Annotated in this window: 54 protein-coding genes (1 of these 54 only partly in view); 26 read left to right on the top strand and 28 right to left on the bottom strand. The window is 42.7% G+C overall.

Features of this window, described 5'->3' with window-relative positions; genetic code table 11:
* From pheS to rpmI, 3 genes are all read right to left on the bottom strand, one after another.
* Positions 1-750, bottom strand: the 5' portion of a protein-coding gene (gene pheS / locus IPZ60_RS11625) for a phenylalanine--tRNA ligase subunit alpha (RefSeq protein WP_194197942.1). 306 nt of this gene lie to the left of the window's left edge; 750 of the gene's 1056 nt are visible here — the first part of the coding sequence; the start codon lies at positions 748-750; its stop codon lies beyond the left edge, outside the window.
* A gap of 308 nt (positions 751-1058) precedes the next feature.
* A complete protein-coding gene (rplT, locus tag IPZ60_RS11620; RefSeq protein ID WP_011281252.1) occupies positions 1059-1415 on the bottom strand; it encodes a 50S ribosomal protein L20 in 357 nt (118 codons plus the stop codon).
* A 150-nt stretch (positions 1416-1565) separates the two neighbouring features.
* Positions 1566-1763, bottom strand: a complete 198-nt coding sequence (rpmI, locus tag IPZ60_RS11615; RefSeq protein WP_010197866.1) for a 50S ribosomal protein L35 — start codon at positions 1761-1763, stop codon at positions 1566-1568.
* 437 nt (positions 1764-2200) lie between these two features.
* Here rpmI and IPZ60_RS11610 point away from each other — a divergent pair, with 437 nt between their 5' ends.
* From IPZ60_RS11610 to IPZ60_RS11580, 7 genes are all read left to right on the top strand, one after another.
* Entirely contained in the window at positions 2201-2644 is a 444-nt protein-coding gene (locus tag IPZ60_RS11610; RefSeq protein ID WP_194197941.1) for a thioesterase, read from the top strand.
* A gap of 123 nt (positions 2645-2767) precedes the next feature.
* Positions 2768-3616 carry a bifunctional phosphoribosyl-AMP cyclohydrolase/phosphoribosyl-ATP diphosphatase HisIE gene (gene hisIE, locus IPZ60_RS11605; protein ID WP_194197940.1) on the top strand — a complete coding sequence of 283 codons (849 nt, stop codon included), beginning with the start codon at positions 2768-2770 and terminating at the stop codon, positions 3614-3616.
* Between the two features lie 243 nt (positions 3617-3859).
* On the top strand, positions 3860-4132 hold the full coding sequence (gene tatA / locus IPZ60_RS11600) for a Sec-independent protein translocase subunit TatA (protein WP_194197939.1): 273 nt from the start codon (positions 3860-3862) through the stop codon (positions 4130-4132).
* A gap of 53 nt (positions 4133-4185) precedes the next feature.
* Positions 4186-4881: a Sec-independent protein translocase protein TatB gene (gene tatB, locus IPZ60_RS11595; RefSeq protein WP_194197938.1), complete on the top strand. Its 696-nt coding sequence runs from the start codon at positions 4186-4188 to the stop codon at positions 4879-4881.
* Positions 4881-5747, top strand: a complete 867-nt coding sequence (gene tatC, locus IPZ60_RS11590; protein WP_194197937.1) for a twin-arginine translocase subunit TatC — start codon at positions 4881-4883, stop codon at positions 5745-5747. Before tatB ends, tatC begins: the two co-directional genes overlap by 1 nt.
* Before the next feature lie 283 nt (positions 5748-6030).
* Entirely contained in the window at positions 6031-7530 is a 1500-nt protein-coding gene (locus tag IPZ60_RS11585) for a UvrD-helicase domain-containing protein (RefSeq protein ID WP_194197936.1), read from the top strand.
* 90 nt (positions 7531-7620) lie between these two features.
* Positions 7621-8640 carry a tRNA-dihydrouridine synthase gene (locus tag IPZ60_RS11580; RefSeq protein ID WP_194197935.1) on the top strand — a complete coding sequence of 340 codons (1020 nt, stop codon included), beginning with the start codon at positions 7621-7623 and terminating at the stop codon, positions 8638-8640.
* A 76-nt stretch (positions 8641-8716) separates the two neighbouring features.
* Here the strand turns inward: IPZ60_RS11580 and IPZ60_RS11575 are convergent, their stop codons facing one another.
* Complete coding sequence (locus IPZ60_RS11575; RefSeq protein WP_194197934.1) at positions 8717-9142, bottom strand: MAPEG family protein; 426 nt, start codon at positions 9140-9142, stop codon at positions 8717-8719.
* 14 nt (positions 9143-9156) lie between these two features.
* Entirely contained in the window at positions 9157-9570 is a 414-nt protein-coding gene (locus tag IPZ60_RS11570) for an OsmC family protein (RefSeq protein WP_110923584.1), read from the bottom strand.
* A gap of 544 nt (positions 9571-10114) precedes the next feature.
* Between IPZ60_RS11570 and IPZ60_RS11565 the strand changes: the two genes are divergently transcribed.
* Positions 10115-10633 (top strand): RNA pyrophosphohydrolase, encoded by a 519-nt coding sequence (locus IPZ60_RS11565; RefSeq protein WP_110923585.1) that lies wholly within the window; start codon positions 10115-10117, stop codon positions 10631-10633.
* 105 nt (positions 10634-10738) lie between these two features.
* Here the strand turns inward: IPZ60_RS11565 and IPZ60_RS11560 are convergent, their stop codons facing one another.
* Together IPZ60_RS11560 and IPZ60_RS11555 are read right to left on the bottom strand one after the other, a co-directional pair.
* Entirely contained in the window at positions 10739-11554 is an 816-nt protein-coding gene (locus tag IPZ60_RS11560) for an NRDE family protein (protein ID WP_194197933.1), read from the bottom strand.
* 93 nt (positions 11555-11647) lie between these two features.
* Entirely contained in the window at positions 11648-13303 is a 1656-nt protein-coding gene (locus IPZ60_RS11555; RefSeq protein ID WP_194197932.1) for a DUF4139 domain-containing protein, read from the bottom strand.
* A 435-nt stretch (positions 13304-13738) separates the two neighbouring features.
* Here IPZ60_RS11555 and urtA point away from each other — a divergent pair, with 435 nt between their 5' ends.
* The 8 genes from urtA (at position 13739) to IPZ60_RS11515 (ending at position 22509) form a co-directional block, all read left to right on the top strand.
* The gene (urtA, locus tag IPZ60_RS11550; protein WP_194197977.1) at positions 13739-15043 is read left to right on the top strand and encodes an urea ABC transporter substrate-binding protein; all 1305 of its coding nucleotides are present in this window, start codon (positions 13739-13741) and stop codon (positions 15041-15043) included.
* Between the two features lie 176 nt (positions 15044-15219).
* The gene (urtB, locus tag IPZ60_RS11545) at positions 15220-17058 is read left to right on the top strand and encodes an urea ABC transporter permease subunit UrtB (RefSeq protein WP_370463033.1); all 1839 of its coding nucleotides are present in this window, start codon (positions 15220-15222) and stop codon (positions 17056-17058) included.
* Between the two features lie 10 nt (positions 17059-17068).
* On the top strand, positions 17069-18139 hold the full coding sequence (gene urtC, locus IPZ60_RS11540) for an urea ABC transporter permease subunit UrtC (RefSeq protein ID WP_194197931.1): 1071 nt from the start codon (positions 17069-17071) through the stop codon (positions 18137-18139).
* A 32-nt stretch (positions 18140-18171) separates the two neighbouring features.
* Positions 18172-18984, top strand: coding sequence for an urea ABC transporter ATP-binding protein UrtD (gene urtD / locus IPZ60_RS11535; RefSeq protein WP_370463034.1), 813 nt, complete (start codon positions 18172-18174; stop codon positions 18982-18984).
* Between the two features lie 100 nt (positions 18985-19084).
* A complete protein-coding gene (gene urtE / locus IPZ60_RS11530) occupies positions 19085-19783 on the top strand; it encodes an urea ABC transporter ATP-binding subunit UrtE (protein WP_194197929.1) in 699 nt (232 codons plus the stop codon).
* A 294-nt stretch (positions 19784-20077) separates the two neighbouring features.
* The gene (gene lgt, locus IPZ60_RS11525) at positions 20078-20962 is read left to right on the top strand and encodes a prolipoprotein diacylglyceryl transferase (protein ID WP_110923592.1); all 885 of its coding nucleotides are present in this window, start codon (positions 20078-20080) and stop codon (positions 20960-20962) included.
* 45 nt (positions 20963-21007) lie between these two features.
* Positions 21008-21868 (top strand): thymidylate synthase, encoded by an 861-nt coding sequence (locus IPZ60_RS11520; protein ID WP_194197928.1) that lies wholly within the window; start codon positions 21008-21010, stop codon positions 21866-21868.
* A 71-nt stretch (positions 21869-21939) separates the two neighbouring features.
* Positions 21940-22509: a dihydrofolate reductase gene (locus tag IPZ60_RS11515; RefSeq protein ID WP_194197927.1), complete on the top strand. Its 570-nt coding sequence runs from the start codon at positions 21940-21942 to the stop codon at positions 22507-22509.
* Between the two features lie 481 nt (positions 22510-22990).
* On the opposite strand, the gene uvrC is transcribed toward IPZ60_RS11515, so the two are convergent.
* Both uvrC and IPZ60_RS11505 read right to left on the bottom strand, forming a co-directional pair.
* Positions 22991-24835: an excinuclease ABC subunit UvrC gene (gene uvrC, locus IPZ60_RS11510; protein ID WP_194197975.1), complete on the bottom strand. Its 1845-nt coding sequence runs from the start codon at positions 24833-24835 to the stop codon at positions 22991-22993.
* A 153-nt stretch (positions 24836-24988) separates the two neighbouring features.
* A complete protein-coding gene (locus IPZ60_RS11505; protein ID WP_194197926.1) occupies positions 24989-26515 on the bottom strand; it encodes a DUF3360 family protein in 1527 nt (508 codons plus the stop codon).
* A gap of 515 nt (positions 26516-27030) precedes the next feature.
* On the opposite strand from IPZ60_RS11505, the gene IPZ60_RS11500 reads away from it, so the two are divergent.
* Entirely contained in the window at positions 27031-27594 is a 564-nt protein-coding gene (locus IPZ60_RS11500) for a DUF4442 domain-containing protein (RefSeq protein ID WP_194197925.1), read from the top strand.
* Between the two features lie 218 nt (positions 27595-27812).
* Here IPZ60_RS11500 and rplS read toward each other — a convergent pair whose 3' ends face one another.
* The 4 genes from rplS to rpsP form a co-directional block, all read right to left on the bottom strand.
* Complete coding sequence (gene rplS, locus IPZ60_RS11495) at positions 27813-28205, bottom strand: 50S ribosomal protein L19 (protein WP_194197924.1); 393 nt, start codon at positions 28203-28205, stop codon at positions 27813-27815.
* A gap of 212 nt (positions 28206-28417) precedes the next feature.
* Positions 28418-29191 (bottom strand): tRNA (guanosine(37)-N1)-methyltransferase TrmD, encoded by a 774-nt coding sequence (trmD, locus tag IPZ60_RS11490; RefSeq protein ID WP_194197923.1) that lies wholly within the window; start codon positions 29189-29191, stop codon positions 28418-28420.
* A gap of 103 nt (positions 29192-29294) precedes the next feature.
* The gene (rimM, locus tag IPZ60_RS11485; protein WP_110923621.1) at positions 29295-29828 is read right to left on the bottom strand and encodes a ribosome maturation factor RimM; all 534 of its coding nucleotides are present in this window, start codon (positions 29826-29828) and stop codon (positions 29295-29297) included.
* Positions 29829-30016: 188 nt separating this feature from the next.
* Positions 30017-30286, bottom strand: coding sequence for a 30S ribosomal protein S16 (gene rpsP, locus IPZ60_RS11480; RefSeq protein ID WP_194197922.1), 270 nt, complete (start codon positions 30284-30286; stop codon positions 30017-30019).
* Between the two features lie 601 nt (positions 30287-30887).
* Between rpsP and IPZ60_RS11475 the strand changes: the two genes are divergently transcribed.
* On the top strand, positions 30888-32366 hold the full coding sequence (locus IPZ60_RS11475; RefSeq protein ID WP_194197921.1) for an ATP-binding protein: 1479 nt from the start codon (positions 30888-30890) through the stop codon (positions 32364-32366).
* Between the two features lie 56 nt (positions 32367-32422).
* On the opposite strand, the gene IPZ60_RS11470 is transcribed toward IPZ60_RS11475, so the two are convergent.
* The 13 genes from IPZ60_RS11470 to IPZ60_RS11410 all read right to left on the bottom strand — a co-directional run bounded on the left by IPZ60_RS11470 (position 32423) and on the right by IPZ60_RS11410 (position 45385).
* A complete protein-coding gene (locus IPZ60_RS11470) occupies positions 32423-32602 on the bottom strand; it encodes a hypothetical protein (RefSeq protein ID WP_194197920.1) in 180 nt (59 codons plus the stop codon).
* Between the two features lie 176 nt (positions 32603-32778).
* Positions 32779-34467, bottom strand: coding sequence for an ATP-binding protein (locus IPZ60_RS11465; protein ID WP_194197919.1), 1689 nt, complete (start codon positions 34465-34467; stop codon positions 32779-32781).
* A gap of 310 nt (positions 34468-34777) precedes the next feature.
* On the bottom strand, positions 34778-35494 hold the full coding sequence (locus tag IPZ60_RS11460; protein WP_021812806.1) for a response regulator: 717 nt from the start codon (positions 35492-35494) through the stop codon (positions 34778-34780).
* Between the two features lie 538 nt (positions 35495-36032).
* A complete protein-coding gene (locus IPZ60_RS11455) occupies positions 36033-36449 on the bottom strand; it encodes a F0F1 ATP synthase subunit epsilon (RefSeq protein WP_011514632.1) in 417 nt (138 codons plus the stop codon).
* A 108-nt stretch (positions 36450-36557) separates the two neighbouring features.
* On the bottom strand, positions 36558-37991 hold the full coding sequence (gene atpD / locus IPZ60_RS11450) for a F0F1 ATP synthase subunit beta (protein ID WP_194197918.1): 1434 nt from the start codon (positions 37989-37991) through the stop codon (positions 36558-36560).
* A 38-nt stretch (positions 37992-38029) separates the two neighbouring features.
* Positions 38030-38911, bottom strand: a complete 882-nt coding sequence (gene atpG, locus IPZ60_RS11445) for a F0F1 ATP synthase subunit gamma (protein WP_194197917.1) — start codon at positions 38909-38911, stop codon at positions 38030-38032.
* Positions 38912-39127: 216 nt separating this feature from the next.
* Entirely contained in the window at positions 39128-40672 is a 1545-nt protein-coding gene (gene atpA, locus IPZ60_RS11440; protein WP_194197916.1) for a F0F1 ATP synthase subunit alpha, read from the bottom strand.
* 93 nt (positions 40673-40765) lie between these two features.
* Positions 40766-41389, bottom strand: coding sequence for a F0F1 ATP synthase subunit delta (locus tag IPZ60_RS11435; RefSeq protein ID WP_110923629.1), 624 nt, complete (start codon positions 41387-41389; stop codon positions 40766-40768).
* Positions 41390-41402: 13 nt separating this feature from the next.
* Entirely contained in the window at positions 41403-41873 is a 471-nt protein-coding gene (locus tag IPZ60_RS11430) for a F0F1 ATP synthase subunit B (RefSeq protein WP_194197915.1), read from the bottom strand.
* A 117-nt stretch (positions 41874-41990) separates the two neighbouring features.
* Positions 41991-42239, bottom strand: a complete 249-nt coding sequence (gene atpE, locus IPZ60_RS11425) for a F0F1 ATP synthase subunit C (protein ID WP_010197960.1) — start codon at positions 42237-42239, stop codon at positions 41991-41993.
* A gap of 33 nt (positions 42240-42272) precedes the next feature.
* Positions 42273-43139, bottom strand: coding sequence for a F0F1 ATP synthase subunit A (gene atpB, locus IPZ60_RS11420; RefSeq protein ID WP_110923631.1), 867 nt, complete (start codon positions 43137-43139; stop codon positions 42273-42275).
* A gap of 697 nt (positions 43140-43836) precedes the next feature.
* Positions 43837-44235, bottom strand: a complete 399-nt coding sequence (locus tag IPZ60_RS11415) for an ATP synthase subunit I (protein ID WP_194197914.1) — start codon at positions 44233-44235, stop codon at positions 43837-43839.
* Between the two features lie 265 nt (positions 44236-44500).
* A complete protein-coding gene (locus IPZ60_RS11410) occupies positions 44501-45385 on the bottom strand; it encodes a metal ABC transporter solute-binding protein, Zn/Mn family (protein ID WP_194197913.1) in 885 nt (294 codons plus the stop codon).
* Between the two features lie 184 nt (positions 45386-45569).
* Between IPZ60_RS11410 and IPZ60_RS11405 the strand changes: the two genes are divergently transcribed.
* From IPZ60_RS11405 to gluQRS, 6 genes are all read left to right on the top strand, one after another.
* Entirely contained in the window at positions 45570-46118 is a 549-nt protein-coding gene (locus IPZ60_RS11405) for a transcriptional repressor (protein WP_194197912.1), read from the top strand.
* 101 nt (positions 46119-46219) lie between these two features.
* Positions 46220-47023 carry a metal ABC transporter ATP-binding protein gene (locus IPZ60_RS11400; RefSeq protein WP_194197911.1) on the top strand — a complete coding sequence of 268 codons (804 nt, stop codon included), beginning with the start codon at positions 46220-46222 and terminating at the stop codon, positions 47021-47023.
* A 99-nt stretch (positions 47024-47122) separates the two neighbouring features.
* Entirely contained in the window at positions 47123-47941 is an 819-nt protein-coding gene (locus IPZ60_RS11395) for a metal ABC transporter permease (protein ID WP_194197910.1), read from the top strand.
* A gap of 277 nt (positions 47942-48218) precedes the next feature.
* Positions 48219-49067: a metallophosphoesterase gene (locus tag IPZ60_RS11390; RefSeq protein WP_194197909.1), complete on the top strand. Its 849-nt coding sequence runs from the start codon at positions 48219-48221 to the stop codon at positions 49065-49067.
* Positions 49068-49555: 488 nt separating this feature from the next.
* Positions 49556-49993: an RNA polymerase-binding protein DksA gene (gene dksA / locus IPZ60_RS11385; RefSeq protein WP_194197908.1), complete on the top strand. Its 438-nt coding sequence runs from the start codon at positions 49556-49558 to the stop codon at positions 49991-49993.
* Positions 49994-50297: 304 nt separating this feature from the next.
* A complete protein-coding gene (gene gluQRS / locus IPZ60_RS11380; RefSeq protein ID WP_194197907.1) occupies positions 50298-51233 on the top strand; it encodes a tRNA glutamyl-Q(34) synthetase GluQRS in 936 nt (311 codons plus the stop codon).
* A gap of 136 nt (positions 51234-51369) precedes the next feature.
* Here the strand turns inward: gluQRS and ftsW are convergent, their stop codons facing one another.
* Both ftsW and murD read right to left on the bottom strand, forming a co-directional pair.
* The gene (gene ftsW / locus IPZ60_RS11375; RefSeq protein ID WP_194197906.1) at positions 51370-52566 is read right to left on the bottom strand and encodes a putative lipid II flippase FtsW; all 1197 of its coding nucleotides are present in this window, start codon (positions 52564-52566) and stop codon (positions 51370-51372) included.
* 256 nt (positions 52567-52822) lie between these two features.
* Positions 52823-54238 carry a UDP-N-acetylmuramoyl-L-alanine--D-glutamate ligase gene (murD, locus tag IPZ60_RS11370; protein WP_194197905.1) on the bottom strand — a complete coding sequence of 472 codons (1416 nt, stop codon included), beginning with the start codon at positions 54236-54238 and terminating at the stop codon, positions 52823-52825.
* A gap of 660 nt (positions 54239-54898) precedes the next feature.
* On the opposite strand from murD, the gene IPZ60_RS11365 reads away from it, so the two are divergent.
* Positions 54899-56398 (top strand): SulP family inorganic anion transporter, encoded by a 1500-nt coding sequence (locus tag IPZ60_RS11365; RefSeq protein ID WP_194197904.1) that lies wholly within the window; start codon positions 54899-54901, stop codon positions 56396-56398.
* Positions 56399-56570: 172 nt separating this feature from the next.
* Positions 56571-57425: a universal stress protein gene (locus IPZ60_RS11360; RefSeq protein ID WP_194197903.1), complete on the top strand. Its 855-nt coding sequence runs from the start codon at positions 56571-56573 to the stop codon at positions 57423-57425.
* Positions 57426-57671 lie beyond the last annotated feature (246 nt).

The raw sequence follows: 57671 nt of genomic DNA, 5'->3' as shown, positions 1-57671 counted from the left end.
CAAGCCTTTTAGCTCAGCAAAGGTGCTCGACTCCGTAACCATAAGCCCTTCTAACTGATGAAACATCGGCGAGTGGGTTTGATCTGAGTCATTGCGATAAACGCGACCTGGGCAAATAATGCGAATAGGCGGTTCATTCTTTTCCATTGTGCGAATCTGCACAGGACTGGTATGCGTACGCAGCAGATAGTGCGCATCAAAATAGAATGTATCGTGCATCGCACGTGCTGGATGGTGCGACGGAATGTTTAGTGCTTCAAAATTATAGTAATCGCTCTCGACTTCAGGGCCAGTCGCGACATTGAAGCCTGCTTGAATAAAATATTGTTGCATACGCTGAGTAATCATCGTTACTGGATGCAAATGACCTTTTGGGCCACCACGAGCAGGCAAAGTAATATCGATACTTTCTGCTTCAAGCTTGGCATTTAATGCGGCCACTTCCAATTGTTGTTGCTGATCAGTCAATGCTTGCTGAATACGGCTACGAACTTGATGCAACCAGCCACCGTAGGTTTTTTTGTCATCAGCACTGAGTTTACCCATTTGCTTTGACCAGCCAGTTAATGGGCTCTTTTTACCTGTCAATTGCACACGCAAATCTTGCAACTCACGCGCATCAGTAATCTGTAAAACCAATGCTTCAGCAGCACTCGCAAACTCAGTCAGTTGAGCTTCATTCAGCTCACTGAGCTCTGAGGATAAGGTCGGTAGCGCCGACAAATCGTTGATAGCAGCAGGGGTAGTCATAAGACGCATTATTCCTGATTTAAACGGACTATTAATAATAGTGATTGGTAATTGTAGGGGTTTGACCAAATATTGCAAACCATTTACCCATTCATTTTAAAATAAAGGCTAATAATATGAATGGCTTGAATATTTAGACAACGAAAAATTCACTTCCACATCAAACGAACTTTATCTGAGTACTGATAGCCCAGATAAAGTCAGCTCTAAAATATTTTAATATAAAAAAAGCCACCGACCAGCGGTAGCTTTTATTAATATCGTACTATTAATCAATATTAGTTCTATTCATTTAGATAGGCTAATATTTATGCTAGTTCCGCTTTTGCTTTTTCAACCAATGCAGTGAAAGTCGCTGCATCATGCATAGCGATGTCAGCAAGTACGCGACGATCGATTGCGATGTTAGCTTTTTTCATGCCATTGATAAAGCGGCTATAGCTTAAACCGTTTAAGCGTGCACCAGCATTGATACGTGCAATCCAAAGACGACGGAAGGTACGTTTTTTGTTGCGACGGTCACGATAAGCATATTGACCAGCTTTGGTCACTGCTTGTACCGCTACACGGTAAACACGTGAACGGGCACCGTAGTAGCCTTTTGCGCGTTTTAAGATTTTTTTGTGACGACGATTCGCCTGTACACCACGTTTTACACGGGCCATAAATTACTCCAAGATATTTTTAATCATTATTAAACGAATCACGATGTCATCGAATAGTAGACATCGTTATCAGATTGCAAGGTCAAATATTTTTAATTAAGTGGCTATTAATTAAATAGCGCTTGATTAAATGCATATGACGATAGGCTATTAGATGTATGGGCACATACGACGAACTGCTGCTTCGTCAGACTTGTCCACCATCTTAAGACCGCGCAACTGGCGAATACGCTTAGCTGATTTCTTGGTCAAGATATGGCTTTTGTTTGCTTGCTTACGCTTGAAGCCGTTTGCTGTTTTTTTGAAGCGTTTAGCTGCACCGCTTCTGGTTTTCATCTTAACTTTCATGATGATTTGCCTCTTTGTCTTTGATAGAACCTGGTCGTCAAATAGTACATAACGAATAGTGGCTTTAAAAACAACCACTAAACCTCTATTTGCCTTGAGGTGGGAGGCCGTATTTTAGCAGATAGCACGCTGTTTTGCCAAGGAAAGTTTTAATCATGCCCCAGTAAACCATCATAGTAGATAACGAGTATGAACCGACTGCTAGCCTTTCTCATAAAAACACCAATAAAACAGGGAAATCCTCTGCAAATAGATTGAATGTCAGCTTAAGCTGTGCTTAAGTAGAGAGTGAGTATTGGTATAGTTTAGGCGCTAATAATACAAGACTACTTATCACACTTATTAGCCGTATATCATATGGTCGGCATCGTTACGATGTTACCAATCTATATCAAGCTCAGCAGAACTCATCACCTGCCGTCAACCTAGGAAATAATGTGTCAAGAAAAGAGTTGGATTTTGATAACGATTTATTTGTCTTTGAAACAGTCATGCGTGTACGTCATACTGAGGTAGATATAGGCCAGCATCTGACACTTGAGTCATTGACAGCCTTGGTGACTGAAGCGCGCGCGCGATTCTTATACTCCAAAGGGATTAAAGAGATCAATGCCGACTATCAGGGCTTAATTATTGATGAGTTACAGTTAAACATTGATAGTCGTGTACGATTGCGTGACCAACTCCTGTTTGAGATAGGCGTCGAGCCGTTGTATGATGACGGCGGAAATATGGTGATAAAAGTCACGCGTATGCATACGGGTGAAACAGTGGCGAAAGCACGACTGCATTTTCTCAGTTACGACTTCCGGCTAAATAAAGTGACTGCGCTCAACAACACTTTAAAAGAAGCGCTATACCCACACTTAGTTAATCTTTAACATTGTTTTTCTTAAAATACTGTCTTTGCTCGAAGAGCCTTTTCACTCTCCATATCAAGAGAGTGAATGGCTATGATGCATTGACCATTCCCTACTTCATACTTACAAGATGACAGATATATTATGACTTTACCTGCTTGGCTGGCTGCCATAAAATTTAATGACGATGGTTTGATTCCTGCGATTGCTCAAGACCATAAGTCTGGGCGTATTTTGATGATGGCATGGATGAACGCGGAAGCGCTCCAACTGACTGCACAAACGCAGACAGCCGTTTATTTTTCGCGCTCACGTGCCAAATTATGGCACAAAGGCGAGTCGTCAGGTCACACTCAAACTGTCCACGATATTCGCTTGGACTGTGATGCAGATGTGATTGTACTTGATGTCACCCAAGCTGGTGGTATTGCTTGTCACACTGGCCGAGAGTCTTGTTTTTATCAGCGTTTAGATTTATCTGGACAAACGCCTGAGTGGGAAACCGTTGATAAAGTACTAAAAGACCCTGCGAATATTTATGCATCAACTGAGACGGCGGATAGCAGTCTACAAACCAATCTGCAACCCAATAACACCACTGCTAAAGATGACACTAACGCTGAGTCTAATCAAACAGAGAACGTCTCTATTTTGCAGCAGCTTGATAATGTATTGGCTGAACGCAAAAACGCTGACGCCGATAGCTCTTATGTGGCCAGCTTGTATGCTAAAGGGTTAAATAAAATATTAGAAAAAGTCGGTGAAGAAAGTACCGAAAGCATCATCGCTGCCAAAGACTTTGCCAGTTGTGACGAAAGCCTAGACAAAGCGCAATATGATGAGGCACGTCATGAGCTCATTTATGAAGTAGCTGATGTCTGGTTTCATACGTTGGTTGGACTGGCATGGTTCGATATAGAGTCGGACGCTGTATTAAACGAGCTAGGACGTCGCTTTGGACTCTCGGGCATTGATGAAAAAGCGTCACGATAACTTGTGATGTTGTAAATTTAATCTCGTGAAGGCAGCTTGTGAAATCGTAAGATAATCAACTACCCTGTTTGAATATTTTGCGATTTCACCCTTTTGTCACAACTGCAGGTTATAATATAGCTCTTTTAACGTCGCATTATATGTCGATACTTTTTGTTTACTATATTGCTATGTGATAAACGCAAAGATATAAACGTAAAGTATTCATATATAGACTGAAAACCAAGACATGAGGATAGCTTTATGGGCAGTTTTTCTATTACGCATTGGCTGATACTATTGGTTGTGGTGGTCGTCGTATTTGGCACCTCTAAACTGAGAAATGCTGGCAAAGATTTAGGCGGCGCAGTTAAGGGCTTCAAAGAAGCGGTCAAAGACGAAAATACAGAGCATGCTAAAAAGCACGCCGTCCTTGATCACGATAGCAATACCCGTACCACAGATCGCTCAGCTACTGACAACGTCAATAATAGCGATATCAACGCAGCCCCTACTGACGATAAGCACAACGTATAATGCCTATAGCACTTCGCCAGCCTGTAGTTCCTAGATAGTGACACTCAACCATTATGTTTGATATTGGGTTTTCTGAATTACTCCTCTTTGGCATAATCGCCTTGATTGTTCTGGGTCCAGAAAAACTGCCTCAGGCAGCGCGGACTGCTGGGCAATGGTATGCCAAAATTCGCCGCACGGTATCTACCTTACAGTCAGAAATAGAGGCTGAGCTAGATTTGGCTGAGACACGGCAGCAAATGCAAAAAGAGCTGGCCAAAATTCGTCAAACTGAGTCGGATATGAAACGCGAGCTAGCAGAAATGCGTGGCAATATGAAAGATTTCGAAAACGCTCAAAACCAGCATTTTAATGCCGCGAATGATACTGTCGGTAAGGCTGCACATGTCAGAGCTGATGACAATAATGGTGAGCAAAATAGTAGTGAACAAAAAAGTCAGTCAGTCACGCCTAAAGCATTCGATTACGCCTATGGGCAAGATACGACACTAGCAGATACTAAGCAGCCATTAGAAGCAGACGACTGTTTACACGGCTTTCCCACAGGCAGTACACCCCAAGATAATACTCATCAAGTGGTTCAAAACATCACGACCAAACCTTGGGAAAATATGTGGTTCCGTCTTGGTGCGTATGACAAAGCTCGCCGTTTACCTATGCCTCCCTACCTGCCGAATTATAAAGCCGACGTTTTATTAAACAGTCCTGTAAGCATGCAGACTTCTGACAATAAACAGGAGTCTGATTGATGGGATTATTCAAACGCAAAAAAAGCCGCCAAGAAAAAGTTGCTAGTTCAGACAAAGAAGCAACTACCGATGCGATAGATAAAAATGAGCCTACAGATGCATTAAGTGCTGTGGCTGACATGCCTATCACAGAGCATTTGATTGAGCTACGTAGACATTTAATCAAAATATGTGTTGCTGTACTGGTCATATTTTTAGCGTTAGTCGGATTTTCACGCGAGCTATATAATCTGTTGTCAGATCCATTGGTTGCACAACTGCCAGCCAATTCAACCATGATTGCGACAGATATCACCTCCAACTTTATGGCACCGATACGTCTGACTGTTTTCGTCGCTGCATTCTTTGCCATGCCTTATATTTTGTATCAAATCTGGTCATTTGTAGCGCCTGGTCTATATAAAAAAGAAAAGAGAATCGCAATACCAGTACTACTATCTTCGATATTCTTATTTTATTCTGGCGTAGCGTTTGCTTACTTTATCGTACTCAAAGGGGTGCTAAAGTTCTTTATCATGTTTGCCCCGCAAAACGTCCTACCAATGACAGATATCGACAGTTACCTGAGCTTTGCACTCAAACTGTTTATGGTATTTGGCTTAACTTTTGAGATTCCAGTCGTTACCTTGCTATTGATATTGACTGGCATTGTCTCCATTCAAAGTCTAGAAGATAAACGTCGTTATATCATTGTCGGCTGTTTCGCCGTGGCGGCAGTCGTCACACCGCCCGATGGGGTGTCAATGCTGATGCTTGCCATTCCGATGTGGTTGTTGTTTGAGCTTGGTTTATTTTTAGCCAAAATCTTGATCAAAGAAGAGCCTCGTGCTGCGCTAGCTGCTAAGACGGCCTCGCACAAAAAATGAACTTACCAGTTAATTCAAAACAGGCCAACGCGCTAATCTGTTAATATGGCTACTTAAGCCTCAAGTAATCGTCGATACCTCTTTTGACTATAGTCGGTTTAATATAATTTGGATACAAGGAAGGCAAGTGAAAGTACTACAAATAGTAGGCTAAGCGAGACTGACACCATATCCAATTTATAAAGGATTGACTATATTATCATTAATCAGCCATTGTCTATGCAGTGGCTTTTTTTACCCCCATCATTTTTGACCATGTTTTATTCTTTTAGGTAACTTTGTTATGTCCGCATCTATGCCAGCTTATATGAGCGATCCCACTGACGAGCAATTAAATGCGCTCAATATGGCGATGGATCACAAGTCATTCAAAGTGGTGGCTTATGCGGGTGCTGGTAAAACCACAACGCTAAAACTCATCGGTGAGCGCCTGCGCGGACGCGGCTTATATTTAGCTTTTAATAAAACGATTGCCAATGATGCTCGTTCAAAATTTCCATCACATGTGGAATGTCGTACCTTTCATTCGCTTGCCTATCGTCATGTTGCACGTGATATCACGGCCAAACTATCCTTACCAAGATTCTCCCCCAAGCGTCTTGGCGATGATTTGGGCCTGCAACCTGTCCAAGTACGGCGGCAAATGGATGGTATAAACAAATATATTACGCTCACGCCAGCTCGATTATCGCGCTTCGTCAGTGACGCCGTGAGCAACTTTTGTAGTACGCATGCTAGCTACCCTGCCCCTAGACATATATTGTTTCCGAGTTGGCTCGATGATTCAGATGCAGAGCAATTACGTGAGATGCTCTACCCTGCCGTAGAACAACGCTGGTTACAGTCGATTGATGCGCGTCATCCTGCTGGCATCGGGCATGATATTTATCTAAAACTTTGGGCATTGTCTAAGCCGAGCATTCCAGCAGATTTCATTTTGTTTGATGAAGCGCAAGATGCAGATCCGCTGATGATGGGGATTTTGACTCAGCAACCGAGACAGGTTATCTATGTAGGCGATGCGCATCAGCAGATTTACGAGTGGCGTGGTGCGGTCAATGCCATGAAAAAACTGCCGCTGCCACAAACCTTATTGACGCAGTCTTTTCGCTTTGGTGAGCCAATTGCAGAAGTTGCCAATACATTGCTGAAAGCACTGCAAGAAGACGTACCGCTTAAGGGCAATCCTAATAAACAATCCTCTACTGAAAAAGGTATGGTACACAGCAAAAAAGACGCCATTCTATGTCGTACCAATGCCGCTGCGATGTCGCAACTATTGACCGGTCTCAAGCTTGGGCACCGTGTAGCATTACAAGCAGACACTGACCGTATGCTCAAATTCTGTCAGGCCGCCGAAAATTTAAAAAATGGTAAGTCTGCTTATGGTGTGCCTGAACTGGCATACTTTTATAATTGGGGCGATGTGCAAGAATACGCCGAAACCAATGAAGGCAGTGATCTCAAAACTCTGGTGAAATTGGTCGATGATCATGGCACCAACGTATTGAGTCAAGCGGTCAATAGCTTGACCAGTATCGAAAATGCCGACTATGTCATCTCAACTGCTCACAAAGCCAAAGGGCTTGAATGGGGAAAGGTTCAGTTAGACGATGATTTCTATTATGATGTCACCACCAATGCGATCAAGATAAGCCCAGAAGAGTTACGTTTGCTCTATGTTGCTTGCACTCGTGCCCAGAGTAATTTGGACATTCATAATATTAAAGATCTGATATCCGGCTTACAGACAGGCAAGAAAGTTATTTTCGGTAATACCTAACTTTCCTCACTTAGTCACTCTTCGTATTTGCCATTCTAAATTCGTAGTCTATCTTCCGTTATAGCAACCTTTTAGCAGTGAACAACAAGCATGAATAATAGTCAGCAACTTCAAGCACGTCAAAACACCATCCATCAGTTATTTGCTAATCCCGTCCGCTTACTTGCGCCAATGGAAGGACTGACCGATCCATTAATGCGACAAATTCTAACGCAAATTGCGGCAGATTTAGGTCGTCCCTATGATTGGTCGGTGAGCGAGTTTATTCGTGTGACTCAGCATGTCTTGCCCGCGCATGTGTTTTATAAATACGTTCCAGAATTACGTCATGATGCCAAGACTGCTTGTGGCACATCGATTCATTTGCAACTTTTAGGCAGCGAAGCGCAACTCATGGCAGACAATGCTGCTTATGCTGCCGAGCTTGGTGCACCTGCCATTGATATCAATTTTGGTTGCCCTGCTAAAACGGTAAACAGCCATCGTGGTGGTTCAGTATTATTGGATGAACCCGAAACCATATATCAGATTATCAGCGCAGTGCGTCAAGCGGTACCTACTGACATTCCAGTCTCGGCCAAGATACGTTTAGGTTATACCGATACCAGTCGCATGGATGATATTCGTGGCGCGATTAATGATAGTGGTGCTGATTGGCTAACCATTCATGCACGAACCAAAACCCAAGGCTATAAGCCGCCCGCCTACTGGGACAAGATTCAAAGTTTTAATGCGCTCGATATTCCTGTCATCGCCAATGGTGAAATATGGAATGCAGAGCATGCACAGAACTGTATGACGCAAGCAGGTACAGAACATTTAATGTTAGGTCGCGGTGCGGTTACCCGTCCCGATTTGATTGCGCAGGTTGATAGCAATATTAATAATACGGGAATGATGACTGCCTTAGCATGGGAAGATTTAATCGCACATCAGATTAAATTTTTGGAAGGTCAAGCTAAAACTGAAGTCATATTGGTTGGTCGCTACAAGCAATGGCTCGCCATGCTCACCAAAGGCTATGGCGAAGCCAAAATAGTATGGGATAGTATGAAACGAGAAAAAAATAAAGCAGTTATCATTAGCGCACTGCAAGCCAGTGTACGCTAATGATAACTGCTTTTATCTAACAGCTAAACTGTCTTAAAACTCATGCACCTGAACTTAATAAACCTGACGAACCGTATTAAATACTCACTCGAATCGCTAAATAGAATAGCATCAAACAGCAAGCCATTGATAACGCCCAGAGTATTGAGCGAAACGTTGCCAAATTGGTGATATAAGCCACACAAAAGCCAATACGAATCAGCACATATAGCCAAGCCAATACATTGATAATCGCCTGCGGCACGAAGAACAGCATTGCCGTTAGGACAGCCGCCAAAAATATTGGCAACGTCTCATAGCTGTTTTGCTGTGCAGCATTAGCACGTGCCGCCATTCCTGTCGCATTTTGAAAAAAATCGCGAGGATGTGCATTATTTCTGAGCTTAAAACCGCCAGACGCTTTTGCAATGATTGATACTAACCATGGTAACAAACTTGCCACCACCATTGCCCAAATGGCAGATGCTGCGGTATTAGAGACCAACTCCAAAAGTGCATTCATTAATATACTCGCCTCTACCCTGCAATAACTTCAAAATCATGAGTAACGTTCACGCCGCCCTGTACCAACATTCTACTGGCTGAGCAGTATTTTTCTGCTGATAAATGGATGGCTTTTTCGACTTGTTTTTCTTTAACATCTTGACCCGTCACCACGAAATGCATATGAATATCGGTATATACCGCTGGTACGGTTTCAGCACGTTGTGCGGTCAATTCACAACGCACGTCTGTCACTGCTTGGCGTGATTTCTGTAAAATCTCTACCACATCATAACTAGCGCAACCACCAAGTCCTAATAGAATCAGCTCCATTGGACTGGCGCCTTTTTCTTTGTCTGCATCGATTTGCACGTTATGTCCTGACGGTGACACGCCCATAAATGCTTTGTTTTCTTGCCATGTAACACTTGCTTTTGACTCTGACATTTCGCCTGTTCCTTATTTCAATTATTAGTTTTCAATTAGCAGGTTCTCTGCTTTTTATTTTTAATAATACCCGTTGCCTTAATACTGTATGGGTAGTTATATCACGTTGCTAGTGTAGCATAAGCCAAAGCGAGATTTTATATCCCCATTCTCGTTAACTGTCGTTGACTACTATCATGACTCTAGTTACATTCAGCTAGCCTAGCTTCTTTAATTCATGATTTATTTATAATGATCGTTTTTAAATCATAGCTGAGTACTAATACACTTATCCCACCGCCATTACTGAAACTTGCCCTCGCTGTAATACCCCTCAAATAAACTTACAAAAGTTTATTTATAACCACTTGATTTTAAACAGCTAAACTCGTGAAACATTTTATAGCAAAATACTGTTACACATTTTGCTTGTTTCTTGGTTTAATAACGGTAATGAATCTTATTTTGACCTAATATCGACAATAATCACCTTATAATAATTATGATTGTTGTCATGGTTTTAGATCGAAATAAGCTATTTTAAATAAATTAAAAAGGTTTAGTCATGATAGATGCAGACGGCTTTCGCGCCAATGTCGGCATCATCTTGGCAAATACACAAGGGCAGGTTCTGTGGGCAAAACGTATTGGTCACAACGCTTGGCAGTTTCCGCAAGGCGGTATCGACCGCGGAGAGACGCCGATGGATGCGATGTATCGCGAGCTCTGGGAAGAGGTCGGCCTACATCCGCGTCATGTAGACTTGTTGGCAGTGACGCAAGATTGGTTGCGTTATCGTCTGCCAAAACGCTATGTGCGACATGGACAACACCCTTTGTGTATTGGGCAAAAACAAAAATGGTTTTTGCTGCGCTTAGATGAGGCAAATACTCAACATATCCGCTTCGATGAAGGGAAGCCAGAATTTGACCATTGGCAATGGGTCAGTTACTGGTATCCACTCGGACAAGTGATTCATTTTAAACGAGGCGTTTATCGCCGTGCCTTGCAAGAACTGGTGCGCGAGCTTCCCTTAAAGCAAGAACTGATTATCCCTGAGCAAGAAAATCATTTGATAGTGTAATAAATCGCTCGATTTATAATGTAATAAAAAACACCCTTGGTAATTGCTAGAGTTTTTAGCCATTACCAAGGGTGTTTTTTATTGTTTTTCAGCTATTGGTTTCAGTTACTTTGAATGATGATCAAACTCTCGACTGGTAATATTCGCGGTGAAGTTTGCGCCCGTATCGCCCTCTTTGCGCAACGTCAAAATACTTTGGGTACGAGTCCCATAAGTGGGTACATTGTTTTCTGTATTGCCAAAAGCCACTGGTTCAATATAAATAGAAGACAGCATCTGCTCCACCTCAAGCGCCACGCCAGTATCAGGCAGCTTATCTGCTGGTGCTGGCGTATTATCAGATAACACATCAAAGGCAGCCTCTTGCCAGCACTCAGGCGAGCTGTCCTCAGCAATCAATGGCAATACTTCTTGACGTAGCCTGCCACGTAGACGTTCCGTCTTAAACCAACTGTCCTCTGGCTGACCGTTAGAAAGCACATGTAAACCTGCATACAATGGTGTCGGCGCATGACCGCGATTATTAACGATGACAGCTTGTGCTGTATCACCAATAATAAGATTAAAGCCAGCGTAATCTTGCAAAGTAATATTTCGGGCAAAATCCATTGGGCTAATAGTACTTGTCAAAAAGTCAGTCACTAACGCACCGCGCGAACGCTCGTCTGTCCCTGCCTGCACACCATCACGAAAGTTTAATACCGCAGCCCAACGGCCGTTTTGCTCAAAAAAACTCGTCTGTTTTTCTTGATGAATACCTAGCCATGTGCCACCGCTTTGCTTATCACGTCCAGCATAAATAGGTTGATCAGACCATTGATGTAAAGGCTCAGTTGGACGCTCCAGAAACTCATCACGATTGGACAATAATACCAATGGCAGCTCATCAAATAACTGCCAAGCAATGGTGACGATACACATAGCATTCCTTTTATAATAATCTTCTGTTATAGCAATACTTTTTAGCAAAAAAAAGCGCATCGTTTGAGGTTTTACTTACTAATCGAGTAGCATTTATCGATTGCCAGCTAATAGCTTATTTGCAGGATAGCTAACCTGAGACGTCGAGCGTATCACGTGTGACTGCTTACTTGGCAAATCGAACTCCCATGCTACTATGCCTTGATTGTCATTCCAATCTCGTTCGGTTACAGGCGGCGTATGAGTGACCGTAACTTTCAGACTGTCATCACGGCTGATAGGCTCACTGCCCAATACTTGCAAACGTACACTGCGATTATGCTGATTGGTAAACTGATAGGCGTTGGTGGTCGTTATGGTTTGCGTACGGTTTAGCACACCTTTCTCACCTTGCTTGTCTTCATTGGTCAACTCTTTCACAAGCATGTTTGGATCACTACCAAAACCGATGCCTTGCTCTTTTAGCATTTGGTAGCTATAACGTGACTGACCTACATAGTTGTCATCGCGGTACAGCTGTAACGAACCATCTACCCAGTCTGGTGTTAGAAATGGCGCTGATGCATACCAGTAGGCGGCAGTCTCAGCGCTTGGTGTGCTGCGAATCCATAGCTTACTGCTACCAGATTGCTCTCCAATCACTGTACGTACCCGTCTGCCATCACTAGGAATGCTCACTAACTGCGGTAAGCGATACTCGATGATGCCATTTTTATTTTGGCTACTAACGGTAAAGTTCGGTAGCGGTGCCATAGGTGCTCCTGCTCCTTTGGTGTAAGCCGCTTCTGCCATCATCACAGGAGCAGCATCCATCATAGGTGACTCACGCCTAACATTCGCATCTTGATTCTCTTCATATAATGACAAACGCTGCACATAAGGCAGTTGCCCTGTCGTACTCTGATTGGGATTAACGGTACTGAGTGTCACAGGTACGTTTGTCCAATTCTCACCCGTCTGCTGGGCGATAATCGCAGAAGCTGTGATACTTAACTGCTCACTAGTTGTATTTAGGCGAGCTTGATATGCAGGTTCCCAACCTGCGCCGCGTACTTGGTAATGCAATTTAAGGGTACTTGGCGAGCGACTGGCCGTGCGTACACTCACCTGTGTCACATTATTAAAGGTTGATGTCGCGCTGCCTAACATAAGCTGATTAAGTGCATCTTGCGCGCGCGCCTGACGCTGTTGAATCTCTAAAATTCTTTGGTTAATACTGGTCGCTTGAGTTTCTATATCACGCGCATTATTAGCAATCGTACTATCCGTATTGACCTGAGTGGCTTTGGTCAAATTCTGTAAATATGCTTTTGCTAAGCGTGCAGCCTCTAACTCAGCATTGATATTAGCTAAAGTACTTTGCTGTGTCTGTACCTTAGCATCACCTTGATATTGGCATTGCGCTGCTTGCTCTCCAGTCAATTCTTCAATACTGATTTCACCGACGTTGACGTTACCCATCGCCTGTACACTCAAGCTCTCTTTATCCATATGAGGTGACAAGCATGAAAATACAACGGTTTGCTCACCGTTGCCTGCGATGGGCAGCGCCCGTGTCACGCTCGCCAAACCTTGATAAATAGTGACTTGTTCAACGTTGCTCATTCCCGCTTGCGCCGAAGACAATCCCAATACGGCACTACCACCAAACATAAGCGGCAAAACCAAACATCTAGTCACTTTATTAAGCGGCGGTGATGCGCTGCCATGATCTGTTGAAACAGACGCCTGTATTACATGAGCGTTCATACATCATTCCTTAGAAGTAAAATCCATTATGGCAGCAGCGCACTTTTACTATCAGACTTGCCATCATATAAGCGCGCAAGACAATTTCTATCAAAAATAATATCTCTCAAAGATATAACCGTAGCGTTTTTGACACTTTTTAGCAACAAATGTCTCTATCAAAGCTAACGTCATATTTTTATATTGTGCACGGTTTCTCTATTTATTCCCTTTTATGGTGCAACCTACCAAAATCTATGCACTAGATTAATGAAAAAACGCCACAATTTTTAATTATTGTACTGTTATTTCCTAAATAACGGCCTTTTTAACTTGGCACGGAACTTGAACTATTAATCACTGTTAAGTAACAATATTTTATTTTTTGTATTTACTTAGGAGATGTACATGTTTTCGTTACCAATTTTAGCCAACCCTCAGTTTGTTGAGTCGAATATTCACAGCAAACTCAAATCACGCGTTTCACTATTGGCGATAGCCGTCATCAGTAGTTTGAGTCTCGCTGCCTGTCAAAAACCTGCAGAAACTGCGACATCGACAGAAACTACAGCCGAAACGACTACAGAAACAACGACTGAGCCTGCCGCTGATGGCGATACCATCAAAGTAGGTATCTTGCATTCATTGTCTGGCACCATGGCCATCTCCGAAACCTCTCTAAAAGATACCGCATTAATGACCATTGATGAAATCAATGCGAATGGCGGTGTACTGGGCAAGCAGCTAGAGCCTGTGGTCGTTGACCCTGCCTCTGATTGGCCATTGTTTGCTGAAAAAGCTCGTCAGCTATTAACTCAAGATAAAGTGGATGTTATTTTTGGCGGTTGGACTTCCGTATCGCGTAAATCAGTATTACCCGTGGTTGAAGAGTTAAACGGATTGATGTTTTACCCAGTGCAGTACGAAGGACAAGAGCAATCAGAAAATATTTTTTACACTGGTGCTGCGCCAAATCAGCAAGCCATTCCAGCGGTAGAGTATTTAATGAGTGAAGAAGGCGGCGGTGCAGAGCGCTTTGTATTGCTGGGTACTGATTACGTCTATCCACGCACCACCAACCAGATTTTAAAGGCATTTTTGAAGTCAAAAGGCGTGGCTGATGCAGACATCATGGAAGAGTACACACCATTTGGTTTCAGCAATTATCAAACCATCGTATCTAACGTCAAAAAGTTCTCAACGGGTAAAAAGACAGCGGTAATTTCTACTATCAACGGCGATTCAAACGTTCCGTTTTATCGTGAACTGGCCAACCAAGGTATCAAAGCGTCAGAAATTCCAGTCATGGCATTCTCAGTCGGTGAAGAAGAACTGCGTGGTATCGACACCAGTCTACTGCAAGGTCACTTGGCGGCATGGAACTACTTTATGTCAATCAAAAATCCAACCAACAGTGAATTTACCAAACGCTATAAGCAATATGCATTAGACCAAAACCTACCAAATGCTGAAAAAGTCGTGACCAATGATCCAATGGAAGCCACCTATGTCGGTATCAATATGTGGAAACAAGCCGTTGAAAAAGCAGGCACTACTGATGTTGATAAAGTACGTATCAGCATGGCTGGTCAGACGTTTGATGCGCCTTCTGGTTACACATTAAAAATGGATGACACCAATCATCATTTATGGAAGCCTGTGATGATTGGTCAAATTCGTGCGGATGGACAGTTTGACACGATTTTTAAAACGCCAGAGGTCATTCAAGCTCAGCCTTGGAGCGAGTACATTCCTAAATAGGCTGTCCAATGAATAAATTTGTGCTGACAGGTGCATGAATCGACGACCCAGTACCTACTCTTCACATTTATTTTCAACGCCTTATATATCTATACACCTTATCTACACCTCTATTGCTTAGTACGCTAAGCAGTAGAGCTAAGAATTTGTTGACCGTGGAACACAGGGAGCCGCATATGCAGCGTCACACTTTATGCCCCATTGCAGGGCAAATATCATCTAAGAATGGTAATGATCAGCAAGCACCAACAAGCAGGTTCATGAGGCACGCTGCGATTTTTTCAATATCTATACCTATGCGGCTACTTGCTCTGACTGCATTATTCATAACAATTTTCACCACCTCTGCGCATGCTGACCATGATGGCCCAGCACATGATCATGATACAAATACCGCTCATAGTGAGCCATCATTGGTCACAACTGCGAACGTAACCACTTCTACTCAAGCCAGCACCTCAGATACCTCAAATATTTCAACAGCAACTTCTACAAGTTCAGGCAATGCCATTCAACAATTTGTAGCGGGTGATTTTAGCCAGCGTCAAGCCATGTTAAGTGATTGGCCGGGATCGGTTGAAAGTTTAGATAGCTTGGTTGAATTCATTGCAAATGATGAACTGTATCAAGGCAACGGTGGGCAGACGTATTTACTGAATAAAGACGATCAGCTATTTACCTATCCCAATAAAGAAGAGACAGCCGATTGGCCTAGTGACTTATCACAAATCACCTTGACCAATGCGCTGCGCTCGGCGCTGATTTTTGGACAAGCTAAGGTCAAGCTAGCATCTGACAAACCTGCACAGCGACTACAAGCAGTTGATATTTTAGCCAACAACATTGACCAAGTAAATCCGGCCATTATTACCGCAGCAGCGGCAAATGAAGACAGTGCTAAAGTCAAAAAGGCACTAACCGCATTACAGGCTCGTATTGACTTTAAAAATGGTGACCTACCCACTCAAATCGCAGCCGCAAAGCTACTTGCTGATAGTGATAACCCACAAGTTTTGGTCGATATTGAATCTGCTCTCGCGGCTGATGGCTTAGATGCCTCGCTTAAAGCGGCGCTTATCGATGCTGAATCCAGTGTGTCACGGCGTATTGAAATAAGCACATGGATGGGTCATATTTTCACCGGTATGAGTACCGCCAGTATTTTACTGCTAGCGGCTCTTGGCCTTGCCATTACCTTTGGCTTACTTGGCGTGATTAATATGGCGCATGGTGAGCTGATTATGATTGGGGCTTATACCACTTATATGGTGCAAAACTTCTTTCAAGCTTATATGCCAGATATGGCAGGTTGGTATTTGCTTGCTGCTATTCCGGCTGCTTTTTTAGTCAGCGCTGTCATAGGCATGATTATTGAGCGCATTGTCATTCGCCCACTATATGGTCGTGAGCTAGAGACATTGCTGGCAACATTTGGGGTGAGCTTAATATTGATGCAACTGGTGCGGATGATTTTTGGTGCGCAGAACGTTGAAGTTAGTAACGTGGCATGGCTCAGCGGCGCATATCAAGTGTCATCAAGTTTGGTACTTCCTTACAATCGCATCGCCATTATCGTATTTACGGTCATCATCGTGGCGCTACTGGTGTACTTACTTAATAAGACCCGATTTGGATTATTTATACGAGCAGTCACACAAAACCGCCAAATGGCAAAAGCAGTTGGTATTCCTTCTGCACGTATCGATATGATGGCATTTGGTTTGGGTTCTGGACTTGCAGGCATGGCAGGCTGCGCGCTTGCTCAAGTAGGCAATGTGGGTCCTGACTTGGGTCAAACCTATATCATTGATACGTTCTTGGTCGTCGTCGTCGGCGGTGTCGGTCAAGTATGGGGTGCAGTACTAGCAGCCTTAGGACTTGGTGTGAGTGGTACGGTACTCGAGATTGGTATCGGTGCGGTATTGGCAAAAATAGTATTGTTGGTTCTTGTGATTCTGTTCATTCAGAAACGGCCACAAGGTTTATTTGCACTCAAAGGCCGCTTTGTCGAATAAGGAGACTACTATGATACTGACCAAATTACTGTCTGATACACCGCGTAGTGCTGTCTTAATTGGCTTATGTTTTGCCGTACTACTGATACTGCCTTGGCTACATCTTATGCCGGAGAGCTCACCTTTTTATCTTTCGGCCTACTGGATTACCCTGATTGGTAAGATCATGGCGCTGGCCATGGTGGCATTGGCACTAGACCTCGTATGGGGTTATGCTGGCATCTTAAGCTTGGGGCATGGCTTGTACTTTGCGTTGGGCGGTTATGCATTTGGCATGTACCTAACACGCGAAACGGCAGGCGATGCGCTTCCTGATTTTATGCGGTTTTTGAGCTGGACTGAAATGCCATGGTATTGGGCTGGCACGCAAAACTTTTGGTGGGCAATGGCATTGGTGGTACTGGTACCCAGCTTAGTCGCTTTCATCTTTGGTTTTTTTGCGTTTCGCTCCAAGATCAAAGGCGTTTACTTTTCTATCATTACCCAAGCCATGGTCTATGCAGCAGCCTTGCTATTCTTCCGTAATGAAACGGGCTTTGGCGGCAATAACGGCTTTACTGGTTTTACCACCTTACTCGGCTACGACATTACCGCTGCCTCTACTCGTTCAATGCTGTGCTTTGTCACTGCCGTAGCATTGTTAGTCTCTTATATGGGTTTGCGTCATTTAATGAATCAGCCGTATGGGCGAGTGCTTGGCGCTATTCGTGATAGCGAAAATCGCTTGCAGTATTTGGGTTATCGCACGTTGTGGTACAAGCTATCAGCTTGGGTGCTGTCCGCAGTCATCGCTGGTATCGCAGGTGCGCTATACGTGCCGCAGGTAGGCATTATTAATCCAAGTGAAATGAATCCTGTGAACTCAATTGAAATGGCCGTCTGGGTAGCAACGGGTGGTAGAGGTAAATTGATCGGTGCAATTCTAGGAACTGGTGTGGTCAACTCGGTCAAAACTTACTTCACTGTCGCCTACCCTGAATTTTGGCTACTGATATTAGGTGGACTGTTCGTCGTCGTGACGTTGTTTTTGCCCAATGGCATTATGGGCTTGTTCGATCGATTCAAAAAGGAGAAACAGTAATGCTAAATGATAAACCGTCAACGACTGAGCAAATTATTAATGAGTATGGACGTAATCATGGCGGTACTGGCCGCAGTCATCCAAAGCCATCAGGCGTCGATTTTAGCCATGGGATTGCATTGTATTTAGAAGATTTGAGTGTTTGGTTCGACTCTTTTCGCGCACTCAATAATTTATCGTTATACATTGAAGAAGGTGAGCTACGCTGCATTATTGGCCCTAATGGCGCTGGTAAAACCACGCTAATGGATGTCATCACGGGTAAAACTCGTCCTACCGAAGGCAGCGTATTTTTTGGTCAAACCCACAACCTTGCTAACTTATCCACCGAAGAAATCGCCGAAGCTGGTATCGGACGTAAATTCCAAAAACCTACTGTCTTTGAGAACTTTACGGTGATGGATAATTTGTTACTTGCTGCGCCGAAAGACAAGCGTGTGGTCAAAAGCTTATTCAACAAACTCAATGCCGATACTCGCGATACCCTCGACGCTACCCTACAACAAATTCGCCTGACAGATAAAACTAACAAGCCTGCTGGCTTACTCTCACATGGGCAAAAACAATGGTTAGAGATTGGCATGCTACTGATGCAGAGCCCCAAGCTGATTTTGCTTGATGAGCCTGTGGCCGGTATGACCGATGCAGAAACTGAACATACCGCCGAGCTGTGTTTACGCCTCAAAAAGAACCATACCTTGGTGGTGGTTGAGCATGATATGACCTTTATCGATGCCATCAGTGAAAAAGTCACGGTATTGGCACAAGGGGCGATTTTGGCCGAAGGTACATTAGCGGAAGTACAAGCCAATGAAGCCGTGATTGAGTCCTATTTAGGTCGATAGCTGGATTGATAACTGAGTTGACAACTGAGTTGATAGTAATATTGACAAACTGCTATGCCATTTAGAGATTAGGAAACGATTCGAATGTTAGGAGACAGCCATGTTAAAAGTTAACGATATCAATCAATACTATGGCGGCAGCCATATTTTACGAGACGTCTCGCTTACAGCCCCCATCGGCGAATGCAGTGTGGTACTTGGTCGTAATGGCGTGGGCAAAACTACGCTACTTAAATGCCTAATGGGGATATTACCGATTAAATCAGGAGAGATTTTGCTCAATAATAAAGACATCAGTAAGATGTCATCCGAGCAGCGGGTACGAGCAGGTTTGGCTTATGTGCCACAAGGTCGTGATATCTTTTCGACACTGACCGTAGAAGAAAACATCTTAATTGGTATGGCCAAATTTTCACGTAGCAAGGCAAAACACGTACCCAAACATTTATACGATATTTTCCCCGTACTCGATGAGATGAAACATCGGCGTGGTGGTGATTTATCTGGTGGTCAGCAGCAGCAACTTGCCATTGCACGCGCCTTAGCCTCCGAGCCGACTGTGTTGATTTTAGATGAACCGACTGAAGGTATCCAGCCCTCTATTATTAAAGATATTGGCCGAGTTCTACGTGACTTGGCTGACAAAGGTGACATGGCCATTGTGCTGGTTGAGCAGTTCTATGAGTTTGCCGAAGAGCTGGCTGACAATTACACCGTGCTATCACGCGGCAAAGTAGTATCACAAGGCGCTGGTGATACGATGGTTGAAAACAACGTACAGGATCTGGTCGCTATCTAGCTGCATTTATTTATGCGCACTTGGTAGCATCCGCTTAATATCGCTAAAAATGGTGTTTTTATCCTAAGCTGTTAGCTACCAAGATTGCATACCGTTACGAAACCTTTTCACGATTACAGCTATTTGTCCTGTTTCATTCAGCATCTTACTTGCTTCCTACCCTATGTGTTCCGAACTGTATCGACCGTTCAACTTCTCAATGCTAACTGATTGGCATCATAGCAATTGTGTATGCTCGACGAATGAAATTTGCTATTATAGTCAGCACTTTATTACCAATATTATGATGCCCTTATGATGATTCATCCTCAGTACGATCCTGTAGCGTTAGCCATTGGGCCTGTTGAAGTCCATTGGTATGGGCTGATGTATTTGCTGGCATTTGCTGCCGCTTACGGCCTAGCGTGGTATCGCAGCACCAAACGCGATAACTGGACCACCGACATGGTGTCCGACTTGGTATTCTTTGGTGCGCTTGGCGTTATTTTAGGTGGCCGTGTTGGCTACGTCTTGTTTTATCAGTTCGGTGAATTGCTACAAAACCCTGCCTATCTTTTCAAAGTCTGGGAAGGCGGCATGTCATTCCATGGCGGCTTGATCGGCGTCATGCTCGGTATGCTATATTTCGCTCGTAAGTATAAAAAGACACCATTCCAAGTGCTCGATTTTGTTGTGCCGTGCGTACCAACTGGCTTATTGTTTGGCCGCATTGGTAACTACATCAATGGCGAGCTATGGGGCCGTGTGTCTGACGGCGGTTATAATTGGTTGACGTACTTCCCGCAAGCAGCTGCTGCTGATATGCAGCAATTACAGACCAACCCTGAACTCCAAGAGCTAATGACTGAAGTTAATGGTCAGTATCTGCTGCCTCGCCATCCTTCACAATTATATGAAGCGCTTGCTGAAGGCCTATTGCTGTTCTTATTCTTATGGTGGTATTCATCAAAACCACGTCCTCGGATGGCAGCGACCGGTATTTTCATGTTGGGTTATGGCGTTAGCCGTTTCATCATCGAGTTCTTCCGTCAGCCAGACGTCGACCAAGGATTTATCTTGTTAGGCTGGATGACCAAAGGGCAGATGCTAAGCGCCCCGATGATAATCATTGGCTTTATCCTATTAATCTATGCCTATAAACGCGGCATCTATGACTGGGGTAAGCAAGCTGCTTATTAAGCTATATACCAATCAGTGTACTAAACAATACCGACGAGCATTTTTATGATTAACAGCAATAATGAGCAGGGCTATTTAGACTTGCTCAAACACGTTTTAACCACAGGCACTGAAAAAGGTGATCGTACTGGCACAGGTACGCTGAGCCACTTTGGTGCGCAGCTGCGTTTCGACCTATCGTCAGGTTTCCCGCTATTGACCACCAAAAAAGTCCATTTTAAATCCATCGCCTACGAGCTATTTTGGTTTTTAAGTGGTAGTACTCATGTCGATTACCTGCAAGCCAATGGCGTACGCATTTGGAATGAATGGGCTACTGCAGAGCAGACGGCGCGTTTTAATCGTCCTGCTGGTGATTTGGGCCCTGTCTATGGCCATCAATGGCGCAATTATGGCGCAACCAAAGATGAAGACGGCAATTACCATGCTGATGGTGTCGATCAAATCACCCAAGTCATCGAGCAAATAAAGACCAACCCCAATTCACGCCGTTTGATTGTGTCTGGTTGGAACCCTGGCGAAGCAGATCAAGTCGCCTTACCGCCTTGTCATACCATGTTTCAATTCTTTGTCGCGGACAATAAACTGTCTTGCCAGCTCTATCAGCGCTCAGCAGATTTATTTCTAGGTGTGCCGTTTAATATTGCCAGCTATGCCCTGCTTACCCATATGGTCGCGCAAATTTGTGGTCTAGAAGTGGGTGAGTTCATCTGGACAGGTGGTGATTGCCATATTTACCAAAATCACCGTGAGCAAGTTGAGTTACAGTTGACGCGTTCACTATATACACTGCCAACATTGACGCTTAACCCTGATGTTAATGACATTTTTGCCTTCAGTTACGAAGATATTAGTATTGAAGGTTACGAGTCGCATCCTGCTATCAAAGCGAAAGTTGCGGTATAGCGTTGGCTGATTGACTGATTGACTGATCTAAATAAGCTTAAAATTGTAAAAGATAATAAAAAGGATAGATTATGAGTTATGCCCACACCGAAGTTGCCCAAATCGCTGCTATCAGTAGCAACCGTTGTATCGGTAAAGATAATGAGCTGCCGTGGCATATCTCAGCAGACTTGCAGCACTTTAAGAGGATGACGACCAAACAAAATGACGGCGATATACAAGGTATCGTCATTATGGGTCGTAAGACGTTTGAGTCGATGGGCAGCAAGCCTTTGCCAAAACGCGTTAGCTTTATCATCAGCAGCCAGTTGGATTATGCTAAGCAAAAAGGCCTTATCGGAAAAGACAATGCTTATGTAGTACACAATCTGGACGATGCTTTGACACAAGCAGCCAGTCTGGCGCATGGCGCGCATCTAGATACTATTTGGGTCATTGGCGGTGAGCGCGTCTTTAGCGATGCTTTGATGTACACCGACCGTATTGAACTGACCCATGTAGACACCGAAATTACCGATGGCGATGCATTCTACCCTGAGTTGCCAAGTGAATTTGAAGTGGCAGAAGAGTCTGAGAAAATGCACGATGAGAAAAGTGCGTTGGATTTTAAATTTGTGACTTATAAAAGTAAACAAGGCTAATGCCATTTAGTGTGGCCATTTGTCATTTATAAACTATTACTAAGGAGAAACCAAATATGCAAAATTAAAAAAGCCCAGCAAAATTAATTGCTGAGCTTAAAAAACTTTTAGATACGACAACTGTGGAGCTAGGCTCCCTTGTTAGCATACTAATAAATTTTATTTACCTTGCAGGGTTCATATATTTTATAGTAAATGCTAATAAGTGTCTACGTCTAGTCTCCATGGTTATGAATTCCTAATCATAATTGTGGAGGTCACTAATGGCTATTCAATGCGGTTATCCTAAAGCTGTGCATGTTCGTTGGTATTTACGCTATCGATTTAATCATTGGGAGCGCGTTTGCGAACACTGCCGTAGCTATCCAAACCAGCAGCTAAGTTTTGATTTTTAGAGATTAGAGGTTTTAATCTGCTAAATATTACTAACGTTAAAACGACAACAGATTGGGTTCTGTTGTCGTTTTTTTAATATGTTCAGCTACTCATGCAACACTTTATAAACCGTTTTTGCAAGCACTGGCCCAATACCTTGCACCCCTGACAGCTCTTGTTGGGAGGCGCCAAGCAATTGCTGCATACCGCCAAAGTGATTGAGCAGGTCGCGACGACGCTTTTCTCCCAGCCCCGGTATGACTTCTAGTACTGACGACGAACGACGCTTATCACGCTTTTTACGGTGCGCTGTAATTGCAAAACGATGCGCCTCATCGCGAATATGCATCAATAAATGCAGCGCTTTACTATCCATCGGTAGATCTAGTGGCTCATGGTCAATAAAGTGCAACACTTCAAGCCCAGCCTTACGCCCTTCCCCTTTTGCCACACTAATAAGTAAAGTATCACCAAGAATACCCAACTCAGTTAATACTTCTTTGGCAATACCAAGCTGACCTTTACCGCCATCAATAAGCAATAAATCCGGCAACGGTTGCTTTTTATAACGCCGTGTCAACACTTGTTTCATCGCTGCATAGTCATCACCGCCTACGATGTCATGGATTGCATACTGACGATAATCACGGCGACGCGAGCCACCTTGATCAAATACCACGCAACTACCAATGGTCGCTTCACCCATCGTATGTGAGATATCAAAACACTCAATCCGATCAATGGTTCGATCGGTGACATAGGCCAATACATCTTTTAATGCACCAAAGCGTGCATGCAACTCTAAATAATCGCCCAGCTTGGTTTTTAGCGCGTTATTGGTGTTCAGTTTTGCCAAATCCAACCACTCTGCACGATGTTCACGTACATTGGTTTTGATAACGACTTTACTACCAAAATGCGTGGCTAATGCTTCGCTCACCGCTACCTGATCTGGCAACTCATGAGTTAGCATAATTTCTGCGGGCAAATCATCCGTCACCTGAAAATAGAAAGACGTAATAAAAGCAGACAGATTATCCGCGAGCGATTCACTGCTGTCGACATCAGGGAAATAGTTCTTACCACCCAATACGCGACCGCCACGTACGGTGAGTACGTTGACACACGTCATGCCTGCCTGACTCGCAATAGCAATCACATCGGCCTCACCTTGCACAGTATAGACAGCTTGCTTGGCCTGCACTTCACGGAGCATAGAGAGCTGATCGCGATAAAATACCGCTTTTTCAAAATCTAACTCTTCAGCTGACGCTTCCATTTTTTCAATCAGCGTGGTGTGAATATCACTAGAGTCACCCTTTAAAAAACGAATGGTATTGTTGACGTCCTCTGCATACTCTTCTGCTGATACCAAGCCAACACAGGGTGCACGGCAACGCTTAATCTGATATTCAAGACATGGGCGCTTACGTTGATTGAAGAAAGTATTGGTACATTGGCGCATTTGAAACATTTTTTGCATCAACACCAACGTCTCTTTTGCCGCATGAGCAGATGGAAATGGCCCAAAGAATCGACCTTTTTGATGATTACCTTTGCCGCGCCCATACGCCAATCTCGGATAGGGCTTGTCGGCTGAGATAAACACATAGAGGTAAGACTTATCATCACGCAATAGCACATTATAGGGTGGACGATATTCTTTAATCAGGTTTTGCTCAAGCAGCAGCGCTTCAGTCTCACTACGCGTGATAATGGTTTCGATATCATGGATACGCGCCACTAATGCTCGTGTCTTTGGATGATCGATCGTCTTTGCAAAGTAGCTGTTTACACGGCTTTTAAGCGATTTAGCCTTACCCACGTATAAGATATCACCATTTTTCCCCAGCATCTTATACACGCCTGGCAAATTTGGTAGGCGCTGAATTAAATGCTTAAGACGGGCTTTTTTATCATCGATAGGGCTCGATTCTGAGACATTAACCATAGAATTCATTGCTCTTAAAAGTCTTATAATACTGCTAGTTATGGGGCGGGAGTCATTGTTTTACAAGCCAATTATTATCATAGCATCATCCATAAAAAAGCCAGCTTTCGCTGACTTAGTTTGTTCTATTATCGTTTATTCAGCAACATACTACTAATGACGGAAGTTAGCCATTAAAGCTGGGATACCCGGCAGCATACCAACGATAGCCATCACACCAGTCAATACGACAAACATAATACCCGGTATGATCCAGCGGCTCATTTTAGTCAAATTAGCACTGCGTTCTTTAGAACCAATCAAGCCCAAATTATCAAGTAATAACGTGAGTGACCAACCAAATGCAGGATTCACTAGTGCAGAAGCAAACACCACAATAGCGGCAGACTGAGTGGTTTTTCCTTCGCGCGTCATTTCCATGCCAGCTTCAAGCAGTGGGATAAACACACCAACGATCAATGCCACACACATCACTGGCTGCCAAATAGCCAAATCCATCGGATAGCCCCAAATACCTGCGATAATACAGAACAATGCTGTCAATAAAGCACCGGCAGGAATCGGACGCTTGGCAATCGCTGCTGGGACAATATAGGTGCCCCATGATGACGCAAAGTTAGCACCACCCAATACAGAGCCGACTACCTGACGAAACGAAGCGCTGGTCATTGTGTCATCGATATCCATGAGTACTTTTTCAGTACGTTTAGGATAGCTGATTTTTTGAAAGACCTGATGGCCTAAAAAGTCTGGTGACCACATAGCAACTGCCAAAATAGCAAATGGTAGTACGACAATAAAGCTCTCAACTGTCGGCAGACCTAGCATCCAACCGGTATTTTCGCCCCACCAATACATTGGATTCATATTCGGCAAGCCTGGTGCCGTTTTAAACTCAAAGGGCGCGCCCAGTGCAAAGGCGAGACCACCACCTAAGACACAGCTGAGCGGTACCGCAAGCCAACGTTTTTGCCAGTGTTCAAGTAATGCATATAGCAGGATAGTTGCCAAAATAATAAAAAAGGCAACATGCGACATGCCAATACCTTCTGCCCAAGCAAAAAGGTTTTTGACCTGTGAGGTGGTTCCGATAAACCCTAAGTAAATCAAGAGACCACCGCACACGCCTTTACTGGTCAGATTTGCTAGCAGACTGCCCCCTTTACTGATTGCCAATAGCAAGCCAAAGGCACCGATGAGCAGACCAAACGCCATTGGGTGACCACCAGCGGCTACCACAATAGGAATAAGGGGAATAAGGGGGCCGTGAGTACCTGCAAGGTTGGCTGTCGGCAGTAGAAATCCTGAAAACAAGATAATAAAAAATGAAACAATTAATAGCTCATAACGAACGTTTTCTAAAACAAACGCATCGCCCAAACCAAGTGGACCTGCAAATGTTGCAGCAATCGCACCTACCATAACCACTTTGCCTATCGTCGCCGCCATTGCAGGAATAGTATCTTCATACTCAAAGCGATAATCACGAAACGGTAAATTGGGACGCCAGCGTTTGGGCTGCATGATTTGTAATTCATGATTGAGATAATCATCACGACTCTCAAAACTCGAACTTGGTTTGTGCAACTCAATATAGCTACCTGATGACTCTGTGTCGTAATCGGACGGGTTAGACGGCTGTTGATTAGACCCTGGAGAAGGGATCTGAGTGTTACTCATCACATTTCCTTGTGTCGACTGAGACTTTGATTAACTGATAATTTAATAGTGAAACTTTATATGACTAAAGCGTTCATTAAAAATTGCAAGCTATTGTATGACATGAGAACTCGAAATGCGAACTTAGAACCACTTAAAAACACCACGCATAATTATAATATATAAATTAAAGTTTCTATTTAATATAAAATTCAGCTCAATAGAAAACCATAAGGAAAAAGTGCACTTAATATAGGCTTTAAATTGAAATAAATGACCCTTTTCTTAATAATCATCTATATCTAGACATTTGTTATCATATAACTAAATATCAAAGATAGTTATAATAAATAGCTTATTATACCTTTTAAGTAACTATAGAAAATCCATATCAGTTACGCTTTAAAGCTAGCGGTCTTGGTGTTTTTTACTTATGATAAATACCCCCTAATGATTATGCTCAATATAGATATCTTTCAAACAACAGCTGTATCAAAATAAATAGAAAAACTTAAAAGCAATAACAGGATAAGTTCATGCGTTTACTACCATCCAATTTTGAGACCTTAAAACGTCGAGCGAAACAAAGCATCATGCCATTACTGACACCGCATTTACTCAAGCTGCGCATCAACACCTACGCGCCTTATGTCGGGGCAGGTATCAAAATCGACCATATAAGTCTGGATCAAGGTCTGTGCGTCGTCAGCATGGGGCTGAATGCTTTGAACAAAAATATCGTCGGTACTCAATTTGGGGGTAGTTTATATTCAATGGTTGATCCGTTTTATATGATTATGCTAATGCACCAGTTAGGTAGCAGCTATGTTGTGTGGGACAAAAGCTCAAATATTGATTTTATCGCGCCGGGTTATAGCAAAGTTACCGCACGCATGAAGATTGCCAGCTCCGAAATTATTACCATTCAAGAAATGGCGAAAGATGGTGATGCGGTCTTTCGTGAATATAAAGTTGATATAGTCGATGAGCAGCAAAAAGTTATTGCGGTCGTCACAAAGACGATATATATCCGACTACGTAAGTACAGCAAATCTAAAGGCCAAAGCAGTCGTATAGATAATTTTGATGACGAAGATTAGAGCGTACTGAATATGTCATTCTTAACTCAAATTTAAACCCCCACATACAAAAACCCCAACCTAGCTTTCGCATAGATTGGGGTTCCGTCTTTTTTGGTATGGCCCGCTTATTTATATGATAAACCTATGAATAAGGGCTTGTATCTACTTTTGCGTAGTTGCCTTGCCACTTCATTAGCAGCTCAGCAACCGTAGCAAGTTTAAGCAGTTGCTCAAACTTATGCTTTAGCGGCAGCTTTCTTTGGAGCAGTTGCACGCGGAGCAAGTTTTTCGCGGATACGTGCTGATTTACCAGAACGCTCACGTAAGTAGTACAATTTCGCACGGCGAACAGCACCACGGCGTTTAACTTCAATGCTTTCAATGATTGGTGAATGCAATTGGAATGCACGCTCAACACCAACACCGCTTGAGATTTTACGTACGGTAAACGCTGAGTTTAGACCGCGGTTACGCTTAGCAATTACAATGCCTTCAAAAGCCTGTAAACGCTCACGCTCACCTTCACGTACTTTCACTTGAACCACAACGGTATCGCCGGGTGCGAAGCTTGGGCGCTCAATCAATTGAGCATTTTCGATGACCTGAACTAATGGATGCTTGTTGCTCATGAGAGTTATCTCCTCACATTAGATAATAGAGGCTTAACGCATATCACCTGTTTGTAATAATTAATCGCGTCTCTTTATGGTGAGACACAACGTAAATGGGTTATAACCAACGGCCACTATGCTATGACCTGTTTTATTATTGCTCAAAATTTTGTTTCTTAACTGTTTATCGAATCTGTAACTTATAAGATAGTTTTTTATCAATCCTAACCTTATAAAGTCTTATTTTTCTCTGCTTTTGCCAATGCTTTTAACCACTTTGCTTGCTCTACCGTTGGTGTAAACGCTTGCCACAAGTCTGGACGACGCGCTTGCGTGCGACTGACTTGCTGACTAAAGCGCCACTTAGCGATATTGGCATGGTGACCTGACAGTAAAACCTCAGGAACCGCCATACCAGCAAAATCATGTGGCTTAGTATAATGTGGACAATCAAGCAATCCATCGACGAAGGAGTCTTGCTCAGCTGACTTGTCATCACCCATAATGTCAGGCAGACGACGTATCACACTATCCATTAGCACCATTGCTGGTAGCTCACCACCAGTCAAGACATAATCACCTAGTGACACTTCCATATCGACATATTGTGACAGTAAGCGCTCGTCAATACCTTCATAACGACCGCATAATAAAATCATGCCATCGTAATCAGTCATACTGACCACACTACTCTCACTGAGCGTCTGCCCTTGTGGCGACATATAAATCACCGGACAGTGCTCACTATCGACACGGCAGCCATATTGACTGGCTCGTAAGCGCGCATCCTCAATAGCTTTTGACAATGGCTCAGCCATCATCAGCATTCCAGGACCGCCACCATACGGGCGTTCATCAATACGGCGATAGTTATCAGTGGTATAATCACGTGGATTAATGCATTCTATCGTCACTTGCTCCTGAGTGACTGCCCGCCCCGTGATACCAAAATCACGAATCGTGGCAAACATCTCAGGAAAAATACTAATAACGGCAAAATACATCTGATGTCTACTTGGCGTAGTGGTTAATAATGGTTAAATGAATCGGTATAATTATCGATGACACTTAACAATAAAGCCGAAACTTATATCGTTAAAGCTGATATCAATAATCACTTGGCCAAGACACAAGCACTGTTTTTTCAGTCATATTGACCTTCATTACCGTTTGCTTATGCCATGGAATCAGGCGCTCTTCATTATCCAAACTGTCTGAGTTTGCCGTTACGCGCATGATGTCATGGGCACCGGTCTCAAACATTTCAGTGATATTGCCTAGATATTCATCTTGCTCGTTCATCACGCGCAAGCTGACCAAATCCGACCAATAATATTCGTCTTCAGCTGTCTCGGGCAAAACGTTTTGTTCGACCCAAACGGTAACACCGTTCATGGTCTCAGCAACATTACGATCAGGAACTTGCTCAAATTGAGCCACGATTCCTGTTCCTTGCTCACGCCAAGCTTTAACAGTCAAAGGTTTCATGCCTGTGGCAGTTTTCATCCACCACGGATGCATGTCAAATATTGCCGTACGATCATCTGTATCGCTAAAGACCCAAAGCCAGCCTTTAATACCATAAGGCTTTTTCAGCTGACCAATTTTCATAAGGGCACTAGCGTTTGGAACTGATGACATAACGGCTAACCTAACAATGATTAAAACAGAAATTATAATTACATTTCAATCAAAAGCGATAAACGCAATCAAAATCAATAAACAGTTAATGGCGCACCCTGGTTAGACCAGTTACGCTATATTTGCTAAAGTCTACTGAGATATGCTCATGATCTTGCTATCAGCATCTCAGTAATAGTAACGAAAACTTAAGCAGTTGCTTCAGTTTGTGCTACAGACTTGTTGTAAGCTTTTGCTAATGAAGCAACGCGATCTGAAGGTTGTGCACCTTTTGCGACCCACGCATTGTACGCTTCCATGTTTAGGCGCACTGCTTCTTCTGAATCTTTAGCGAGTGGGTTAAAAAAGCCGATGTTTTCAATATAGCGACCGTCACGCGCGCGGCGTTGATCAGCAACAACTACTTGATAAAATGGGCGTTTCTTGGCACCGCCCCGTGCTAAACGAATAACAACCATGTGAATTCTCTCTTTCGCAGGTATACCAAAAAGGGCATAATTATATCACAGTCTTTATTTATTGAAAACATAAACTGTGCTTATTTAATTATTTATTAACAATAGCTTAAATGCACATCGATGTAAAACATAATTACTCATAACCTTTTATTTTCAATCAGTAATTTGACTGTCTTCAATCTACTGAGCAGCTAAAAGACAAGGTCACCTTATCCTGATTCTCACACGCATTTTAGAAGGTCATATGGTTAGATTATCGAGTAAAAGCGACGTCGGTACCTTCCACTGATTATGCTATAGTTGAATTTAAATAATTTCGATACAAGGAAACCGAGTGCAAGTTATATATTAGTATGCTTAGCGAGGATGACGATGTATCGGATTTATATGGATTTGACTATATTCTATGATATGTCTAGCGACCTAATATGCGAGTTACTCAGTATACGTATCAAGCCATATATGCTTACCAAGTTCGATACCGTCATCTAGCTGATAGCGCCCAAGTCTAAAAAGCAGAGTTCATCCTATAAGCAGTATAAGAACGGTTTGGCTCAATAGTCGATTTAATAAAATACCTCTCTCAATATGTTGGATTCATATGACCACCTCACACCCAAAACCACGTCGTAAAGGTTGGCTACCACGCTCCTACTCCAACACTTGGCTGACAACCTTGATGGTCTCTTTTATTGTCCTTATCAGTGTTGGCTTGTCGATTTTGTTTTTTTGGCGAAGCTTGTATTTACCAGAGCTAAAAAACCATGCTCGCTATTTAACGAGCGAGCTACAGCTGATGAACAGTGTCAATCAAGATTGGAAAAACCGCCCTGAGGTACGCCGATGGATTTATCAGCATTCTCATGTGGTGGTGGTAAATAATCCGAATGATTTTCCAGAAGTTTCTGACAAGGCATTTGTTGGTGTCTTTACTGATGTGTTACAACGCGAAATCTGTGCGCAGTTAGGTAGGCCTGTTGAGGTGTATTTTAAATTTAAACCAACACCGCAGCTTTGGATACAAGATAGCCAAGACGACAGTTTTTGGATTCGTGAGCCAGTGGTCTATTATTCACAGTACAGTCCAGGATTGTTGGTACTATTCCTCATTGGGTTACCTATTCTGTCGCTGCTAACCATTATCTTACTGGCACGACAATTGAACCGCCCATTGCGATATTTACAGCGTGCTGCAACCAACTATATTCGCCTTGGGCACGCAACTACTCTACCAACGCAAAAAGGTCCTACAGAGATACGCCAAGTCAATATGGCATTCAATCGTCTATTTACGACGTTAAACCAAGCGCAAAAAGAACGCACAATTATGCTTGCTGGCATCTCACATGATCTGCGAACACCATTGACTCGTATGCGATTAACCGCTGAGATGCTGCCAGACGACTTCTTTCGAGAAGGGTTGATTTACGACATCGAAGATATGGATGCAATTTTAGAGCAATTTATTTCATTTATGAAAGATGGTTCCGATGAGCCAGTGAGCCTGACTAATTTGAATACCATTTTTAATGAAATCATGGTGCAGTTTGCTCCGATGGAATTTATTTACCAATCAGAGTGTCACAAAGTTGTTCCTATACGCCCCATGTCTATAAAACGCCTCATTATAAATCTGGTAAACAATTCGAAGCGTTATGGCAAGGGACCTATTTACCTATCGGCGACTGTGATGCCGACATTTATAGAGACTATTGAAGACGAAGATAGCGACGTGGTCAGTGAAAGTGCTGTCAATCAGGAAGCACAAGAGCAACTGATGATATGTGTAAGGGACTGTGGTGACGGTGTTGCGGAGGATCAATTAGAGCGTATCATGCAGCCTTTTGAACGGGGGGAGACAGCACGTACCACACAAGGTAGTGGTTTAGGTTTGGCTATTGTAGATCGTATTGCAAGATTGCATCATGGCACAGTAGAAGCTATTAACCATCCCGAAGGCGGTCTACAGGTTTGTGTACGTATACCTTTGCTTTCTAGAGTTGCTGGAGATAAAACAGTCGCCGCCGATACTGAAGAGAATTCTGGCTCTGATAACAATCTATTGAATAAAGACGACTAGACTGAACCTGACTAGAGCTAGTAAATACCTCATTGCAGTTCTTGCATGAATAAAAACTAGTCTCTAGTTCCGATGACAGGAGGGATATACTGGGCGCTATTGGTAAACTCTAATGGCTGAGCAATACTTTCTTGCGCTGATTTTAATGTTTGAGTAGTCGAGGGCTGCTGTAAGAACAAGTAATACCCTAGCGTTATCGCGTTTAAAACCACCAAACCACCAAATAAATATGGCATCCTTTGCCCTCCTCTACTTTCAAAAAATCTACTTTTAAAACCATTATTGGTACTGCAGTACTGCTGATGATTACAGCTAAAAAATGGGTAGACTGGTAGTAATTTATAGCCTATTAATTTATGTCTCAACTACTCTTTAAGAGTAGCTTGAACATCATTACTGCCTTTATTTATCATCACTTATCATCGAAACCACGCTCACTTTTCTCTTGCGTCAACTCATCTGCAGCCAGAATTTGTGTCAGTGGTTTAATCGGCCATGTCATAACAAATCGGGCACCACCAAGTGGCTCGCTCTCATCGACTTTCATACTACCATTAAACCAAAAAGCAATACGCGATACAATAGACAAGCCCAGACCATAGCCACCTGATGCTCGCGTACGACTATCATCTAGGCGTGAGAATGGAATGAATACTTTCTCGCGATCTGCCTCTGGAATACCATGGCCATCATCTTCAACACTCACAAAAGCATTGCCTTTTTTGACGCCTGCACTAATGACAATCGTGGTCTCTGCATAACGTAATGCATTGCCTGCAAGGTTTTGAATCACACGATGTAGATAGCGTCGGTCGGCAATGGCAGTTACTTTAGCATTCGGCAGTTTGGTCACTATCTTGATTGGCTTACCTAGTGCATTGGTCTCACGTTCAATCTGCTCAAGCAATTCTCTGAGATTGACTGGCTCCAAATCTAGTTTTGGTGAGCCTTCCTCAAGCTTGGCATAGGTCAAAATCTCATCAATCAAACCGTTGAGCGATTCAATATCTTCATCGATATAGTCGCGCTGCATAAAGCGTGAGTCTTCATCATCAGTATCAGCAAGCATATCGACAGCAAAGCGAATACGAGCCACAGGCGTACGTAACTCATGTGACACTGCTCGCGTCAGCTCTCGCTGCGATTCAATCAAACGTTTGATATGTGAAGTCATCGCATTAAAAGTCGCTGCTAAACGGGCAATTTCATCTTGCCCAATCACTTGCACCTGACTTTCAAGATTACCTTTACTGACTTCATTGACACCGACTTGAATCAACTGCAATTTGCGTTCAAGTGGGAAAATCAATGCATATACACCCAAGCTGATCAAAAACATGCTAATAAGAATCATACTTATAATTAAATTGAGCGGGAACCAGTTAAATAAAGGTACGGGACCGATCAAAATTGCCATGTCATTGATTTCGGAAGGTACGACTATCTGGATAGCTGAGTTACTTTTACTGCTATTAGTATCTTGTAGTGAGATAACAACCTCATCACGACGTAAGCGCCCCATCTGATCCGTATCTAAATTCAGCGTGTTGACTGCTTTGAATTCTAATGGGAATGAAAATTTCTCTTCTAACTGAGCCAAGCGTGCACGCTTATCAGGCAGTGTCACGTGATAGGACAAATCATCTAATAAGAGTACGGCTATTGCACGTACTTGCTGTTCAGTAACCTGCGTAACCCTAGCTGTCAGGACATTTTGATTGTCAGGTAAACGATAATAGACATCAGCGTGCACAGGCTGAGTAACATAGCGTACGACTGTGTTGCCATTTTCAAAACGTCGCAACTCGCTGGCATTAAAATCCACGTCAGTAATAGGCACAATACTGAATTTTGAGCCAAACAAACTACTCGCATCAGACAGCCAATACTCACGCTGCTCGTCACTCTCCTGATGCGAAATGCCTTCGCTCACCAGATGAAAGGCACCCGTAGCCATATTTTCACGATAGGACTGTACACGTTCTTTATTGATTGTATCCATCAATAACTGAGCAAATAGCGCCACACATAAGCAGACTATGAGTAGTCCAGCATAGATACGAACAAAAATACTGTGTTTTAAAGAAGAGACTAATGACATACGTGCCGTGACCAACTTGATGAATAAAAATTGCTGATATCATGCAGCATAGAAGTGCTACGAAACAAATAATATCAAACACTATGGAGTGAAAACTATCCTAGCTATTATGTTTTTTATGTTGAGCCAACACCTAAAACACGCGGTACCACGTGTATGGTCTCAGTCACTATAATAATTGTTTAATTAAACCACATAACACTATGATTAAGTTTAAAAATTCGGTTTTAGCCATAAAAAAACCAGCATAGTTGCTGGTTTTTTATATGACGACTATCAATAGTAAATAATTACTTCAAAATAATGAGAATTAGTTACCTTCTTTCACGAATAAATAACCTTTGCTGCGTACGGTTTTGATACGTTTAGGGTTTTCTGGATCATCACCAATCTTTGGACGAATACGTGAGATACGTACGTCAATTGAACGATCTTGACCATCATACTCAATGCCACGTAGACGCTCAAAAATATCTTCACGAGATAGAATACGACCAGCATTAGAAGCCAACAACCATAAAAGATCATATTCAGCACTGGTGAAATCAACTAGCTCATCACCTAAATTCACTGAACGACCACCATTATCGATGACCAACTCACCAAATTCTAAACGCTGTGGCACATCCTCTGATGGTGCATTTTCTGAACGGCGTAATAATGCACGAATACGTGCAAGCAAGACACGTGGCTGAGCAGGTTTGGCGACATAATCATCGGCACCCATCTCAAGACCTAGTACCTGATCCATATCTTCAGTACGAGCGGTCAACATGAGGATTGGGTTTTGATAATGTGGGCGAACTTCACGACAAACCGTCAATCCATCACTACCAGGAAGCATCACATCAAGCACAACCAAATCTGGTTGCTCATTGACGATACGGCGAATAGCACGATTACCATCTGTTTCAATCGCTACTTCTAAACCGTTTTTGACCAAGTAATCTTGGGTCAGCATGGCCAGACGCTCATCATCCTCAACAATCAAGATTCGGGGGGTGTTGTCTTCTTCATTCGTTGTCATTGTTATATCCTCTAATACATCTAATTTAAAAGTAGTAAAAGTAAGAGCGGTAAATTAATAGCACCATCACGTGGCGCAATTGATGTTCGTATAGCTGTTACAAACTTGGTAGCACAGTATACTATTAAATATACAGCTTCCTATACTATAGCTTATAGTCGTTAACAAAACCTATAAACTACACCTATTAAAACGTTAGTTTACGTCCAAAAAATATGCGATTTACGCAAATAACAGCAGACAAGTCGGTTTTATCACTCCTTGAATGCATAAATATTGGTAAGTAAACTAACCAAATTAGCTTTTCAAGGAACTTCTAATCGCTTTACTCTCACTCAAAACTTACTCTCTATGACATACAATATAGCGACATATTGTTGTTGTCGCCAGTCACTTTTTAGAAATTGTCCAATATTCTTTGATTCATATATATTTGATATGGTCACTCTAAAAACAGGCATAAAAAAACAGCCCATAATGGACTGTTTTTTTATTATTGAAAGACTAAGAACAAAGCCTAGCCTTTCAAACAAAGATTTTAAGCACGGTTTTTGTACTTACGGATAGTCTGTAGCTGTGCCACAGACTCTGCTAATGATGCTAAAGCTGCATTAGTCTGTACAGTATCCGATTGATTGACAAGCATCTGCTCAGCCTTTTTACGTGCTTCAACAATTTTGCTTTCATCAAGGTTGTGTGCACGCATGGCTGTATCAGCCAATACGGTAACCATCTTCGGCTGTACTTCTAATACACCGCCTGATACATAGATCACTTCTTCTTCACCGTCTGGTGTTTGCACTCGCATCGCACCCGGTTTTAACAAAGTAATAAGCGGTGTGTGACCTGGCAATACACCAATCTCGCCTTCGGTACCCGTAGCTATTAACATGCTAATTTCGCCTGAATACAACTCTTCACGAGCACTTACGACGCGACATTGTAACGTTGCCATACTTAACTCCTTACGATCAAAACACAATCAAAACTGCGATGCGTTACTTAGTGGTGAATAGACTTGTTATAAGCTATTCACCTTTTAGCAAATGCTAGCTAGCACAACTTACGCTGCAGTAGATTTCATTTTCTCTGCTTTAGCAACTACTTCTTCAATGCTACCAGCCATATAGAAAGCTTGCTCTGGTAGGTCATCGTATTCACCAGCGATGATTGCTTTGAAGCTAGCAATGGTATCGCGTAGTGGTACATATTTACCAGGTGCACCAGTAAAGACTTCAGCAACATGGAATGGCTGTGATAAGAAGCGCTGAATCTTACGAGCGCGATAAACAACTAGTTTATCTTCTTCTGATAACTCATCCATACCCAAAATTGCGATAATGTCTTTAAGCTCTTTATAGCGCTGTAGGATTTCCTGTACGCCACGAGCAACATTGTAATGCTCTTCGCCGATCACTTGTGGATCTAGCTGACGTGATGTTGAATCCAATGGATCAACCGCAGGATAGATACCTTGTGAAGCGATATCACGGCTTAGTACAACTGTTGCATCCAAGTGAGCAAACGTCGTAGCAGGTGATGGATCGGTCAAATCATCCGCAGGTACGTAAACAGCCTGAACTGAAGTAATAGAGCCTGACTGAGTTGACGTGATACGCTCTTGAAGCATACCCATCTCTTCAGCTAGCGTCGGCTGATAACCAACGGCTGATGGCATACGGCCTAGTAGTGCTGATACTTCAGTACCGGCTAGTGTATAGCGATAGATGTTATCAACAAATAGCAATACGTCACGACCTTTGCCAGTAGCAGGATCTTTAGTATCACGGAAGTACTCAGCCATGGTCAAACCAGACAGTGCAACACGTAAACGGTTACCCGGTGGCTCATTCATCTGGCCATATACCATCGCAACTTTAGATTTGCTAAAGTCTTCAGTGTTTACAACGCCGGCTTCTTGCATTTCGTGATAGAAATCATTACCTTCACGAGTACGTTCACCAACACCAGCAAATACTGACAAGCCTTCGTGCTTAAGGGCGATGTTGTTGATCAATTCCATCATGTTGACGGTTTTACCAACACCAGCACCACCAAACAGACCAACTTTACCACCTTTTGCAAACGGGCAAAGTAAATCAATAACCTTGATGCCTGTTTCTAACAGTTCAGTACTGTTTGACTGCTCTGCATAGCTTGGGGCTTCACGGTGGATAGACCATCTTTCATCAGCAGCAACAGGACCTTCTTCATCGATAGGACGACCAAGAACATCCATGATGCGACCTAGTGTACCAATACCGACAGGTACAGAAATAGGTGCACCAGTGTTGGTAACTGGTAGGTTACGCTTTAGGCCTTCAGTTGAACCCATTGCGATAGTACGTACGATGCCATCACCTAGCTGTTGCTGTACTTCTAGGGTGGTTTCGGTACCATCTACTTGCAAGGCATCAAAAATTTTAGGAACTTCGTTACGGTTGAACTCAACGTCAAGAACCGCGCCAATAATCTGTACAATACGACCGCTACTCATTGCGTTCTCCTTGAACTTCTATATATAGGTGTAGTCAATTATGAAACAGCAGCAGCACCGCCAACGATTTCCGAGATTTCTCGAGTAATCGCCGCTTGACGCAGCTTGTTATAAACCAACTGTAAATCGTTAATAAGGTCACCAGCATTATCTGTAGCCGCTTTCATCGCAACCATACGTGACGACTGTTCAGAGGCAATGTTTTCCATTACCGCTTGATAAACAATCGACTCAATATAACGGCCAAGCAATTCATCAATCAAAGTCTTGATGTCAGGCTCGTAGATATAATCCCAACTAAGTTCAGTCTGCATGCCGCTGTCTTCATCAATAAGCGATCCCTCTGGAAGAGGTACTAACTGAGTGACTGTCGGTTTTTGAGTCATGGCATTGATAAACTGGTTATATACCACGTAGATACGGTCTAAATTACCGTTACTATAGTCCTCAAGCATCGCCTGAACAGGTGCATTTAATTGCTCAAACGTTGGCTTATCACCATAATCGGTCACGGCCGAGGTAACTTTACCACCAAAGTTTTTGAAAAAACTCACACCTTTAGCGCCAATGGCTGCAAACTCAGTCTGTACAGACTGGTCTTGGTATTGCTGGATACTTTTAGTTAAAGCTTTAAATAGGTTGACGTTCAAACCACCCGCTAGACCGCGGTCAGAGGTAATGACAATATAGCCAACCTTATTGACAGGGCGCGATACCATATACGGATGTTTGTAGTCTGATGAAGCATGCACCAAATGTGAGATAACCCGGCGCATACTATCAGCATACGGGCGACCCACTTCCATGCGCTCTTGTGCACGGCGCATTTTACTTGCCGCAACCATTTGCATCGCGCGAGTAATTTTTTGGGTGCTTTTAATACTGGTGACTTTGGCACGTATCTCTTTTAAGCTTGCCATAATGATTCCAATATAAGAGGGTTAAAAAGCATTGGCGCAAGCGACAATCATTTAATATACAACATTAATCTGACAGAGTAATATTTTATATCTTGTGCATTACGCGATCTAATACCGTTAATGGTTAAAACAGTGGCGCAAATATCTAATCAGACAACGCGCCACTTTATTAGCTATCACAGATAGCCGTAACCAAATCCGGCTTAACCCGTTAAATTAATAACTGTGATTTTGTTTAAATGTCTCTAGAGCTGACTTTAAACGACCTGCGATATCATCGTTGTAGTTCGCAGTGTCATCAATCTCACGCATCAATTCACTCTGCTCATCATGCATATAGCGTAAGTAAGCTTCTTCGAAAGAACCAATTTTTTCAACAGGCACGTCAGATAAAAATCCTTCATTCGAAGCATAGATAACTGCCGCTTGCTCAGAGATAGACATTGGCTGATACTGCTTCTGCTTCATGAGTTCGGTAACACGCTCACCATGGTCAAGCTGTTCACGAGTCGCATCATCAAGATCTGAGGCAAACTGGGCGAATGCTGCTAGTTCACGATACTGAGCTAGTGCGGTACGGATACCACCAGATAGCTTTTTGATGATCTTAGTCTGTGCAGCACCACCAACACGAGATACCGAAATACCAGCGTTGACTGCTGGACGGAGACCTGAGGCGAATAAACTAGCCTCTAAGAAGATCTGACCATCAGTAATCGAAATCACGTTAGTCGGTACGAATGCAGAGACGTCACCAGCTTGGGTTTCGATAATTGGCAATGCAGTTAAAGAACCGGTTTTACCAACAACTTCACCATTAGTGAACTTTTCTACATAATTAGCATTTACACGTGATGCACGCTCAAGTAAACGTGAATGTAAATAGAATACGTCACCAGGATATGCTTCACGACCTGGCGGACGACGTAGCAATAGTGAAATCTGACGATAAGCAACAGCTTGCTTTGATAAGTCATCAAATACAATCAGAGCATCTTCGCCGCGATCACGGAAGTATTCGCCCATCGTACAACCTGAGTACGGTGCGATATACTGTAGTGCTGCTGGCTCTGATGCTGATGCAACCACAACAGTGGTGTACTCTAATGCACCAGTTTGCTCAAGCTTACGTACAACGTTAGCAATAGTAGAACGTTTCTGTCCAATTGCCACGTACACACACTTAATGCCAGAGGCTTTCTGTGCGATGATTGCATCGATAGCCATCGCGGTTTTACCCGTCTGACGGTCACCAATGATAAGCTCACGCTGACCACGACCGATTGGGATCATAGTATCAACGGCTTTGTAACCAGTCATGACTGGTTGATCTACTGACTGACGATCGATAACACCTGGGGCGATCTTTTCGACTTTGTCAGTCATTTTGGCATCGATAGGACCTTTGCCATCGATAGGATTACCCAAAGCATCAACAACACGGCCTAGCAGCTCAGGACCTACGGGTACTTCAAGAATGCGACCAGTACAATAGGCTTTTTGACCTTCTTGTAACTTTAGGAAGTCACCTAGTACTACCGCACCAACAGAATCACGCTCTAAGTTAAGCGCCATTCCATAGACTTCACCTTCAAACTCAATCATTTCGCCGTACATGGCATCTTCAAGACCATGAATCTGCACGATACCGTCAGATACTTTGACAATCGTGCCTTCATTCTTTGCAGTTGCACCCGCATCAAGGTCTTGAATACGCTGCTTAATCAGGTTACTGATTTCCGCTGGATTCAATTGTTGCATTGCCTTGTTTCCTTTAATTTATGATAACCCGCCCACTGACTTAAATGCTCTTACTATCACGCAGATATTAAATGACTGCGTTGATAAATGGCATTAGGCAGTTAGCTGTGTTTTTAACTGTTGTAACTTGCCGCGCATCGAATCATCAATGATTTTGTCACCGACTTTGATCGTAGCACCTGCCAATAGACTTGGATCAACTGATTCGTGAATCACCACACTAGCATTTAGCGAGGCAGCGAGACGTGTTTGAATCATTTGACGTTGGTCATCCGTTAATGGATAAGCAGAAGTCACATATGCGTCAAGCTGCTTTAAGCTTACTGCCTTGTGATGGCGATAATGCTCATAAACTTCAGGAAGCAGCGCCAGACGCTCTTGTTCTGCCAGCTGCTTAATAAAATTATTGAGCGCTGGTGATACTTTAGGATAGCTAATACTATTACCGTAGCGAGAACCTTTGTTCTCACCTAATAGCTGTTTAAAAGCAGAGTCGTTATCACCAGCCACTTGTGAGTCATAAAGATCAACCAAAGCAGCTGACTTATGCTCAGCCGTAACGGCTGGATTTTCTAGCCAAGTACGGAACGCTTTGTCATTGACAATTGCACCAGCGATAAACAAGAAATTTTCCCACTCGTCTACGGCCCCGTTTTCATTGGCATAGTCAAACGCGGCTCTAGCGTAGGGTCGTGCTAAGGTTGATAAGTCAGCCATTATATCCTCACAGTTACAGCTTCGCCGCCAGTTGGTCTAGCATACTGGCATGTTTTTGCACATCGACTTTGTCTTGCAAAATCTTTTCTGCACCAAGTACAGCCAGTTCAGCAACTTGAGCACGTAATGACTCACGCGCCTGATTGATTTCTTGGTCGATAGACGCTTGCGCTTGTTGACGAATGCGCTCGCCTTCCACTTGGGCCTGCGTTTTTGCATCTTCGACAAGCTGATTGGCACTCTTGTTCGCTTGCTCGATTAGAGCAGCAGCTTTAGTCTTTGCAAGAGTAAGCTCCTGCTGGACATCTTGCTCCGCGGTCGCCAGGTCTGCTTTTGCTTTTTCTGCGGCATTCAGGCCTTCAGCAATTTTACGCTGACGCTCATTGATGGCACCAATAAGTGGTGGCCACACGAATTTCATGCAGAACATCACAAAGATTGCAAAAGCAATGGCTTGACCGATGAGGGTAGAATTGATATTCACGTGATCACCTCTTTGTTAATGAAAAATCAGTTTCATTGATCATATTTGATAGCCAAACTTTGGCTATGGTTAAGATACAAACTTTGACTACCAAACATTTACAACTGAGCTTTCTGATTAACCTGCTAGAGGGTTAGCGAATAACAATAGCATAGCAATACCAACACCGATCATCGGAATAGCATCAAGAAGACCTGCTACGATGAACATACGAGTTTGTAGCTGTGAGCCTAGTTCTGGCTGACGTGCTACGCCTTCTAGGAATTTACCACCTAGAATAGCAAAACCAATACCTGTGCCAAGTGCGCCAAGACCGATAAGTAGCGCTACTGCGATAACTGTGTAACCACCTAATACTGGATCCATTGATGTATCCTCATTTACCTATTGAATGTCTAATTAATGTTCAGTTGATGATGCGAGCGACATATAAACTATCGTCAGCATCATAAATACGAACGCTTGAAGTGTAATAACTAAGATGTGGAAGATAGCCCACGGTACCGATAACGCCCATTGAATCCAAAACGGCATTAGAGCAATCAGTATGAAAATCAATTCCCCAGCATACATATTACCGAATAGACGCAAACCAAGTGATACAGGTTTGGCTATTAGAGTAACTGCTTCTAGGATGAAGTTGATGGGAATCAAAATCGCTTGTACGATTGGGTTTTTGGCGCCAAACGGATGTAGTGTTAACTCACCGATAAAGCCGCCTAAACCTTTTTCTTTAATGCTATAAAAGATAATCAGTGCAAAGACAGAAAACGACATGCCAAGCGTGATGTTAGGATCAGTCGTTGGAACAATCTTAAAGAAAACGTGATGCGGATCATGGCCCATTGCAGCACCAATTTGTCCCGCGATACCTGGAACGAAGTCGACAGGTATTAAATCCATCAAGTTCATCAAAAAGATCCAAACAAAGATGGTCAACGCCAATGGTGCAATCAGTTTTGATGTACCACTGTACGAATCACGAACGTTGTTATCAACAAACTCAACGATCAATTCAACTGCTGCCTGCATTTTACCTGGCACGCCTGAAGTGACTTTTTTGGCAACCATCCAAAAGATGGTACAAAATAGAATGCCCAGACCAATTGACCATAGCATAGAGTCAAGATGGATAGCTTTAAAGCCCATTAGCCCTGCTTCTTCAGCAGTATAGGCAACTTTCCAACCTTCGCCCGGCAGATAGCCGTACGTCCAATTCGTTAAGTGGTGAGAGATATATTCTGATGATGTTTGCTCGGATGCCATAATGTAAGCTTCTTATTAATCAACGATTTAATCAACTACCAAAAATATGGTTGTCATCTGATGAGGTTTAGTGTTTTATTTGACGTGCTTATAAGCAAGCAAATAATTCATGCTAAAGCGCTCATGTAATCAATAACATCCAACCCATAGTTCTATTACTAATATGCAATAATCGATAGCTTGAGATAAATTTTAGCTATCAAAAAAGGGCTTATGATGAATCAGTAATAGCCCTTGCATTTTTATACGCAAAATTATTATATATGTGTCTGCTTATTTGCCATATATTAATGGCAGGCACTCAATGTGGTAAACATAAGCAAAATATTTAGCTGCCTATACTAATGCAGCGTTGTATTCGTGTAAAGTCAATTGTGATTTTTTTATCCATTGTATGAATAAGTTAACTGCCTAGTAACATTTTAATGTCAGTATGCATAATTCCACATACACCATTAGATGACGACAATTTACTTGTCTATGATATCGGTGGCTAAATCTGCCCTACCCTATCACCATATTAGTGTGTGCTGAGCATAAAAGCTCATTTGGCAATCTTTATAATCACTATTACTGTTTTAAGACAGTTATTGTACTTCGACTTTTCGAACTAGTCATAGAGAAGTTGGACGGCAGGGTGACTTGCCAGTGCTATTAACAAAATATCTAACCAATCATATAGCGATTTTCATTAACACTAGCGTATATGCCACAACATCCAACTGTGACTAATTTGCATTACCATAAAACCGATAAACAGCGCAGGCGCAGATAGGGGTTGTACGGTAATAAAAATTAGTGCGAAACCAAACACGGTCAACAGCCATTTTGCCATTTGACCTCGATACAGCTGGCTAACAATATGTTGGCGCGCGCGATATCCAGTATGCCAAAAGATAAAAAAAGCAAATACGGCTTGAGTAGTAAAACTTAGCAACGCGCCAATTGCAGCGCTTTTCGTTACAGTAAGCTCACTATCTAACCAAATAGCATCTAGAATCCAAACAACAATAATCAGGATAAACAATATCCAGGCTTGGCGTTTGATGTAGATACCAATCTTATCTTTCTGCGTGCGTTTGGCAGGCTTGGTCATCGATATTCCTATAGCCTTACAATATTGGGATAATCTAGTATCCTTGTGACACTTTTATCCGTGAATCGCTCACTCTACAGGTAATGCCTTTCAACCAAAATTAAACGCCACTTATTATAAGGAGCATGTGAGTTTTAAGCAAGCATAATATGAAATTTGTCAACTATTTAGCATCAAAACACGACTCAAACTAGGCCGCACTTAATTTGAAAGCACTTAGTTTGAGGCATGGTAACATTTATTTGATAAATACTTTGTTTTATTCCTACTTACCATCCACACAATTGTTAATTTGCTGTGCCATATTGGTCCACCCTTTTACAAAATCTTGACTGTCGCTCATGTCTTCGATTTGAGCAGTGGTACTGATTGGTTGCAATTTAGCAAGTAGTCCCTTAGAAACTGCGCCTTGATTAACCATACACATTTGCTTAACAGGACGGTTCTCATTCAACCAACGCAATTGACTGGCTTTCGGAGAGATATGGTGGTCTGGGCTTAAACTACCTGCTAACTTTACATGAGCAGCTTTTTCAATATATTGGTAGGCATCATGATAAGCCCAGTAAGGACGGCTTTTCTGTGACGCTTGTTGTACAGTGTTTACGGCTTTATCCATACGTGCAGCAAACTTTTTAACGTTGGCTTGATAGGTATTTGCGTACTCTGGATTAGCGCGACTATGTATCACTGCCAATGCACGGGTAATGGCTTTGGCGTTTTCAGGATCTAGCCAAATATGCGGATCAAGTGTGCCTGCAATCGGCTCGCCTTTCACGTCACGAAGCGGATAACGGTTGAAAGCTTTGAAGTCAAACATAGCAATGGCATTAGGTGCTGTCTGTAAACTGCCAGTTAGGCTGTTTTCTAATGAAGGTCCAAACCAAACGACGAACTTGCTGTCTTTAATCGCTTTTATATCGCTTGGACTGACGCTTCCATGATGCCCTACATCACCTGGCTGTAGAATCCTATTAGCTGATGGTGTTCCTTCAGTCACCGCTTCACTGAGTAAAAACATCGGGTAGTTGCTCACACTAACGGTTGCTGCTTGAGCATTTAGCGTTAAAAATCCTAGTATTGCTCCAGAAACTAGCAGACGTTTCATTTTGATAATTGGACGTAGTAACTGATTGAAAGCTGAGTTCATAGTAGGTGTCTTTGGTATATGATTGTTTGATATATAATTGATAGTGTTGAGATATCATGTTTAATGAAGAGTGACGATACAGTAGATAACTGAAGACAGCTTATCTGCTTTTCATTTTATTATGTTATACTATAACAATAAAAAATATAATAAAACAGCCATTTTATTTTTAGGAGTCCGCACCATGTCTACCCACTCATCAGTTTGTGAACACTTACATGATGCGCAAGACTTTACGCCGCATGACGTACTAGAACGTCTGGCAGCAGCAAAAGAGCAATGTCGCTTAAATGGTTCACGCTTTACGGCTTTGCGTCAGCAAATATATCAGTTGATATTAGAAGCCAATAAGCCTATTGGTGCTTATGATTTAATTGCTCAATTACAAAGCATGCGCCTGTCAGATGCTAGCAATAGTGACGAGACAAAAGAGCATCTTGGCAAAAGACAAACTAAAAAGAACGTCGCTCCACCAACGGTTTATCGCAGTTTGGAATTTTTATTGAGCGAAGGTTTGATTCATCAACTAACGTCTATTAACGCTTATGTTCCTTGTTGTCACCCGAGAGCACAGCATACGGCGGCTTTTTTGATCTGTGGTCAGTGCCAGCGAGTACAAGAATGCAGCAGCTTGCCAGTACAAGAAATGATGAGCTTTGCTGAGCAAGATGTTGGGTTTGTCGTGGAGCATAGTGTCATCGAGCTTAGAGGTCGGTGCCAAGCTTGCCAATAACCTATCAGTCTTGTTTTCATTATTTTTAATACTTTTTATTGGTTTTTAATAGCAATATTCTGATTATTTTTATCCTTTACTTATCCATTCGTTGTCATATTATGAGCCTGTCTACCTTACCATCTAATCAGCCTGTCCTACCTATTGCTGATGGCAATACTGCGGACGATGCTAGCCAGCTGCTGAGCCTACGCAATATCAGCTACTATATTGGGCAGCAACGCCTGCTCTCGAATATCGATATTGATATTTCTGTCAATGAAACGGTTAGCCTCGTCGGACCTAACGGTGCTGGAAAATCAACGCTTGTCAAACTCATCTTAGGTTTGATTGAGCCGACCAAGGGTAGTCTAATCGCACACCAACCATTGCAACTTGGCTATGTGCCACAGCGATTTACGATCCCACCAATATTGCCATTGCGAGTCAGTGATCTACTGGGTCAAGCAAATAAAAAACGTCTAACCGCTGAGCAGCGCCAGTTCATATTTGATAATTTATCATTGACGCACTTGCTATCACGGCAAATGCTGCATCTGTCAGGTGGTGAGACACAGCGGGTATTATTAGCACGTGCCTTGCTAGATAAACCCAATTTATTGATTTTAGATGAGCCCATGCAAGGGCTTGATCCTGATACCGAGGTCTGGCTCTATCAGTTCATTGATAAGCTACCAGATTTCTTGCGTTGTGCCATGCTAGTGATATCGCATGATCTGCACTGGGTAATGAGAGGTAGTCGACGCGTTATTTGCCTCAATAAACATATTTGCTGCGAGGGGCAACCAAGTGAAATTGCTATTAGCACCGAATTTAAAAAGTTATTCGGTCATTATTATGAGCAGCCATATGTACATCAGCCACATGCTTGCCAGCATCACGCACCGAATGATATCGAACAATAACCCTCAAAACCAAATATGGCACAGCTATGTTCAGTAAAGTGCTTTTGACACTTACTGATACTGTTTTGAGCCTTTATAAAAATTTTACGGATATTTATTATGACCACTTGGTTAGCCATTATCGCTCCTGCTTGGATCGCTGGCAGTATTTTAGCACTACTATCAGCGCCTTTGGGTTGTTTAGTATTGTGGCGCCGTATGGCATTCTTTGCCGATGCTCTAGCACATGGCACTTTACTTGGTGTCGCCTTAGCCGCTTGGTGGCAACTGCCGATGGGTATTGGTGTTTTGTTAGTCAGTATCGCGGTAGTGTTAGGACTGGTACTGATTGACGATGAGCGTCTACCTGCTGATGCCGTACTAGCTGTCGTTGCAGTGTCATTATTATGTTTAGGATTATTGACCTTAACCCAGCTGACAGATCAGCAAGCCAATGTACTAGGATTTTTATTTGGTAATTTATTGGAGCTAGATTGGGCTGATTTACCTCTACTTGCGGGTAGCGTACTAGTGGGTTTGGGCTTACTACGCTATATATGGCCGGCGCAAATCAAGCTTGCTACTCATGAAGCATTGGCACGTATCCAAGGTATCAATCCAACACGCCAGCGATTGTTCTTTATGGGAATATTGGCAGGGTTCTGCGCTGTTGCGCTACAAGCGGTCGGCAGCTTACTCATCAGTGGTTTGTTGGTATTACCAGCACTAACCGCACGCTTATGGGTGTCATCACCAAAACAAATGGTCATTATATCTTTAGTTATCGCGCAGTTAGGTGTTACTTTAGGAGTTTGGGGCAGCATTTGGCTAGATATTCAGACAGGTCTCTCTATTGTATTAATATTAGCCATTCTGTTTTTTGTCGCACTTATTTGCTCAAAATTAATCACCGCAAAGTTTTGGTCAGCTCGCCACTAATGGCTGACAATCTATTGTAGATCATGATTTAATTCAACTTTATTTGATTAATACTGCTAGAGCTTTGTTTTACTTTGTGTTATAAACTTTCCTCATCACTATCAGTATCATTAATAATAGAAAACTGCCTATAATAGCTATTGAAAATATAGTGTATTAACTTGGACTAAATATCGTATATGATGGAAAAAAGTAGTGAAAACAGATAATAGTGACTCGTTTACTTATGGTCATGTTGACAGCGTCAATTGCTCTGTTTTAATAAGGGACTGACCCAATGCCAAGCAATACTATCAGTAGAATCAGTACGCCAGATGAGCAAGTTAATATCTTACAAGTCACCGATTTACACTTATTGACACCTAGCACTTTTATTACGGATAACGATAATATCGACAGTGATGAGGCCGTCATTTATCAACATAGCTTTGAGAAAGTGCTTCAACAAGCACTAAATGAAGATATTCGCTGTGATCTCATTCTCGTGACAGGTGACTTGGTCAATAAAATCATACCTACGATTTATGACCATATCTTTAAGGTATTACAAGCGACCAAAATTCCTTTTGCTTGTATTGCTGGCAATCATGACGTGACTGACGAAGTTGGCTGCCATTTACCATTTTTGCAGCGCACATTGGTTGCTCAGCCTGCTGATCCTCGTTTATTGAACCAACATATTATTGAAACTGAGCATTGGCAGCTACTGCTATTAGACTCATCTATTAGTGGTGAAGTCACAGGCGAAATAAAACCTGCCGATATGGACTGGCTATGTGAGAGACTCGATGCCTGTGATAAACCTACGCTACTCGCCCTACACCATCATGTTATACCGGTAGGCTCTGCCTGGATTGATGCTCACATGGTAGGAAATAGCGAAGATTTTTGGCAGCATATGAGAGCTTTTGAGCATCTAAAAGTAATCATTAGTGGACATATTCACCAAGACCAAGTCCGCTATCGTCAGGGCGTTTCTGTCTACACCACACCCTCTACCTGCTATCAGTTCATGCCCAACGAAGATGACTTTGCTTATGATGAAGACGCTCGACCTGGTTACCGTTGGTTGCAATTAGCCAACAATGGAACGGTTGCAAGCTGGATTGAAAGACTGGATACTTGATGGCCATAAATATTGGCATGAAAATAACTTTAACCCTTATATATTAGGCATTTAGCTTAAACTCCTCGGGTTAATATAATGTGGCTAGCAAAGTAAAATAGCCTCCAGTGTAAAAAATAACTTCATTATTATTAGAAACAATGATACAACTTATAAAATGAAGTCCGCCTAACATCTGCCATTAGGTACTATCATAACGGCTAGGATGGCTGAGTAGACCTCAATTGATATTTTAATCATTATTGGTTTGCAGTGTTTTTTAGACAAGACTGTTTAAATAGAGATAAGCGTAACCATATATTTGACCATCGCTATGCTGATGTCAGCCTAGCAAGATAGCTATATTATTAGATCAGCTGTGTTACTTGTGTTACCAAGTGGTAAAACGTTTTATAAATGGAAAGCATTATAGCGTTCGTAAAATTAATAACGTCTTATCTGTTGATACGTCGTTTTATTGAATTAATTTGAAAAAGTAGGATACCCATATGAGCACCGTGACCACGAATCCGAGTGAAGTGAAGTTTACTCCTTATGTGCCAGCCAAAGACGAAGAATATATGTCTGATGCTCAGCTAGAGCATTTTAAAGCGATTTTATTGAACTGGAAAAACCAACTGATTGGCGAAGCAGATCGTACCAAGACTTATATCCAAGACGAGTCAAGTGCCATGCCAGATATCAATGATCGCGCGACCCAAGAAGAAGAGTTTGCGCTAGCTTTGCGTACGCGTGACCGTGAACGCAAACTCATTCGCAAAATTGATAAATCTATGTCAGAAATCGAAAATGATGACTATGGCTTTTGTGAAACTTGCGGTGTAGAGATCGGTCTGCGTCGTCTCGAAGCACGCCCAACAGCGACTCAGTGTATCGACTGTAAAACATTATCTGAAATCAAAGAACGTCAGAATCAAGGCGCTTAGATGAGATAGCTTCAATCAAGTATAAGAAGACCATATTTAAGTACGAGCGACCATATTATTGGTCGCTCGTTGCGTTTTAGGCTATCGCTTTTTTGTTCAATGACTTGTAGTCAATCTATCACTATAGCTCCTAACGATAACAGTCCCTAACGATAAGTGTTAAAAAACCAATTTTATTTTTTAGAAGTAACACCTCTAACAAATTATCTCATTTAATAAATATCTTTTTGGACCCAACTTTATTATTCTATCTGAATAACGCTATCATCGATAATCACTTATTTTAAAAACGATCAAGAATCCTATGCCCATTCAACCTCTACCACCTCAGCCTATCGGCCGGTTTGCACCTTCACCTACTGGTGAGCTGCACCTTGGCTCTTTAACGACAGCACTTGCCAGCTTCTGCCATATCAAATCACTGGGCGGTCAATGGCTATTGCGCATTGAAGATACCGATACTGAACGCTGCGATCAGCAGTTCACTGAGCAAATTTTGATTGATTTAGAAGCGCTTGGTCTACACTGGGATGGCGATGTGATTTACCAATCTGAGCGTATTGATATCTATAATGATTACTTAAACTCTGCCTTGCACTCACTCACTTATGGCTGCCAATGCTCACGTAAAGACTTAGAACAGTATTGGTCACAAGAAGAACAGAGCCATACTCATAATGAAAACCAGCCAAATAGAAAGCGTTATCCTCGCTGCTGTGTCACCGCTGATCTTGATAGACAGCAGCACAAACTACGCATCCAGTTACCAGATTATAGGATTGGCTTTAATGACGGCATCCAAGGAATGCAATGGGATAACCCGCAACAAACCTTAGGCGATATGGTGGCTCGTCGCCAAGATGGCATGATCAATTATATTTTGGCTGCGAGTCTCGATGATGGTCTGCAACAGGTTACTCACATCATGCGTGGCTTGGACATATTACCCATGACCACAGCGCAAATCAGCATCATGAATGCTGCTCACTTACCCGCTATCGATCATTGGTATCACTTGCCACTGATATGCAATCCAGATGGGCAAAAACTCTCCAAACAAAACCTCGCACAGCCCATCGATACACGCAATCCAAGTCAGTTAATCGCTCATGCACTGAAACTATTACAACAACCAGTTGTGGACAGAGATACCCCTGAAAATATGCTTAAGCAAGCCATTGCGCAATGGGATAACACGCCTCTACAGAACCAACAACAATTAAACCTGCCTAACTTATAAGAAATGACACTCAAACAAGAGGTAACAAAAAGCGCCACTCATCAGCGACGCTTTTTTAAAGGAAACCAGATACTAGTTACTAAGTACCATGTTATTGAACAGCATGTTATTAAACATTATGCATAATAATAAACTGCTAATAATAACGACACTGGCTTTTTTCGATCTCAGGGCTTTCTTTATAAATTTTCAGCAATAGCGCGACCATCACTAGGCTAATCAACATAGATGAGCCACCATAACTGAAGAATGGCATGGTCAAACCTTTGGTCGGAATCGCGCCCATGTTCATGGCTGCATTAATAATCGTCTGTGCGATAAACACCACGCCAATACCAAAGGCAGTATAGCTCATACGCATCTGCCGACGTTTTAACGCGTTATAACTGATACGCATCGCACTACCGATAATCAGTGCTTCGAGCACCAACACCATAGTGACCCCAACAAAACCTAACTCTTCACCCGTAATTGCTAGTAAAAAATCCGTGTGTGCCTCTGGCAAATGCGATAATTTTTGTACGCTCTCACCATAGCCAACACCCGTAAACTGCCCACGACCAAAAGCAATCAAACTACGTGCTAACTGGTAATCGGTGTCTTGCACATCATCAAACGGATCCATGAACGACATCACACGTACCAATCGATACTGCGCTGTCGTGACCATCAATACTGCACCACCAACGGCAGCCGCAGCCAATGCTAAGAAGTGCTTATAAGGCGCACCAGCGATATAAAATATCGCAAAGATAGTACCCAAAATCACGACAAAAGAACCAAAATCTGGCTGCGATAATAACAGCATGGTTATCAATGCCACTACCAACATAATTCGCAAAAAGCCATCCAAGCCATTACGAACTTCGAAAGACCGGCGTACCACAAAGTCAGACACAAAGACAATCATGACCAGCTTGGCAAGCTCTGCTACCTGAAAGTTAAATACCCCCAGATTCAACCAACGCTTAGAGCCATTAATAGGCGTACTAAACAATGTTGCTACTAATAGCACACCCGTAATACCGAGTAGCATAAACTGGGTTTCGGTTTTATATAGCCTTCGTAAAGACACGCTATAATAAGGAATAGCCGCAATAACCAGACCAATCGTCATATACAGCAGTTGGTTATTAAAAAAGTATAGCTCTGTCATACCGCGACTGAGCGCAAAAGGAATAGACGCAGAAGCGACCATTAGTAAACTGAGCACCAGCATACAGCCGACGCTCGATATCAAAACAGCACGTGCTGACGGCATAGAAAGAATACCATCAGAGCCAGCGGCTTGTTTTGATTGGGATGAGGAACGAAAAAAAGAAGGGAGCGCCATAATTTTATATACACTAACGAACGAAAAACACGGCGTCTATGAAACGCCACCGTTTAAAAAATATGAAGAAGATAATACCAAACAAATCACTTGTCTGGTTATGATTGACAGTAGCAGCAATCTATAAGCAAAACAATCGTTTATACAAAAAATGCTTTCTGCGAATAAACACCAACTAAATAACATCTTACTATTCGATATTGTTGTTTATTCTCAAGACAATTAGTTATCAAGCCAATTAGCCTTTATGCTAGTTTCATTGCACACATTCTAGCTGGCTGACCAATTGACTAAAATGCTCACCGCGAGCAGCGTAGCCACTATATTGATCAAAACTGGCACAAGCAGGAGACAGTAGCACCGCTTGTACTTGCGATAGGCTACTTGATGTCACCTGCTGAATCGTAGCAAAAGCTTTTTCTAGCGTTTGGCACTGATGTAATGCCACATCAGCACTAATCTTCGCTGCACGCAAATGTTGCTCAATCAGCTGAGCATCTTCACCGACAAATAGCACTTGACTGACATATTGATTGATGAACGGCGTCAGTTCGCCAAATGCTTGACCTTTACCCTGTCCACCCAGAATTAATAACAGCTTACCGTCTTTTGGCGCATAGACCGCACCTAGCCCTTCAATTGCGGCCATGGTTGAGCCAATATTGGTACCTTTGGAATCATTAAAATAATCAATATCGGCAGCATGAGCGACATATTCACAGCGATGCTCAAGTCCAGTGAAGTGCTGTAACGTGTCTAGCATACTATCAAGTGGTAAACCGGCAAGCTCGCCTAATGCCAACGCTGCCTGTGCATTGAGCAGATTATGACGACCTTTAATCAACAGTTTGTCTGCCGATAGTAGCAGTTCTGTACCACGAGCAAGATAAATCTGACCTTCAGGATCAACGATAAGACCATACTGGCCTTTATCAGGAGCATGAATACCTGTGCTCACTCTGGTTAAATTATCAGCGACTAACGGGCGCGTCAGTGCGTCTTCACGATTAATAACGATGGACTTAGCACCCTGAAAAACACGGTGCTTGGCTTGATGATAACCCAACATATCGCCATGACGGTCTAAATGGTCAGGTGACATATTGAGAACTGTCGCTACCTGCGCACTCAAATTGGTGACGGTCTCTAGCTGAAAACTAGATAACTCCAGTACAGCCAATGCCATTTCAGGATTATCAAGTAGCATGAGCGCTGGCACACCAATGTTGCCACCGACACCCACATTGATACCAGCATCTGCGGCCATTTGACCGACCAACGTGGTTACGGTGCTTTTAGCATTAGAGCCTGTAATAGCCACGATCGGCACCGTACAAGCTTCACAGAATAGCTGAATATCACTGACCACTGGAATGTGAGCTTGGCGTGCAGCAGCAACGGCTTCTGTAGCCAAAGAGATACCAGGGCTTATAATGATACGTGCTGCTTGCTGCAACAGCTCGGCATCGATTGCACCGAACTGACGAATATCAACTTCAGCTGGTAATTGATCCGCTAATTTAGGTGCTTCTTGTGCATCAGTGACTGCTACCTGATAGCCTTGCTTGGCCAGATAGTGCGCAACGGATAGACCAGATTGCCCCAAGCCAACCACGACTTGTAGACCACTGCCTTTATGAAGTAAGGCATCTGTTGCAGTGTTGGTGGTCATATATATTCCTTCTATTTTACGAGCAAAATGGCATCAAGCAGACCTAATCTATAAAGAGTCCAAATAATGCCTTCAAGATGAGAAGCATCATAACGGTATCGTTCAGATTTCGGTACTGGTTTTTTATGACTTTATGCTATTATGCGCCTGTTTTTATATTAAGTGGCTAGTGCTATAATAGTCGCCCTGAGCTGTGAATGGTTGGGTATTCCCTCAAGCATTTTAGTTTAGCATGTTGCCACAGTTAACGTGCTATTCGCGTGTGATTGTCACTTATCTTTAACAGAGATTGGTGTTGCGGTCATGCTCTATCAAGCGACTGTGTTTGTTTGACAGATTATTTACCACCCTCTACCGCACAAAGTCATTACTGACTCTATTCATTATTGTAGGTGCTATTTTACGCAACCTATTTTAAACAATGTTTTTTAGGTAATCTCACTGAATTTATCATCGTATTAGTAATTGGTGAGCGTATTAGCGATACCAATCATAAATCAGTAGACATACTTATTATCGACCTTTAATAATTCAATGCCACCACATGATGCAATGCGTGTCGTGGTAAAAGAAAGATGGATAGCTACTTTTGTAGCGACGCGATCATTTTATTAATGAGTAATGATTACTTTTTTGCCTCTAACCCTATGCAGTTTACTTATGACATCTTTTATTGATAACTTACGTGACGAGTGGTTTTCCAACGTTCGCGGCGACGTCTTATCAGGTTTGGTCGTCGCATTGGCACTGATTCCTGAAGCTATTGCTTTTTCTATTATCGCGGGTGTTGACCCAAAAGTCGGCTTATATGCCTCATTTTGTATCGCTGTCGTGATTAGTTTCGTCGGTGGCCGTCCGGGTATGATTTCGGCGGCAACAGGAGCTATGGCCCTAGTGATGGTTGATTTAGTCGCCGATCATGGTCTGCAATATTTACTGGCCGCTACCTTATTATGTGGCGGTATTCAGGTTGTGATGGGCTTACTAAAGCTTGGCAATTTGATGCGCTTTGTCTCTCGCTCAGTGGTCATTGGCTTCGTCAATGCACTGGCTATATTGATATTTGCGGCTCAGATTCCTGAGCTTAACCCCATGACTGAACGTGTTGGCATGACGGTTTATATCATGACGGCAGCAGGCCTAGCGATTATTTACCTATTTCCGCTTATCCCTAAGATTGGGCGTGTAATTCCCTCGCCACTTATTTGTATCGTTGGCTTGACGGCTGTCGCGATGTATATGAATCTCGATATCCGTAACGTCGGTAGCATGGGTGATTTACCAGATTCATTGCCAATGTTTTTATTGCCTGACATTCCATTGAATCTCCAAACCCTACTGATTATTGCGCCCTACTCTATCGCGTTGGCCATTGTTGGTTTATTAGAATCCATGATGACCGCGACTATCGTTGATGAATTGACTGATACGCCAAGTGATAAAAATAAAGAATGCCGTGGTCAAGGTATTGCCAACGTCGTGTCAGGTTTCTTTGGTGGCATGGCAGGCTGTGCAATGATTGGTCAGTCGATGATTAACGTCAAATCTGGCGGACGCACGCGTCTATCTACCTTGATGGCAGGTGTTGTCCTACTTATCATGGTTGTATTCTTAAGTGAATGGGTCAGCCAAATTCCAATGGCAGCGTTGGTCGCTGTGATGATTATGGTGTCTATTGGGACGTTTAATTGGCAGTCAATTCGCGAGTTTAAAACGCATCCAATGTCATTTAACATTGTCATGCTAGCGACTGTTTTGACGACGGTATTTACGCATAACTTAGCGTATGGTGTGGGCGTGGGCGTTCTACTATCTGCCCTAGCATTTGCCAATAAGATTGGTCAATTCTTAACCATCTTTAGTGAGTATGATGATAGCAGCAACACCCGCTATTATTATGTGCAAGGACAAGTATTCTTTGCATCTACCACACAATTCCTAGGCAGCTTTGATACCAAAGAAGCACTAGACAGCATTGAAATCGATGTTAGCCAAGCACACTTCTGGGATGTCAGTGCCGTAGATACCTTGGACAAGCTGGTCATGCGCTTGCAACGTGAAGGTATTGATGTCAAAGTGGTTGGACTCAACAATGCAAGTCGAACACTGATTGATCGCTTCTCTGTCCATGATCGCCGAGATATTGGCCTATTGGATTAAGTAAAGCTGCGTCTGCATGATAAATGCTGGCGTTGCTTGATAGCATCTAAATAGACAATTGAATAAATAGTTTAATACACAGCTGCAGTGGTTGAGAGAATTGGGTATCAGCATTACCATCCAACTCTTAAACCAAGCAGCTGTATTTTCATTAGAATGATGTGGTGGTCTTATGAGTAATTTAAAACCAGATAGCGTAATCGCCTGCTTAGACTGCCCTGATCATGTGCAAGCAGTGTTAGAGGCCAGCATGTGGGCCTCTACTCGCCTACAAGCGCCTATCGGACTGTTGCACTCTGTACCGAGCTTACAACAAAAAGCGGCGGTGAATTATTCTGGCTGTTTGAACATCGATGATGAGAACATGCTGCTCGAGCAATTCACAACCAAAGAGCACTTGAGTAATTGTGAGCTGAAATCACAAGGCAAGCTATTGCTACATCAAGCCACAACCTATTGTGAGCAGCAGCGTAAAAGGCTGAAAACTTATACCTTGCATCGGCACGAAAACCTCAATGAGAGTATCGATTATGTCGATGATAAGGCGCAACTCATTATTATAGGCCATAATGTTACCTGCAAAGCAACATTGAGCCAGCTGGTTAGAGTCAGTCACTGCCCCATTTTGGTGACTCATGCACCATTTTTGCCCCCTACGACTGCGCTATTTGCGTTTGATAACAGTCCAACGTCGCATAAATTGCTCAATTGGCTCTGCAAAACATCGCTTGTACGTGCATTAACTGTGCATATTGTCATGATCGGCAAAGAAAACTCAGAAAACTGTGATGCCCTACGTGAAGCTTATGCGCGTCTCAAACAAGCAGGTATTAAATCTAAAAAAGCATTACTAGACTGCCGTGATGTCACAGCTGCTCTACATTATTATCAGAATGAAAATGATATCGGACTGCTAATGACAGGTGCCTTTGGTCAATCTCGTATACGTACGCTATTACAAGGTAGCGATACCAAAAAACTCCTAGGCAGTACTAAAACGCCTTATCTTCTATTTCCTAAAGCGTAGGCTCAAGCTAGCCTACAGCCCTTTATATGTCTATTATTATCTTGTTTGATGCAGAGTATGAGTACTAATACCAAGCTCTGCGCCTATCTCTGCTATATATCAACATGCTCTCTAATACTTTTCCACAATCTAGCTCTCAATGCATTTCCACACATTAAATCAATTTAGCAAATCATCACATGAAATACATGGATAGCCTCCCCAAGCACCTAAAAAGTTGGTTATAATAAAGTTTTCGTTGATTTA

Source organism: Psychrobacter sp. NG25, from assembly GCF_015234355.1.
Taxonomy (GTDB): Bacteria; Pseudomonadota; Gammaproteobacteria; order Pseudomonadales; family Moraxellaceae; genus Psychrobacter.
This window is presented reverse-complemented; position numbering and strand designations above follow the sequence as displayed.

Excerpts from the sequence above, each read along its gene's own strand:
- IPZ60_RS11580 (WP_194197935.1), top strand. The coding sequence starts at position 7,621 with ATGAATAATAGTCAGCAACTTCAAGCACGTCAAAACACCATCCATCAG.
- IPZ60_RS11575 (WP_194197934.1), bottom strand. The coding sequence starts at position 9,142 with ATGAATGCACTTTTGGAGTTGGTCTCTAATACCGCAGCATCTGCCATT.
- IPZ60_RS11460 (WP_021812806.1), bottom strand. The coding sequence starts at position 35,494 with ATGACAACGAATGAAGAAGACAACACCCCCCGAATCTTGATTGTTGAG.
- IPZ60_RS11435 (WP_110923629.1), bottom strand. The coding sequence starts at position 41,389 with ATGGCTGACTTATCAACCTTAGCACGACCCTACGCTAGAGCCGCGTTT.
- rplS (WP_194197924.1), bottom strand. The coding sequence starts at position 28,205 with ATGAGCAACAAGCATCCATTAGTTCAGGTCATCGAAAATGCTCAATTG.
- urtB (WP_370463033.1), top strand. The coding sequence starts at position 15,220 with ATGCAGCGTCACACTTTATGCCCCATTGCAGGGCAAATATCATCTAAG.
- IPZ60_RS11585 (WP_194197936.1), top strand. The coding sequence starts at position 6,031 with ATGTCCGCATCTATGCCAGCTTATATGAGCGATCCCACTGACGAGCAA.
- IPZ60_RS11415 (WP_194197914.1), bottom strand. The coding sequence starts at position 44,235 with ATGACCAAGCCTGCCAAACGCACGCAGAAAGATAAGATTGGTATCTAC.
- gluQRS (WP_194197907.1), top strand. The coding sequence starts at position 50,298 with ATGCCCATTCAACCTCTACCACCTCAGCCTATCGGCCGGTTTGCACCT.
- tatA (WP_194197939.1), top strand. The coding sequence starts at position 3,860 with ATGGGCAGTTTTTCTATTACGCATTGGCTGATACTATTGGTTGTGGTG.
- IPZ60_RS11560 (WP_194197933.1), bottom strand. The coding sequence starts at position 11,554 with ATGTGTATCGTCACCATTGCTTGGCAGTTATTTGATGAGCTGCCATTG.
- rpsP (WP_194197922.1), bottom strand. The coding sequence starts at position 30,286 with ATGGTTGTTATTCGTTTAGCACGGGGCGGTGCCAAGAAACGCCCATTT.
- rpmI (WP_010197866.1), bottom strand. The coding sequence starts at position 1,763 with ATGAAAGTTAAGATGAAAACCAGAAGCGGTGCAGCTAAACGCTTCAAA.
- dksA (WP_194197908.1), top strand. The coding sequence starts at position 49,556 with ATGAGCACCGTGACCACGAATCCGAGTGAAGTGAAGTTTACTCCTTAT.
- uvrC (WP_194197975.1), bottom strand. The coding sequence starts at position 24,835 with ATGGTTAATGTCTCAGAATCGAGCCCTATCGATGATAAAAAAGCCCGT.
- IPZ60_RS11465 (WP_194197919.1), bottom strand. The coding sequence starts at position 34,467 with ATGTCATTAGTCTCTTCTTTAAAACACAGTATTTTTGTTCGTATCTAT.
- murD (WP_194197905.1), bottom strand. The coding sequence starts at position 54,238 with ATGACCACCAACACTGCAACAGATGCCTTACTTCATAAAGGCAGTGGT.
- rimM (WP_110923621.1), bottom strand. The coding sequence starts at position 29,828 with ATGTCATCAGTTCCAAACGCTAGTGCCCTTATGAAAATTGGTCAGCTG.
- atpA (WP_194197916.1), bottom strand. The coding sequence starts at position 40,672 with ATGCAACAATTGAATCCAGCGGAAATCAGTAACCTGATTAAGCAGCGT.
- urtE (WP_194197929.1), top strand. The coding sequence starts at position 19,085 with ATGTTAAAAGTTAACGATATCAATCAATACTATGGCGGCAGCCATATT.
- tatC (WP_194197937.1), top strand. The coding sequence starts at position 4,881 with ATGGGATTATTCAAACGCAAAAAAAGCCGCCAAGAAAAAGTTGCTAGT.
- hisIE (WP_194197940.1), top strand. The coding sequence starts at position 2,768 with ATGACTTTACCTGCTTGGCTGGCTGCCATAAAATTTAATGACGATGGT.
- IPZ60_RS11360 (WP_194197903.1), top strand. The coding sequence starts at position 56,571 with ATGAGTAATTTAAAACCAGATAGCGTAATCGCCTGCTTAGACTGCCCT.
- IPZ60_RS11395 (WP_194197910.1), top strand. The coding sequence starts at position 47,123 with ATGACCACTTGGTTAGCCATTATCGCTCCTGCTTGGATCGCTGGCAGT.
- IPZ60_RS11500 (WP_194197925.1), top strand. The coding sequence starts at position 27,031 with ATGCGTTTACTACCATCCAATTTTGAGACCTTAAAACGTCGAGCGAAA.
- lgt (WP_110923592.1), top strand. The coding sequence starts at position 20,078 with ATGATGATTCATCCTCAGTACGATCCTGTAGCGTTAGCCATTGGGCCT.
- atpG (WP_194197917.1), bottom strand. The coding sequence starts at position 38,911 with ATGGCAAGCTTAAAAGAGATACGTGCCAAAGTCACCAGTATTAAAAGC.
- trmD (WP_194197923.1), bottom strand. The coding sequence starts at position 29,191 with ATGTATTTTGCCGTTATTAGTATTTTTCCTGAGATGTTTGCCACGATT.
- atpE (WP_010197960.1), bottom strand. The coding sequence starts at position 42,239 with ATGGATCCAGTATTAGGTGGTTACACAGTTATCGCAGTAGCGCTACTT.
- IPZ60_RS11505 (WP_194197926.1), bottom strand. The coding sequence starts at position 26,515 with ATGAGTAACACTCAGATCCCTTCTCCAGGGTCTAATCAACAGCCGTCT.
- IPZ60_RS11455 (WP_011514632.1), bottom strand. The coding sequence starts at position 36,449 with ATGGCAACGTTACAATGTCGCGTCGTAAGTGCTCGTGAAGAGTTGTAT.
- IPZ60_RS11520 (WP_194197928.1), top strand. The coding sequence starts at position 21,008 with ATGATTAACAGCAATAATGAGCAGGGCTATTTAGACTTGCTCAAACAC.
- IPZ60_RS11405 (WP_194197912.1), top strand. The coding sequence starts at position 45,570 with ATGTCTACCCACTCATCAGTTTGTGAACACTTACATGATGCGCAAGAC.
- IPZ60_RS11555 (WP_194197932.1), bottom strand. The coding sequence starts at position 13,303 with ATGAACGCTCATGTAATACAGGCGTCTGTTTCAACAGATCATGGCAGC.
- tatB (WP_194197938.1), top strand. The coding sequence starts at position 4,186 with ATGTTTGATATTGGGTTTTCTGAATTACTCCTCTTTGGCATAATCGCC.
- IPZ60_RS11475 (WP_194197921.1), top strand. The coding sequence starts at position 30,888 with ATGACCACCTCACACCCAAAACCACGTCGTAAAGGTTGGCTACCACGC.
- IPZ60_RS11400 (WP_194197911.1), top strand. The coding sequence starts at position 46,220 with ATGAGCCTGTCTACCTTACCATCTAATCAGCCTGTCCTACCTATTGCT.
- IPZ60_RS11515 (WP_194197927.1), top strand. The coding sequence starts at position 21,940 with ATGAGTTATGCCCACACCGAAGTTGCCCAAATCGCTGCTATCAGTAGC.
- IPZ60_RS11570 (WP_110923584.1), bottom strand. The coding sequence starts at position 9,570 with ATGTCAGAGTCAAAAGCAAGTGTTACATGGCAAGAAAACAAAGCATTT.
- IPZ60_RS11470 (WP_194197920.1), bottom strand. The coding sequence starts at position 32,602 with ATGCCATATTTATTTGGTGGTTTGGTGGTTTTAAACGCGATAACGCTA.
- IPZ60_RS11410 (WP_194197913.1), bottom strand. The coding sequence starts at position 45,385 with ATGAACTCAGCTTTCAATCAGTTACTACGTCCAATTATCAAAATGAAA.
- IPZ60_RS11565 (WP_110923585.1), top strand. The coding sequence starts at position 10,115 with ATGATAGATGCAGACGGCTTTCGCGCCAATGTCGGCATCATCTTGGCA.
- atpD (WP_194197918.1), bottom strand. The coding sequence starts at position 37,991 with ATGAGTAGCGGTCGTATTGTACAGATTATTGGCGCGGTTCTTGACGTT.
- urtC (WP_194197931.1), top strand. The coding sequence starts at position 17,069 with ATGATACTGACCAAATTACTGTCTGATACACCGCGTAGTGCTGTCTTA.
- ftsW (WP_194197906.1), bottom strand. The coding sequence starts at position 52,566 with ATGGCGCTCCCTTCTTTTTTTCGTTCCTCATCCCAATCAAAACAAGCC.
- atpB (WP_110923631.1), bottom strand. The coding sequence starts at position 43,139 with ATGGCATCCGAGCAAACATCATCAGAATATATCTCTCACCACTTAACG.
- IPZ60_RS11390 (WP_194197909.1), top strand. The coding sequence starts at position 48,219 with ATGCCAAGCAATACTATCAGTAGAATCAGTACGCCAGATGAGCAAGTT.
- rplT (WP_011281252.1), bottom strand. The coding sequence starts at position 1,415 with ATGGCCCGTGTAAAACGTGGTGTACAGGCGAATCGTCGTCACAAAAAA.
- IPZ60_RS11365 (WP_194197904.1), top strand. The coding sequence starts at position 54,899 with ATGACATCTTTTATTGATAACTTACGTGACGAGTGGTTTTCCAACGTT.